Raw genomic sequence first — 53,876 nt, forward strand, 5'->3', positions numbered from 1 at the left:
CGCGTTGTTCAGGCGGTCCAGGTCATCCAGTTGCGCCTGAATGGCGCTGGTTTTTGCCAGCTTGTCCTGTTCATTCAGCCCTTTATTGCCTTTCACGCCCTGCATCTCTTTAAACAGCGCGAGCTGGCGAATCGGCACCAGTTGCAGGTCGCTGGAGGCGCGGAACGGGGCCCTGCCCAGGCGCTCCAGCACCGCTTTCTCTTCCGGCGTTTTGCCGTAGTTCATAAAGAAGTCGTAGATCTTGTCTTTGGTGGTTTCGGAAAGATTTTTGCGCCAGACGATCGGATCGCCTGGGATCAGCGGCGATTTCCAGATCACCTTCAGTTCTTTGAGCTTCTCCGGTGCGGAGGTTTTCAGCTTGTCGAGGTTCTCGGTGTTGTTGGTCGCCACATCCACCTGCTTGTTGGCGACGGCCAGCGCGTTGGTTTCATGCCCGGCGTTGACGGTGCGCTTGAAGTCGCTGGCGGAGATATTGTTTTTGGCGAAGACGTAGTAGCCGGGGACGAGGAAGCCAGAGGTGGAGTTAGGATCGCCATTGCCAAAGGTGAGATCTTTACGCTTCGCCAGCAGATCGTTCAGGTTGTTGATCGGGCTGTCTTTGTTGACGATCAACACGCTCCAGTAACCCGGCGATCCATCCGCCGCGACCGTCTGGGCGAAGACCTGACCGTTGGCGCGATCCACCGCTTCCATCGCCGACAGATTGCCGTACCAGGCGATATCCACTTTGTTGAAGCGCATTCCCTGGATAATGCCCGCGTAGTCCGGGGCAAAGAAGGCGTTGACCTTTACGCCCAGCTTCTTCTCCATATCCTGTAAGAACGGCGTCCATTGCGGTTTCAGGTTTTGCTGTGATTCCGTTGAAATAATGCCGAAATTCAGCGCCTTTTCCTGCTCTTCGGCGTGCGCCGGGCTTAACAGGGTGCTGAGGCTGAACATGCTGGTGAAGGCCAGCGAGGCAATTATCTTAGCGTTCATTCGTTTTCCTCAATGATGGGGATGTCAGGCAGCTTTCGCGTTCTCTTCGATGCGATTAATGCTGCGGTAGAGATGGTCAAAACGTTCGTTGTCAAACTGTTGGCTGCTGCCGTCGTAGAAGACGTGCCCCTGACGCAGGGCGACGATGCGTTCGCAATAGCGCAGGGCGTAATCCACCTGATGCAGCGTCACCACCACGGTGATGCCGTCGTTCTGGTTAATGTCGCGCAGGGTATCCATCACGATGCGCGCCGATTCCGGGTCCAGCGAGGCGATGGGTTCATCGGCCAGAATCACCTTCGCCTGCTGCATCAGCGCACGGGCAATCGCCACACGCTGCTGCTGTCCGCCGGAGAGGGTGGAAACGCGCTGATGGGCAAAGTGCACCATGCCAACGCGGGTCAGCGCCTGTAACGCGCGCTGTTTCTGCTCGCGGGTGAAGTAGCTAAAACAGGTGCGCCAGAATGGCGTGCTGCCGAGCGCGCCAATCAGCACGTTCTCCAGTACGCTCAGGCGATTCACCAGGTTGAATTGTTGGAAGATGTAGCCGGTGTTGGCGCGGCTTTTGCGGATATCGCGGGCCAGGCGGCCTTCGCGCTGGACTGTGCGGCCCAGCAGCTCGATATGGCTACCGGCAGATTTATCGCCGGTAATCAAACCGCTTAAATGACGTAAAAGGGTGGATTTGCCGGAACCGGACGGCCCAAGCAGAGCCACCATTTCACCGTGATGAATGTTCAGATCAACCGCATGCAGCGCCTGATGCTGATTGAAGGTTTTGGCGAGCTTCTCGACACGGATAATCGTTTGCATGATGCAGCCTCCCTAAAAAAGTGGCTCCATCGTGGCGGATTATCGTGACGATTTTGTTAACTAAAAGTGACTAACAGATGAAGAGTTAACGGGAATTCGATGACAGTGCGGGAGGGCGGGCCTCCCGGCGGGTTAGTGCGTTGGTTGTTGTTTAACGACATTAATCATCCACGGCACGCCAAATTTATCGGTGACTTTGCCGAAGCCATGCGCCCAGAAAGTTTCCTGCCAAGCCATTTCGATTTTTCCGTTAGCAGCAAGGTTATCAAACCAGCGTTTTCCTTCTTCGACCTGTTGCGAATCGAGTACCAATGTAAAACCGGAGTAGCTGGCTTTTCCTGACGGTATGGCATCGCTCATCATGATATCGCTTCCGGCAATACGCACGTTAGCATGGGCGATAGCGGTATCGGGAAATTGCATACCGGAAGGGCAGTTCTCGGCGCTGTCCTGCGCTGATTTCGGCATTTCGCCGAAGCTGATTTTATAAAGCAGTTCCGCGCCCAACGTGCGTTGATAATAGGCAATCGCATCGGAACAGTTACCAGCAAAAGAGAGGTAGGGACTTAACGGCATGATGGTGACCTCAGTTAAGAGAAGCCAGTTAAGTGTAGTTCGAAAATTATACAGATGAGCGGGGGCTGATAAGACTCGGTAAGCGTCGCATTAGGCACCGTTGCCGGATGGTGCGAGAATTTGTAGGCCTGATAAGACGCGCGAGCGTCGCATCAGGCAGTCGGCACCGTAGCCGGATGCGGCGCGAGCGCCTTATCCGGCCTACCGATCATGTGCCAATATTACATTGAGCAATACAATCAGTTCTTTTTCACAAACTCAGATTTCAGTTTCATCGGACCAAAACCGTCGATTTTGCAATCGATGTTGTGGTCGCCTTCAACCAGGCGAATGTTTTTCACTTTGGTACCGATCTTCAGCATCGAAGAGCTACCTTTCACCTTCAGATCTTTAATGATGGTAACGCTGTCGCCATCAGCCAGAAGATTGCCGTTTGCATCTTTAACGATCAGCTCGTCGCTTTCCTGTGCAGGTTCTGCGTCGTTCCATTCGTAGGCACATTCCGGGCAGATGTACATGCCGTTATCTTCGTAGGTGTATTCGGAGTTGCATTTTGGGCAGTGTGGTAATGACATGTGGATTTCCTCAAAAGTCAGCAGGGCAAAAGCGCCAAAAAACGGCAGATTGCCGAAAAAGGCCGCAATTATACACAAAATCCCTGAGTTTGTCGGGGGTACTGCTGATTTTAGACGACGATCGTTTTCATTTGAAAGGAAACGCAAAAAGAAAATAATCTTTTTGCCTCCATTTATTATTTAAGATAAGGTTAATGTTCTACTTGGTCTTTTTTTAATTCAAATGATATTTTTATCTTTCTGACGTTTTAAACGTATCGGAAGACGTTATTTATTCTAATAAAAAACAACACTCTAAATATAAAATTATTTCTTGCAGTAATTATAAAAGCCGAAAACAGAACTCAAAAACAATCTGGCTAAATAAAAGTAATTAAATTTGCTTTAAGGAAAAATTTTCTATGTACACACAGACCCTGTATGAGTTAAGTCAGGAGGCTGAACGCCTGTTACAGCTTTCTCGCCAACAGTTGCAGTTACTGGAAAAAATGCCTCTCTCTGTACCCGGAGACGATGCGCCACAACTGGCTTTACCCTGGAGTCAGCCTAATATCGCCGAACGTCACGCGATGCTGAATAATGAGTTGCGTAAAATTTCCCGACTGGAAATGGTGCTGGCGATTGTCGGTACTATGAAAGCAGGGAAATCAACCACCATTAATGCTATTGTTGGTACGGAGGTTCTGCCTAATCGCAATCGCCCAATGACTGCGCTGCCGACGCTTATTCGCCATACGCCCGGGCAAAAAGAACCGGTACTGCATTTTTCACATGTCGCGCCAATCGACTGTTTAATTCAACAATTACAACAGCGCCTGCGTGACTGCGATATTAAGCATCTGACCGATGTGCTGGAAATAGATAAAGATATGCGTGCGCTTATGCAGCGGATCGAAAATGGCGTCGCTTTCGAAAAATATTATTTGGGTGCCCAGCCTATTTTTCATTGTCTGAAAAGTTTGAATGATTTGGTGCGACTGGCGAAGGCGCTGGACGTCGATTTTCCTTTTTCTGCTTACGCCGCCATTGAGCATATTCCCGTGATTGAAGTGGAGTTTGTCCATCTGGCGGGGCTGGAGAGTTATCCCGGTCAGTTGACGTTACTGGATACCCCTGGGCCAAATGAAGCCGGGCAACCGCATCTGCAAAAAATGCTTAACCAGCAGCTGGCTCGCGCCTCGGCGGTACTGGCGGTGCTGGATTATACGCAACTGAAATCGATCTCCGATGAAGAGGTCCGTGAGGCGATTTTGGCGGTGGGGCAATCGGTGCCGCTGTATGTGCTGGTCAATAAGTTCGATCAACAGGATCGTAACAGTGACGACGCCGACCAGGTGCGGGCACTGATTTCCGGGACGCTGATGAAAGGCTGTATTACGCCACAGCAGATATTTCCAGTGTCGTCGATGTGGGGCTACCTGGCGAATCGGGCGCGTAATGAGTTAGCCAACAACGGTAAGTTACCCGCGCCAGAGCAACAACGCTGGGTGGAAGATTTTGCCCATGCCGCGCTCGGCAGGCGCTGGCGTCATGCCGACCTGGCGGACCTCGAACATATTCGTCATGCTGCCGATCAGTTGTGGGAAGATTCGCTGTTCGCCCAGCCAATTCAGGCGTTGCTTCATGCCGCTTACGCTAACGCCTCGTTGTATGCTCTGCGATCTGCCGCGCATAAACTGTTGAATTACGCGCAGCAGGCGCGGGAATACCTGGATTTTCGTGCGCACGGGTTAAACGTCGCTTGTGAACAATTGCGGCAAAATATCCACCAGATCGAAGAAAGTTTGCAGCTATTTCAACTCAATCAGGCTCAGGTGAGCGGCGAGATTAAACATGAAATCGAGCTGGCCCTGACCTCCGCCAACCTCTTTCTGCGTCAACAGCAAGATGCGGTGAATGCCCAGTTAGCCGCGTTGTTTCAGGATGATTCGGGGTCATTAAGCGAGATTCGTACCTGCTGTGAGACACTGTTACAGACGGCGCAGAACACCATCAGTCGCGACTTTACGCTGCGTTTTGCCGAGCTTGAATCCACTCTTTGCCGGGTGTTAACCGATGTTATTCGGCCCATTGAGCAACAAGTCAAAATGGAATTGAGCGAGTCAGGGTTTCGTCCTGGGTTTCATTTTCCTGTTTTTCACGGCGCAGTTCCCCACTTCAACACTCGCCAGCTGTTCAGTGAAGTCATTTCGCGCCAGGACGCAATGGACGAGCAGAGCACGCGTTTAGGCGTTGTGCGTGAGACTTTTTCGCGCTGGTTGAATCAGCCCGACTGGGGACGGGGAAATGAGAAATCCCCGATAGAGACGGTTGATTACAGTGCGTTGCAACGAGCATTAAGCGCAGAAGTCGATCTTTATTGCCAACAAATGGCTAAAGTTCTGGCAGAGCAGGTCGATGAATCTGTTACGGCAGGCATGAATACTTTTTTCGCTGAGTTCGCTTCATGTTTGACGGAATTACAGACGCGTTTACGCGAAAGTCTGGCTCTGCGTCAACAAAATGAATCGGTGGTCAGGCTGATGCAGCAGCAATTGCAGCAGACTGTGATGACTCATGGCTGGATTTACATCGACGCTCAGCTGTTACGCGATGATATTCAAACACTTTTCACGGCAGAACGATATTGACCAAGACGTTACTTGACGGCCCCGGTCGCGTGCTGGAGTCGATTCATCCCCGCTTTTTAGTGGATCTGGCGCAGGGCGATGATGCCCGCCATCCACAAGCCCATCAGCAGCAGTTTCGTGAACGACTGATGCAGGAGCTCCTTGCTCGCTCGCAGCTTCAGACGTGGGTGAATGGCGGAATGTTAAATGCGCCGCTTAGCCTGCGTCTGACATTGGTGGAAAAACTGGCGTCGATGCTGGATCCCGGTCATCTGGCGCTGACGCAGATCGCGCAGCATCTGGCGCTGCTGCAAAAAATGGATCACCGCCAGCACTCTGCTTTCCCGGAGCTCCCCCAGCAAATTGCCGCCTTGTATGAGTGGTTTTCAGCCCGATGTCGCTGGAAGGAAAAGGCGTTAACGCAACGAGGATTACTGGTGCAGGCAGGTGATCAGAGCGAGCAAATTTTTACCCGCTGGCGTGCTGGGGCGTATAACGCCTGGTCGTTGCCTGGGCGCTGTTTTATCGTTCTGGAGGAACTGCGCTGGGGGGCATTTGGCGATGCCTGCCGTCTGGGAAGCCCGCAAGCGGTGGCGTTGTTGCTGGGTGATTTGCGCGAGAAAGCGACACAACATCTGGCAGAGAGTATCAATGCGGCACCGACCACGCGTCACTATTACCATCAGTGGTTTGCCTCTTCGACCGTTCCGACGGGAGGGGAGCATGCTGATTTTTTAAGTTGGCTGGGAAAGTGGTCCACGGCAGATAAACAACCCGTTTGCTGGTCAGTGACCCAACGCTGGCAAACTGTCGCACTGGGGATGCCACGACTCTGTTCAGCGCAGCGTCTGGCGGGGGCAATGGTCGAGGAAATCTTCTCTGTAAATTTGGTGTAAATAATCAGTTACATCAATGACTCCTAAACGAAAATCATGTGTGAAGTTGATCACAAATTTAAACACTGGTAGGGTAAAAAGCTCATTAACTGCCCAATTCAGGCGTCAACTGGTTTGATTGTACATTCCTTAACCGGAGGGTGTAAGCAAACCCGCTACGCTTGTTACAGAGATTGCATCCTGCAATTCCCGCTCCCCTTTTGCGGCCGTCGCGCTGATTTTTCTGGCGTTTGCGGAAATGGGCCAACTCTGCGAGGAAAGCTATGCTGAAAAGGAAAAAAGTAAAACCGATTACCCTTCGTGATGTCACTATTATTGATGACGGTAAACTGCGTAAAGCCATTACCGCAGCATCACTGGGTAATGCAATGGAATGGTTCGATTTTGGTGTTTATGGTTTTGTTGCTTACGCATTAGGTAAAGTTTTTTTCCCGGGGGCTGACCCCAGCGTGCAGATGGTTGCTGCACTTGCCACTTTCTCCGTTCCCTTTCTGATTCGACCGCTTGGCGGACTCTTCTTTGGTATGTTGGGCGATAAATATGGTCGCCAGAAGATCCTCGCTATCACTATTGTGATTATGTCGATCAGTACGTTCTGTATTGGCTTAATACCGTCCTACGACACGATTGGTATTTGGGCACCGATTCTGCTGTTGATCTGTAAGATGGCACAAGGTTTCTCGGTCGGCGGTGAATATACCGGGGCGTCGATATTTGTTGCGGAATACTCCCCTGACCGTAAACGTGGCTTTATGGGCAGCTGGCTGGACTTCGGTTCTATTGCCGGGTTTGTGCTGGGTGCGGGCGTGGTGGTGTTAATTTCGACCATTGTCGGCGAAGCGAACTTCCTCGACTGGGGCTGGCGTATTCCGTTCTTTATTGCTCTGCCGTTAGGGATTATCGGGCTTTACCTGCGCCATGCGCTGGAAGAAACTCCGGCGTTCCAGCAGCATGTTGATAAACTGGAACAGGGCGACCGCGAAGGTTTGCAGGATGGCCCGAAAGTCTCGTTTAAAGAGATTGCCACTAAATACTGGCGCAGCCTGTTGACATGTATTGGTCTGGTAATTGCCACCAACGTGACTTACTACATGTTGCTGACCTATATGCCGAGTTATTTGTCGCATAACCTGCATTACTCCGAAGACCACGGGGTGCTAATTATTATCGCCATTATGATCGGTATGCTGTTTGTCCAGCCGGTGATGGGCTTGCTGAGTGACCGTTTTGGCCGTCGTCCGTTTGTGCTACTTGGTAGTGTTGCACTGTTTGTGTTGGCGATCCCGGCGTTTATTCTGATTAACAGTAACGTCATCGGCCTGATTTTTGCCGGGTTACTGATGCTGGCGGTGATCCTTAACTGCTTTACGGGCGTTATGGCTTCTACCTTGCCAGCGATGTTCCCGACGCATATCCGTTACAGCGCGCTGGCGGCGGCATTTAATATTTCGGTGCTGGTTGCCGGTCTGACGCCAACGTTGGCGGCCTGGCTGGTCGAAAGCTCGCAGAATCTGATGATGCCTGCCTATTACCTGATGGTAGTGGCGGTGGTTGGTTTAATCACCGGCGTAACCATGAAAGAGACGGCGAATCGTCCATTGAAAGGTGCGACACCGGCGGCGTCAGATATACAGGAAGCGAAGGAAATTCTCGTCGAGCATTACGATAATATCGAGCAGAAAATCGATGATATTGACCACGAGATTGCCGATTTGCAGGCGAAACGTACCCGCCTGGTGCAGCAGCATCCGCGAATTGATGAATAAGCTGAAACGGATGGCCTGATGTGATGCTGTCTTATCAGGCCAATTGAACTCTTAAGGTTCACTTAATCTCTGACGCGCATACTCTCCTCCAGGTTAACGGAGGAGAGTGCAATGAAAAACCGTGTTTATGAAAGTTTAACTACCGTGTTCAGCGTGCTGGTGGTCAGCAGCTTTCTTTATATCTGGTTTGCCACGTACTGATCTTTTTTCAGCCGTATCCAGGCCCGTGTGCCAGAAGTCTCTTGCCGGTTTTGCAGGAAAAACTGCCCGTGATGCAACTGTGTAATGCGGCTGACAATACTTAACCCCAGACCAATCCCGCCATAACGGCTGTCCATACGTACAAACGCTTTACTCAACTCCCCGCATTTACTCTCATCAATACCCGGTCCTTCATCTTCAACGGCCATGACCGCTCCGCCATCTTCTTGCAGCTTAATCATAATGTTGCTGCCTTGCGGGCTGTAACGATGGGCATTTTCTACCAGGTTTCGCAATAACATCCGCAGCAGGGTTGCATCACCCTGAACGATGATGTCGGCGGCGCTCTCTGGCAATAGCAGGGTTTGCTGGCGCTGGTCGAGCATGGTACTGAGTTCGTCATACGAGGGGAGAATGACATCTTCCAGCAGTTTTACATGTTGATAATTACCGGAAGAAAATGACTGTCCGGCACGCGCCAGTTGCAGTAGCTGGGAGACACTCTCCATCATCTGATCAAGTCGTGCCACTAACGGTGCTACATCAATGTGATGCGTTTTCGCCAGCAGTTCAAGATGCAAACGCACCCCCGCCAGTGGCGTTCGCAGTTCGTGCGCGACGTCAGCGGTAAACAACCTTTCGTTATCCAGCGTGTTGGTCAGGCGACTGACCAGATCGTTTAACGCTGAAACCACCGCTTCGATTTCGAGGGTGGCGCTGTGAATGGCAATGGGCGTTAAGTTGTCGGCGGTGCGCGCTTCCAGCTCTTTTTGCAGCTCCGCCAGCGGGCGGGTGATGCGGCGTACCGCCTGATAGCAGATAAATAGCGTCAGGCTGACCATAAAGACGCCAGGGACAATCAGGCTGGCGACCGCCTCGCGGATCTCACGCATGATGTGGCGATCGTTGTTACGATTGTCGCGTAGCGCCTGCTCAAACAGCTGAATCTGCTCGGTACTTTCATGCCATAGCCAGAAGACGCTGATCAGCTCAAACACCAACAAAATGGCCCCGATGGTCAATATCAGCCGTTGGCGCAGCGATATTGGTCGGCGCAGAAAACGCATCAGATTCAATTAGTTTTCCTCATTCGCGACCAGCATATAGCCAAAGCCGCGCACGGTGCGGATACGGGCTTTGCCCACTTTGTCGCGCAGATTGTGGATATGCACTTCAAGAGTGTTGGTCGAGGGTTCGTTGTCCCAGTTATAGATGTCGTTGTAGAGAATTTCCCGATGCACCGGACTGCCTGCTTTAAGCATTAACCGTGATAGCAGAGCATATTCTTTGGGCGTCAGAATCAACTCTTCACCGTCCATCCATACCTGACGGCGACCCATATTCAGCGTCAGATTGCCAACAATCAACTCACTTTCGCCCTGATTATTATGGCGTCGTAGCAGGGCGCGGATACGGGCATGTAACTCTTCCAGCGCAAAAGGCTTTACCAGGTAGTCATCGGCACCGACATCCAGCCCGGCGATTTTGTCGGTAAGGGTATCGCGGGCGGTGAGAATTAACACCGGCAGGGTGTATTTTTTCTGCCGGATTCGGGCGAGAAAATGCAGCCCATCTTCGTCGGGTAACCCTAAATCCAGTACCACCAGGCTGTAATGACCGGTCTCAAGGCTTTGTTCCGCCATCCGCGCGGTTGTCACGCCATCGCACGCGTAGCCTTCGGTTTGCGCCGCCAGAATCAATCCCTGCAATAACAGCGTATCGTCTTCAACAATCAGAATTTTCATTCACTCACTCTCCTGCAAGTTTGCAGAATATCATCCGCAGCCTGGTAATACTTCGTCTCAACGCCAGTTAATCCCAATAGCGTGGAGAATAAATTGTCTTGTGAATAGTGTTGCGTTTGCGCCTGTTTCTGTAGGCAACTTTGGTCAACCTGATACCGTTTTTGATAATCCTCAGACAGCCACAGCAGCATCGGCACCTGTTTTTGGCTATCCGGGGCGATGGCATAAGGCAGACCGTGCAGATAGATGCCATTTTCACCTAACGATTCACCGTGGTCAGAAAGATAAACCAGGCTGGTGGTAAATTTATCCTGATGTTCTTTCAGTAGATTAATTGCTTTATCAACAATATAGTCGACGTAGACCAGCGTATTGTCGTAAGTGTTTACCAGTTGCTCTTGGGTACAGGTCTGGATCTCGTTGGTGTCGCAGGTAGGGGTAAATTTCCTGAACTGTGGCGGATAGCGATTGTAATAGGTCGGGCCGTGACTGCCGATGGTGTGTAAGACAATTACGCCATCACCTTGCAGGTTATTGATGTACTCTTCCAGCCCGTGGAAAAGCACTTCGTCATAACATTCGCCGTTGATACACTGACCAGGCAGGTTCAGCGCAGTGACGTTCTGGTGAGGCACGCGATCGCAGGCACCTTTGCAGCCGCCATCGTTGTCATTCCACAGCACGTTGATGCCCGCTCGCTGAATGATATCCAGCACGCCTTCCTGGTGCTGTGCCAACTCTTCTTTGTAATGCTCACGCGGCATATCCGAGAACATGCACGGTACTGAAACTGCCGTTGCCGTGCCGCAAGATGCGGTATTAGGGAAATAGACCACGTTATCTTTCGCCAGCCGCGGGTTAGTTTCACGCGGGTAGCCTTTGAGGGAGAAGTTCTCCGCCCGCGAGGTTTCGCCGACAATCAAAATGGTCAAATTTTTACGTTTCTCGTTCTGCATTAACGGGTTGCGGTGCGCGTCTTCACCAATTCGCACCAGCGGCAGATTTGCCAGTCGCTGATGGGAGTACCATGACCAGCTGGCAACAATGCTGTTAGAGGGGCTTAAGGACTTCACCAGCTCTTTGTTGTTGCGAAACAGCGAGGCGTAGTCTTTATAAAACAGTGCGGCGACCAGCAGAATCAGGAGCACAGAAACCAGAATATTGGCTCCACGGAAAAGAACACTGCGCAGGCGCGAGGTGGCCGGTTTGATTTTAATCCAGCAGGCAATTAGCGCAGCAAGTACGCCGCTGAGTCCCAGCGTTAATAACATTTGCGGTGTCATCAGCGCATAACTTTCTGCCGGAGTGGTATCAATAATATTGGCAATCATCGAGCGGTCGATGACGATGCCGTAAGTCATTATGAAATATTGTGCAGCCGCGCCAACCAGAATAAACAGGCAGGCCAGCGGTCGATTAAGCCATAAGAAAGAGCTTAGTGTCAGGACAATATTAATCACGCTGAAAGCGACGACCGGCATCGACAAGAAAACCAGTACGTTATGCAGCGAGTCCAGCGGCAGCGCCTGCAACACCTGTTTAAAAAAGGCAATATTCAGGCAGATAGAGATATAAAAAGCGGCCAACAGTAGCCAGGCGAGTAAATTCAAAGAGGGTCTTTTTAGTAGGCGCTTCAACATCACGGTGTTTCCATCGAACAAAGTGCGCATATGCTCGCAAAGCAAAATTAAGCCAACCTTAAGTTCTTAAGGTTGGCTTTTATGTTTGCTGGATTAAGGGGAATTAATCTTTGCTTATTGGTGCATCTAAGGGATACGGGTTTTTATGCAGCCGGTTGTAATTCAGCGCATACATGGCGGTGATGACCATCAGGGTGACAAATGACCACATAACCTCTTTCGCCCCGGACCCCACCACGGCCCAGATGCAGTAGAGGAAGGCAATGGTAGTAACAGCCAGATATGCAGGGCGTGCTTTACCAAAGTGGCCGTGGCCGAGCAGCAGTAACGCCGCACAGGTGTAAAGATATGGCACCAGTGTAAAGATGACCGACACGGAAGAAACCAGACCGAATTCTTTGGTCGCGTTTGGCGAAATGCTGCTGAGCTGGAAGATGGTCATCAAAATTCCGACGATAATCAGCCCCGCCACTGGCGTACCCGCTTTGTTTACACGAGCAAAAATCGGTGGGAACAGCCCGTCATCGGCAGCGGCTTTCGCCGTTTGACCCGCCAGCAATGTCCAGCCGCCCAGTGAACCTAAGCAACCCGCAGCTGCGCAGAAAGAAACAATGGCCCCGGCGGTGTCACCCAGCGCCATCCGTGCGGCATCACCGAATGGCGAAGCAGAAACGCGCAGTGCGGCATTAGGGATCATCCCCATAATCGCGGTGGTAGAAAGTACATAGCAAACGGCGGCAATCAATACCCCACCAATGGTGGCGATAGGGACGTTGCGTTTCGGGTTTTTCACCACACCTGCGGCAACGGAGGCACTTTCCACACCGATGAACGACCACAGCGTAACGTTAAGGGTACTTTGAATCGCGCCGAAGGTGCCCAGGCCGCTGACGTTCCATGCCGCCATATAGGTTTCACCACGGAACCAGAACCAGCCAAATACGGCAATCCCGACGATGGGGATCAGCGCCAGCACGGTGGCAACGGCCTGCACGCGGGTGATCATTTTCGGACCGACAATGTTCAGCAGGACGAAGATCCACAGCACCACGACGCAGGTGATGGTTAATACCAGTGGATCTTTCAGAATCGGGAAGAAGTAACTTAAATATCCTACGCCAATGACCACCATGGCGATATTGCCGATCCAGCAGGCCAGCCAGTAGAGGACGTTGGTTTGATAACCGAGAAACGGGCCAAAGCAGCGGCGGGCGTAAGCGTAAGAACCACCAGGACTTGGGTCGAGGAACGACATTTTGGCGTATACCATCGAGAGCCCCAGCGCACCGATAATCGTCACCAACCATCCATAAATGGCAATCCCGCCAGTGGAGGCCAGGTTTGCAGGTAACAGAAAAACACCTGACCCCATAATATTCCCCGACACCATCAGGGTGACGGGGATTAAGCCCACTTTGTGAGCATCAGCATCCGAAGACATAATTAAACTCCTGCGAAGGCGAGCTTCGTGACAATAAATTACGTCATATCATACGCCTGCATTCGATAGTTGAATTATTATCGACCGGGTTATCGCTGATGCCGTTATTAATATAGCTCTTCGTTAAGGTTAAAAATCAGGCGACAGTGCGCTCTCTGTGCTGACTAACATAATGCAGAGGCGTCATACCGTAGAAGTCTTTAAAGACAGAAATAAAGTACGACGTACTGTTGTAGCCACACGACTGTGAGACCTGAGAGATATTTTTACCGTCCATCATTAATTCATTGACGGCATAACGCATGCGGCAGGTGGTGATTATTTGGCTATAACTGGTGTTTTCGCTTTTCAGCTTTTTCTTTAACAGACTTGGGCTAAGACATAAACAACTGGCTACCATACTAAGATTCCAGTCTTTGTGGATATCACTTTCAATAATTTGATAAACGCTGTCACTTACACAATTACGTAACATATACATCATTAATGAAAGGAATTTTTTACTGTCGAGAAAACGGGATAGCACAGTGAATAATAATGCACGTGTTCGTTCCTTTTCTGACTCAGTTTCAGCGGGCATCATGCTATGTTGCGCGGCAACGCGAAAGACGTCTGGCGTCAGGCATGGCAGGGTGAGGATGGGCGTAGCACTACGTTGCCATACTGGTATTTGCGAGAGATCTTTATTCAGAAACCGGAGGTAATCTTTGATGATGTCGTGACTAATATGAGCAACCAAAGTGTTATTAAGAGAGGAGACGTCGATAATATTATTTTCACAATTTAATAACGCCATATGGTTAGCTTTAAGGCTAATAGGTTCTTTCCCATTCACCCTTATCCAGACATCTTTTTCAGTCAATAAAACAATACAAGGTTGGTCGCTGCAAATCCTCATACATGTACTCCTGAGTGCGAATAAAAGACCAGTTCTCGCTAAAGCAAAGCGATACCGGGAAATGGTTATATAATTGTATGATGAATATAAACATGCATAAAAATAACGAGTTTTACTAATATTACAAATTTTTATAGTAATTTCTCATGTACATATTTTTTTACAGGATAAATAACAGGCGAAAAAAAGCGCGGGGTGGGACCGCGCAAAAAGTATGACATTTTTGTTTGCAGCAATTTTTATGAAAACGTTGCCATACTAAAAAGGCCTCAAGCCAGGCGGCGTAATGTTATTTAACAATTACGCCTTCAGCGGAATAGTGGTTACGCTTTCACACACATGACGTGGTAAATACCGTCAATAATTTCAGTCCCTTCAGTTTCGTGTTCAAATCCAGGGAAATGATGGTCCCAGGATTGCAGGGAGCGTAAATAACTTACCTGTGGACTGTTTTTATCGCCGAAGTTTTCACCAGACAGTAGCATCGGGATTCCTGGCGGATACGGGATAACTGAATTTGCCGCGATGCGTCCAGGCAGATTTTCAATGGATACCAGTTCGACATTGTTATCGACAATTGCGTTGTACGCTTCACGCGGGGTGATTTCCGCCACCGGCAGGCCGGAATAGGCTTCGTTCAACCGTGCGCCAGGGTTATTTTCTTTTAGCCAGGCAAACATGGTGTCACCCAGATCGTGAATCCCCATATTCGCGTAAGTGTCAGGATATTGTTCAACAAGTTCCGGCATCACCTGCGCCAGCGGTGTGTTGGCGTCGTAGTGGCGTTTGAAGGAGCAAAGGGTGTTAACCAGAGTTCCCCATTTCCCACGGGTTACGCCCATAGAGAACAGGAACATAATTTGGAAGTCAGTGGTGCGGGTAGGCACAATGCCGTGGCGACCAAGCCAGGCAGTGACCAGCGCCGCCGGAACACCGGTTTCTTCCAGTTCACCATCTTCACCCATTCCCGGTGCGAGAATGCTGACTTTAATTGGGTCGAGCATACTCCAGTTATCCGGAATATCTTTGAAGCCGTGCCAGCTTTCGCCCGGATGCATTACCCAGCAGTCCTGAACGGTGGTCAGCAGTTTGGTTGGCGCGTCAGCAAAGTCGTAGGTTTTGCCGGTTTGTGGATCGGTGACCACTTCTTTGTTCCACGGTTTGAAGAACCAGCTACCGTCATGGGTGAACTCTTTATACAGCCGTGCCATCGCTTGACGGAAATCAACCGCTTCGTCGATCACTTCCTGGGTCAGTGACAGGCCGCTGTTGCCGTCCATCATCGACACCGCCACGTCGTTAGATGCACAGATGGCATACAGCGGGGAGGTGGTGGCATGCATCATGTATGCCTGATTAAAGCGGGAGAAGTTAATCGCCCCACGACCTTCACGCACATGAATGTAAGAGGCCTGTGACAGCGCATTCAGCAGTTTGTGGGTTGAGTGGGTGGCGAAAACGGTAGGACCGTTGTGATCGCCAGGTTCACCGCGCATGGCATAGTGATCGGCATAGATGGGGTTGAAACGTGCATAGCCGTACCAGGCTTCGTCAAAGTGCAGACGATCGGAAGTTTTTTCCAGCAGATCCTGCGCTTCTTTAGCGTTATAACACACGCCGTCATAGGTGCAGTTGGTCACCACGCAGTAAGACGGTTTTTGCCCGACTTTGTCTTTGGTCAGCGGGCTTTCACTGATTTTCTTCTGCAAGGTTTCAGGTTGCATTTCCTGCGGATAAATTGGCCCGATAATGCCGTAGCGGTTGCGGCTTGGCACCATGTAGACAGGTTTCGCGCCTGTCAGCATCAAGCCTTGTTCGATGGATTTATGGCAGTTACGGTCAACGACCACTACATCGTTATCGGTCATGCAAGCCTGCATGATGGTACGGTTAGAGCCGGAAGTACCGACGACTACCGACCAGGAGCGATCGGCACCAAATACGCGTGCGGCATATTTTTCGCTTTCGCCAAATGCGCCAGTATGGTCAAGCAAAGAACCGAGGGAAGTCCGTTCGATGCCCATGTCGGTGCGGAACAGATTTTCACCATAGTAGTCATGGTAGAAACGTCCGGCGGGTGTTTTGGTAAAGCCAACGCCGCCCTGGTGGCCTGGCGCTGCCCAGGAATATTCATGGATGTCGCTATATTTCATCAGCGCGCTGAACAGTGGCGGCAACAGCTGCTGGCGGTAGCGGGTCATTGCGGCAACGGCGCGTCCGGCGATAAAGTCGGCGGTATCTTCCAGAATCCAGGCGAATTCATCGACAAGCTCCAGCAGATCTCGGTCTATTGCGGCGAGGGCTTTTTCCCGATCGCCCAACAGGAAGACCGGCACGTTTTGTTGGCGCTCATGAAGCTTACCGATCAATTGTCTGACGTTTTGATGTTCGTCCGGATGTTCCATTTGATAGCTGAACATCAGGCAGTCAATGGCTTCGTTTGAAGAGAGAATGGCAAAGCCATCATCAAAGGAGGTGGATTTAATCACGGTAACATTTTGCTGGCTTAAAGCATCTGCCAGACGCTCAACGGCGTTACCGACCCAGGTGTCCTGATGGAGAAACTCGCTTTCAACAATTAATACTTTCATCATTGCTTACCCGGTTATGAAGGAATCTTCGTTGCGGGCAAGTATCTTCCGGCCTTTTCGGGCTGTAAAGCGCATGAAAAACAAACATTTTTTAAATATTCATTTTTATAAACAATATGTTATGTGATTATTTTGATTTATTTTCACTGCTTATTATCGACGGCTAAACTATTTTTTTGGCTGATACTGATATCGTCTTTAGCCGGGAAACGTCTGGCGGCGCTGTTGGCTAAGTTTGCGGTATTGTTGCGGTGACATGCCGACATATTTGCCGAACGTGCTGTAAAAACGGCTACTCGAACGAAAGCCTGCCGTCAGGGCAATATCGAGAATACTTTTATCGGTATCGCTCAGTAACGCACGAACGTGGTTGATGCGCATCGCAGTAATGTACTGTTTCATCGTCAATTGCATGACCCGCTGGAATATCCCCATTGCATAGTTGGCGTTAAGTTTGACGTGCTCAGCCACATCGTTGATGGTCAGCGCCTGATCATAGTTTTCGGCAATAAAGCCCAGCATCTGGCTGACATAAAATTGCGCATGGCGCGAGACGCTGTTTTTGTGTGTGCGCGAGGTTTTATTGACAAGAATCGGTTCCCAACCAGAGAGGCTAAATCGCTTGAGCATCATGCCAATTTCATCAATGGCGAGTTGGCGAATTTGCTCGTTCGGACTGTTCAATTCCTGCTGCCAGCGGCGCACTTCAAACGGGCTAAGTTGCTGTGTCGCCAGTGATTTGATCACCATGCCGTGAGTGACGTGGTTAATCAGGTCTTTATCCAGCGGCCAGGAGAGAAACAGATGCATCGGCAGATTAAAAATCGCCATGCTCTGACAGGTTCCGGTATCTGTTAGTTGGTGCGGTGTACAGGCCCAGAACAGCGTGATATGTCCCTGATTGATACTCACTTTTTCATTGTTGATCAGGTATTCCACATCGCCATCGAAAGGCACATTCACTTCGACCTGACCATGCCAGTGGCTGGTGGGCATGATATGCGGTGCGCGAAACTCAATCTCCATCCGCTGGTATTCCGAATACAGCGACAGCGGGCTGCGGGTCTGTTTTTCGTCGCTGCTGCACATAAACGTATCTGTATTCATGGATGACTCTCTTTCCTGGAATATCAGAATTATGGCAGGAGTGAGGGAGGATGACTGCGAGTGGGAGCACGGTTTTCGCCCTCTTGCCAGAGGGGCGAAGGGATCATCCGAGTACCATGAGGCCGAAAACTCTGCTTTTCAGGTAATTTATTCCCATAAACTCAGATTTACTGACACTTCACGCAGGATCTGAGTTTATGGGAATGCTCAACCTGGAAGCCGGAGGTTTTCTGCAGATTCGCCTGCCATGATGAAGTTATTCAAGCAAGCCAGGAGATCTGCATGATGTCTGCACCCAAAATTACATTTATCGGCGCTGGTTCGACGATTTTCGTTAAAAATATTCTTGGTGATGTGTTCCATCGCGAGGCGCTGAAAACGGCGCATATTGCCCTGATGGACATTGATCCCACCCGCCTGGAAGAGTCGCATATTGTGGTGCGCAAGCTGATGGATTCAGCAGGGGCCAGCGGCAAAATCACCTGCCACACCCAACAGAAAGAAGCCTTACAGGATGCCGATTTTGTCGTGGTGGCATTTCAGATTGGCGGTTATGAACCTTGCACGGTGACTGATTTCGAGGTCTGTAAGCGCCACGGTCTGGAACAAACCATTGCCGATACGTTGGGGCCGGGCGGTATTATGCGCGCGCTACGTACCATTCCGCACCTGTGGCAAATTTGCGAGGACATGACGGAAGTCTGCCCCGATGCCACTATGCTCAATTACGTTAACCCAATGGCGATGAATACCTGGGCGATGTATGCCCGCTATCCACATATCAAACAGGTGGGGCTGTGCCATTCGGTGCAGGGAACGGCGGAAGAGCTGGCGCGTGACCTCAATATCGACCCAGCTACGTTGCGTTACCGTTGCGCGGGTATCAACCATATGGCGTTTTACCTGGAACTGGAGCGCAAAACCGCCGACGGCAGTTACGTGAATCTCTACCCGGAACTGCTGGCAGCGTATGACGCAGGGCAGGCACCGAAGCCGAATATTCATGGCAATACTCGCTGCCAGAATATTGTGCGTTATGAAATGTTCAAAAAGCTGGGCTACTTCGTCACGGAATCGTCAGAACATTTTGCTGAGTACACGCCGTGGTTTATTAAGCCAGGTCGTGAGGATTTGATTGAGCGTTATAAAGTACCGCTGGATGAGTACCCGAAACGCTGCGTCGAGCAGCTGGCGAACTGGCATAAAGAGCTGGAGGAGTATAAGAACGCCTCCCGGATTGATATTAAACCGTCACGGGAATATGCCAGCACAATCATGAACGCTATCTGGACTGGCGAGCCGAGTGTGATTTATGGCAACGTCCGTAACGATGGTTTGATTGATAACCTGCCACAAGGATGTTGCGTGGAAGTGGCCTGTTTAGTTGATGCTAATGGCATTCAGCCGACCAAAGTCGGTACGCTACCTTCGCATCTGGCCGCCCTGATGCAAACCAACATCAACGTACAGACGCTGCTGACCGAAGCCATTCTTACGGATAATCGCGACCGTGTTTACCACGCCGCGATGATGGACCCGCATACTGCCGCCGTACTGGGCATTGACGAAATATATGCTCTTGTTGACGACCTGATTGCTGCCCACGGCGACTGGCTGCCAGGCTGGTTACACCGTTAAGGGGTAATCGCTTCCGGCGCTCTGGTGATTAAGCCAAAGCGCCGTAGCTGGCGGCAATGAAAGCGAGCAAGGAATATCACCGTAGTTAATGCACCAAGTAGCGCGCAGAACATATCGGATTGTGTGTCCCATTGGTCGCCCTGGGTACCGAGAAAATCATCCGCTCCCTGACCCATTGCCAGCGCTGCCCACCACTCGATTAATTCATACATCGCGCTTATCGCCAGCGCCACGCAGCAGACCAGAAACGCCACCATTTTACGTCCGCGCACGTACATCCCGCGAACGAGAATTTCTCGCGCCACCAGTGCAGGCACCAGCCCCTGGAAAAAATGCCCCAGCTTGTCATACGGATTACGGCTCAATCCCAGCCATTCTTGCACGTCAAAACCGACAGGGACTTTCGCGTAGGTGTATTGTCCGCCGACCATCAGGATGATGGCATGAAAGAAAATGAGCGTATAGAGCAGCGGCGTTAACGGGTAACGTCTGGCGGTGGCAAGCAGTAGCGGCACGACAATAATCACCGGCGTCACTTCCATCAGCCAGGTGAGTTTGTCATTGGCCGAAATGCCGGTATAAATCAGGATTAACGTTAGCGCCAGTGCGCCGGTGTTAAGAATTAACGGCTTGAGTGTGCGGGTCATGGTGAGTTCGCAAGTCAGGGAAAATACTGACTATTCACCAGCAAGCGTGAAATTACAATCGCAAAAGAGGTGGCCCAGGGGGATCACCTGGCAGCATGCTGCCAGGCGCTGGGCCGAAGAGGTTACTTAGTGCAGTTCGCGCACTGTTTGTTGACGATTTGCTGGAAGAAGTCGTTGCCTTTGTCATCGACCAGGATAAACGCCGGGAAATCTTCTACTTCGATTTTCCAGATAGCTTCCATACCCAGCTCCGGATAAGCGACGCATTCCAGATGCTTGATGCTCTGCTGCGCCAGTACCGCCGCCGGACCGCCGATACTACCGAGGTAGAAGCCGCCGTGTTTATGACACGCGTCGGTGACCTGCTGACTGCGGTTACCTTTCGCCAGCATGATCATGCTGCCGCCGTGGGATTGCAGCAGATCCACGTAGGAGTCCATACGACCTGCGGTGGTTGGGCCAAGTGAACCTGATGGATAACCGGCAGGCGTTTTCGCCGGACCCGCGTAGTAGATCGGGTGATCTTTGATGTACTGCGGCAGTTCTTTACCAGCGTCAATCAGCTCTTTCAGCTTGGCATGTGCAATATCGCGACCCACGATAATAGTGCCGGTGAGCGACAAGCGGGTGGATACCGGGTATTGCGAAAGCTGGGCGAGGATCTCTTTCATCGGGCGGTTAAGGTCGACTTTCACCGCTTCGCCTTCACCGGCCTGACGCAGTTCTTGTGGAATGTACTGGCCTGGATTGTGTTCCAGTTTTTCGATCCAGATACCTTCGCGGTTGATTTTCGCTTTAATGTTACGGTCAGCGGAGCAGGAGACGCCCATGCCTACCGGGCAGGATGCACCGTGACGCGGCAGACGGATCACGCGGATGTCGTGCGCGAAGTATTTACCGCCAAACTGCGCGCCAAGGCCGAGTTTCTGGGCCTCTTCCAGCAGTTCCTGTTCCAGCTGGACATCGCGGAACGCCTGGCCATGTTCGTTCCCTTCGGTCGGCAGTTCATCGTAATAGTGAGCGCTTGCTAACTTGACGGTTTTCAGGTTGGTTTCCGCAGACGTACCGCCAATCACAAACGCGATATGGTACGGCGGGCAGGCTGCAGTACCGAGTGTACGCATTTTCTCGACGAGGAAGTTTTTCAGTTTGCCGGGAGTCAGCAAAGCTTTGGTTTCCTGGTAGAGATACGTTTTATTGGCAGAGCCACCGCCTTTGGCGACGCAGAGGAATTTGTATTCGTCGCCATCTACCGCGTACAGGTCGATTTGCGCAGGCAGGTTCGTGCCGGTGTTGACCTCTTTGTACATGTCCAGCGGCGCGTTTTGTGAGTAACGCAGGTTATCTTCGATATAGGTGTTATAGACACCTTTCGACAGCGCTTCTTCATCGCCGCCTCCGGTCCACACGCGCTGACCTTTTTTACCGACGATGATCGCGGTGCCAGTATCCTGGCAGGTTGGCAGCACGCCTTTGGCGGCGATTTCTGAGTTTCTTAAGAATTGCAGCGCCACGTACTTGTCGTTTTCGCTGGCTTCTGGATCGTGAAGAATTGCAGCAACCTGTTTCTGGTGTGCCGGGCGGAGCATGAAAGAAGCGTCGTGGAAGGCTTGCTGCGCCAGCAAGGTCAGGGCTTCTGGTTCCACTTTCAGGATGGTTTCGCCGTCGAAGTCGGCAACGCTAACGTAATCAGACGTGAGTAGATAGTATTCGGTATTGTCTTTCCCCATCGGGAAAGGTGCCTGGTAGATAAAGGGTTTGTTTGACATAGCTTCCAGCCTGTAACTCTGTATTTGTTATTCGAAAATGGCGTGCCGCGCAGTCACGGGCGGCACGCAAAGTGCATTTATAAGAACCCGTACATCGCAGCGAAGATCCAGCCGAAGACGCACGATACGCTCACACCAATCAACCCCGGCAGAATAAAGCTGTGGTTGATGACGAAGCGACCGATGTGGGTGGTGCCGGAACGGTCAAACTGAATCGCTGCCAGGTCGCTCGGATAAGTCGGCAGGATGTAATAACCATAGCAAGCCGGTGCTGAAGCCACGATGTATGCCGGGTCAACGCCGATCGCCAGCGCGACCGGAACAATCGCCGCCAGCGCCGCAGCCTGAGAGTTTACAAACTTGGAAACCAGCAGCAGAACAATGGCATAGGCCCACGGATACTCTTTCACCATTTCACCCAGTACGCCCTGAATTTCAGACATATGCGCACCGAACATGGTTTCTGCCATCCATGCGATACCGTACACCGCCACGATGGCGATCATACCGGAACGGAAGACTTCGTTTTTTGAGATAGACGCGGGATTGGTTTTGGTCAGGATAATAATCAGCGCCCCGGTTAGCAGCATAAACATCTGAATTACCAGTACCATCGACAGCGGTTTGCCACCGAAGGATGGACGCAGGTCCGAATCAGCACCAAGAAGTGCGACTACAGCGATTGCCCCGAGGAAGATCCACATTGCCAGCCAGTTGCTTTTCGGCAGTTTTTTATCCAGCAGCGTCGCGGTATCACCGTAAACATACTCACGGTTTTCCGGTACGGAGATGAATTTCTGGAACTCTTCATCTTTATCCAGATCTTTACCGCGGAACCAACTGAAGATACCGATCGCCAGGATACCGATTAACGTCGATGGAATGGTGATTGCCAGCAGGTCGAGGAACTCAAGATGGCGACCATCAAAGGTGACATTACCCAGCATCGCAACCAGAGATACGACCGCAACCGACACTGGGCTTGCGATAATCCCCATCTGTGCACCGATAGAACTTGCCGCCATCGGACGTTCCGGACGGATGTTGTTCTTAATAGCAACGTCGTAGATGATCGGCAGAATGGTGTAAACCACATGACCCGTACCGCAAAGAATGGTCAGCGTACAGGTCACAAACGGCGCGACAATTGAGACATATTTCGGGTTACGGCGCAGCAGCTTCTCGGCAATTTGCAGCATGACATCAAGACCGCCCGAAGCTTGCAAGGTCGCCGAGGCCGCCACCACCGCAATGATAACCAGCATGACATCAACCGGTGGTTTACCTGGCTGAAGGTGGAAGACGAAGACCAGAATGACCAGGCCGATACCGCCTAATAAACCCAGCGCGATACCGCCCTTTCTGGCACCATAAAACAGACATATCAGTATTATGATAAGTTGGATAGTAAATAACATGTGTAAACCCTCGCGATAATCCTATTTAAATTTTTGCTGAATAGATCACAGTCACGTTCTGTTTTGTATGAACTGTTTTCAGAGCTTGACTAAATATCCGTTTGGTCGTTACCGGCTTGAGTAAATACCTCACAGTGAATATTGGCTGATTAAAGCAGCGGCAAATTTATGCACTGTGATAAGCGGTTTTTTCAGAGAGAAATACTCTCTGGCGATGGGTTTATAGTTTGTACTACGCAGATGTTAATGTTTTGTTTGCTGCTATCTTATTGATACTTATCGGTATATTTTTTGTTCTCAGGGTAGGTATCATCAGGTTTATAGATTATTCTTAACTACCCATTTGTGGGTAAAAATACACATAATGCGGGCGACATAATAGTTAATTAACTTTTGTTAGCGTTTTGAAATTAAAAACACCGTTCATCCGAAGAGATATTAATTTTCAGCGGTGAGAGAGGGGGAATTATATTTGATCTGGCACAAGTTTTACTGATGAACGATGTAACTTGTGCCAGGGGTATTTTGCATTACTGTAATAATTATTACTTACAGATAACCGTGATCGTTATTGGCAATATTGTTTAAGTAGTGAGTAATGTTCTGCCTGAATACGATAACGATAAACCGGACGACCTGTGACGCCATAATGGATACTGGTGAACAAGATGTGGCAGTTGACCAGCCAGATGAGATATTTACGGCAGGAAACACGCGAGATGTTAACCTCATTAGCCAGCTCGTCGGTTGAAAACTCATAGTCCTGATGCGCGTCAATCCACTGGCACAGCGTGCGTAACGTCTGCGGCGTTAAGCCTTTTGGCAAGCGACGAGGATCTTGCTCGTTGGAGCTGCTGCCGTGGATTAGCTGATCAAGCTCGGCCTGGTCATAATACTGATGTTTTTCCAGCGCCATTTTCTTTTGCCGCCAGCCGGTGAGCGCCTCTTCAAAGCGGGTAGCCTGGAAGGGTTTGATCAGGTAATCCACGACTCCGTAATGCAGCGAATCTTTAATGGTTGCGGCATCGGCAGCGGAAGAGATAACAATCACATCACTTTTGCAACGCGCATTATGCAGAACAGGCAGTAAATCGAGCCCGTTCTCTTTTTGCATATAGATATCGAGCAATATCAGGTCGATAGGCGTATCGCTATTGAAGATAATCTCTTTGGCTTTCTCCAGCGTCGAGGCCGTTCCACAGCATTGAAAGCCCGGGATTTGTGCCACGTATCGGCGATTCAGCTCCGCGACCATTGCGTCGTCATCGATAATTAATACATTGATCATCTGTTCGACCTCTCCCCGTCCCAGGGTATCTGGACAAAAAATTGTGTGAAAATCCCGGGTTCCGATTCCACGGCGATGCTGCCGCCGAGATTTTCTACCTGTTGTTTGACAAGTGCTAAACCGACGCCTCGCTCGCTTCCTTTTGTCGAGACACCTTTGTCAAAAATGTGATCGATTTTGTCGGGTGCGATCCCCGGTCCATCATCGTTAACTTCACAGTGCAGCCAGCCGTGACGGTAGTGCAATGTTACGCTAATTTCGCCACCGGGTTCCGGCCCTAATGCTTCCAGCGCGTTTTCTATCAGATTTCCCAACGTGGTAATCAGCGTCGCGACCTGGTCCTCACTGCCGCTGTCTGGCAGCTGGCTTTCACTGTTTAAAATCAGCGTATGGCCTAAATCGGTCGCGCGGTTAATCTTGCTGATTAAAAAACCAGCGATAACCGGAGATTTGATCTTACCCAGCAGAGAGCCAATCTCTTCCTGATAGTTATTGGCTGTTTTGAGAATGTAATCTTCCAACTGCTTATAACTCTTCAGATGCAATAATCCGAGAATCACATGCAATTTATTCATAAATTCGTGGGATCGTTCACGAAGTGCGTCAGCATAGTTGACCAGACCGTCGAGTCGCTGCATCAGTTTACGTACTTCAGTTTTGTCCCTGAAGGTTGAAATGGCACCGATGATAACGCCATTACTGCGCACCGGAACGGTGTTGATCAGTAATAGCCGATCTTTAATCGTAATCTCTTCGTCGCGCCGCGGGGTACCGTCGCGTAACACTTCCGAGACATCTACCACCTGTGACCACGAGTGGCTTAGCGTCGACAGTTTCTCATCGTCCTGCGACTTACGGTAATTCAGCAATTCTTGTGCGGCATCGTTGATCAGCGTGACCTCGCCGCGATCGTCCACGGCAACGACGCCTTCTTTGATAGACTGCAACATGGCCTGGCGTTGCTCAAACAGCGTGGAGATTTCGTAGGGTTCCAGGCCGAAAAGGATTTTTTTCAGTACCTTAACCAGAATGCAGGTGCCAATCAGCCCGACCAGCATGCCAAATAATACCGACCAGATGATGCTCCAGCGACTGTCATTGATCTGTTGGGTCACGCGACTTAACTCAAGGCCGATCGCCACCACGCCAATTTGTTTATGATTTTCATCGTAGATGGGGGTAAATACGCGTAAAGCCTGCGCCAGAAAACCGCGATTGATAGCGACATTTTCTTCGCCATTCAGCGCTTTAAGGATGTCATCACCTTTAAATGGCTGACCAATACGCTGGGCTTCAGGATGCGAGTAGCGAAGACTTTGCATATCGGTAACGACAATAAACAGCAGATCGTTGCGTTTGCGCACGGCTTCCGCGATGGCCTGGACGCCGCTCTCCTGCGGTTTTTTCTGCAAGCCCTGACGGATTTCCGGCGAGTCGGCGAGGGTACGCGCCACTGCCAGTGCCTTGTTGGCTAGCCCGTCTCGCGTCATATCACTGATTTGCGAGAAGTAAATCAGATGCACCACCAATAGCACCGAGAACAGTACCGCGCTGACCATTAAGATCACAGTGGTACTCAATTTCATCGGACGTTTGCGTAACATACGGTAGGGCAATGAATGTCTCATCAGCTTCCTTGTGTGACAAATTTCTTAAGCATTATCTCTGATGAGGCGGGTAATTCAAAGGGAGTAAGAATGATTGGCTATATAGGGGAAGAGACTCTGGCAACGGAAACTGCCAGTGCTGTATGAAGATTCCAGGGCTATGCTTATAGTGAAAACTATACTGATGAGAGAGGGAAGGTCATGGATCAGGCGCTACTGGACGGGGGTTATCGCTGTTATACCGGCGAAAATATCGATGTCTATTTTAACACTGCGATATGTCAGCATTCTGGCAATTGCGTACGTGGCAACGGCAGGTTATTTAATCTCAAACGAAAGCCGTGGATCATGCCGGATGAAGTCGACGTTGCCACTGTGGTTAAAGTGATTGATACGTGCCCGAGCGGCGCGCTGAAATACCGTCATAAATAAGCGAGGGTAAAATGGAAATACACGAAGGCCACAATAAATTTTACATTAATGACGAACAGGGCAAGCAAATCGCTGAAATTGTCTTTGTGCCGACCGGCGAGAATTTAGCGATTATCGAACATACCGATGTCGATGAAAGCCTGAAAGGGCAAGGGATTGGTAAACAGCTGGTTGCGAAAGTCGTGGAAAAAATGCGTCGGGAAAAACGAAAAATTATCCCATTATGCCCATTTGCGAAACACGAATTTGATAAAACGCGGGAGTATGATGATATTCGCAGTTGATGGGAGAGTACAGAGTCACGATATTTTTCATGCTCTCCGCGGGGTGATGCAGGAGAGAATCTGAAGGGTAGGGGGATGCACAAAGAATGGGCAGAGAGCGCGTTTTTTTGTCCCAAGTCATCCCCTTTACTGAGCAAAAAAAAGAATATCTCCTATATGAGAATCATCGATCGGGGTTAATAAGTTGTGCGTCCCCAGAGCGTTTAATATTGATAGGAGTCATATTATGGAAGGTAAAAACAAGTTCAATACTTATGTTGTTTCTTTTGATTATCCATCATCTTATTCCTCAGTGTTCTTAAGGTTAAGATCATTGATGTATGATATGAATTTCTCCTCTATCGTGGCTGATGAATATGGGATACCACGACAATTGAATGAAAATTCCTTCGCAATAACGACATCGTTAGCCGCAAGTGAAATCGAAGATTTAATCAGGCTTAAATGCTTAGACTTACCGGATATTGATTTTGACCTCAACATTATGACCGTTGATGACTATTTCCGTCAGTTTTACAAGTAGCCAGGAAGGATAAGAAGAACATAAAAAATGGCACTATTCTCTAAAATATTAATTTTTTATGTGATTGGTGTGAACATATCCTTTGTCATTATCTGGTTTATCTCACATGAGAAAACACATATTCGTTTACTTAGTGCATTCCTGGTAGGAATAACCTGGCCAATGAGTCTGCCTGTGGCATTACTTTTTTCTCTCTTTTAGGAGCTGTAGTTGAGTGGATCCGCTGGTTATCTTGAAACGAAGCGTCTCTCCTCGAAACTGGATTTGTGGAACGACGAACGAAGCAGTCGTCTGACTGCTTCGTTCGTTAAAATGAAATTTATTTCTGTGGACGCATCGCCGGGAAGAGAATAACGTCGCGAATAGTATGACTGTTAGTAAACAGCATAATCATTCGGTCGATACCAATACCCAGACCCGCGGTTGGCGGCAGACCATATTCCAGCGCAGTCACGTAATCTTCGTCATAGAACATGGCTTCGTCGTCACCTGCAGCTTTAGCGTTAACCTGTTCCTGGAAACGTTCCGCCTGATCTTCTGCGTCGTTTAATTCGCTAAAACCATTACCAATTTCACGACCACCGATGAAGAATTCAAAACGGTCGGTGATTTCCGGGTTAACATCATTACGGCGCGCCAGCGGTGACACTTCTGCCGGATATTCCGTGATAAAGGTTGGCTGAATCAGATGTGCTTCTGCCACTTCATCAAAGATCTCCGTGACAATGCGTCCCAGCCCCCAGCTTTTCTCTACCGTAATTCCGATAGATTCAGCTAATGCTTTAGCAGCATCAAAATTATCCAGGTCCGCCATATCGGTTTCTGGACGATATTTTTTGATTGCTTCGCGCATGGTGAGTTTTTCAAACGGTTTGCCGAAATCAAACACATGCTCGCCATAAGTGACTTTAGTGGTACCCAGTACCTCTTGTGCCAGAGTGCGGAACAGTGATTCCGTCAGTTCAATCAAATCGTGGTAATCCGCATACGCCATGTAGAGTTCCATCATCGTGAACTCAGGATTATGACGAACAGAAATACCTTCATTACGGAAGTTACGGTTGATTTCGAATACCCGTTCAAAACCACCTACAACCAGACGTTTCAGATATAGCTCCGGCGCAATACGCAGGTACATATCCAAATCCAGAGCATTATGATGGGTAATAAACGGGCGAGCAGATGCCCCACCTGGAATTACCTGCATCATTGGGGTTTCTACTTCCATAAAACCGCGAGCGACCATGAACTGACGGATAGCGGCCAGAATTTTTGAACGGACAACAAACGTTTGACGGGATTTATCGTTAGCGATGAGGTCCAGATAACGTTGACGATAACGGACTTCCTGATCCTGTAAGCCATGGAATTTATCCGGCAATGGACGCAGTGCCTTAGTCAGCAGGCGTAACTCAGTACAGTGAATGGAAAGCTCACCCGTTTGCGTCTTAAACAGCGTACCGCGGGCACCGATAATGTCGCCGAGGTCCCATTTTTTAAACTGATCGTTATAAACACCTTCTGGCAGGCTATCTCGTGCAACGTACAGTTGAATACGGCCACCGACATCCTGCAACGTTACAAAGGAGGCTTTCCCCATGATACGACGGGTCATCATTCGGCCAGCAACCGAGACTTCAATGTTTAAGGATTCCAGTTCCTGGTTATCCTTCGCATCAAACTCTTCGTGCAACTGGTCAGAGGTATGGTCGCGGCGAAAATCATTAGGAAACGCCACACCTTGCTGACGCAGTGCTGCCAGTTTTTCGCGGCGATTTCTCAGTTCATCGTTAAAATCAATAGCCTCATTGGCTCCCCGTGTTTCTCGTTCAGACATTTTGGTTCCTCTAAATCCAGCTTTCAATTTAGCGTAGATAAAGAGACAGATCGGTACACTGTATTATCTGCCTCGACTATTAATAACTCAGTTTATCTTATCGAAACTAACGCTTACCTCAAGTTGATATCACTAATAAATAACCATCAAAATGGTTTAAATGACTTATTAATCTCGATTTATTAGTGTGATAAACTGAAAGTTAATTTATTCATAACCAATTGTTTTTACGACAGTTAATCGTTGCTCTCCTGTATCATATTCGTCGGCGTGCTAAACAGAAAACGGACAGCAAAGGCCAATACCACGATGATCGCGACACAAGCCAACGTCCACTCTCCCATCTGAGAAAAGAATCGCTGGTAAGCTGCAATTGCCATACCGCTAATTTGCGACTCTGTCGTCTGCTGTGCCACGACGCCTGCCAGCCAGTTGGCGACCGCGCCTGTTGCCAGCATATAAATACCGGTTAATACGCCAGACATTTTCAGACGCGTGATTTGCGCAATCGCCACCGGGTCAATAAAGAGTTCAGCAAAGCCCATTAGCGCCAGCCCGGATATCATCACGCCCATTGACGCTTGACCGCCAGCCGCTGCATGTCGGGCATCAAATGCCAGCAACATAAAGCCACAAGCCATCAGCAGTAAGCCAAAGGCAAACTTCAGCCAGACGCGCAATGCTGAATTGCCGCGGCTTTCTGGCGACGCCAGCCAGGCCAGAACAACCCCAGCGAGCATCACTGCAATCGCATTCACTGACTGGAATAGCGCAGTCGGCACTTCAATATTGAATGCCTGACGATTCACAAAGCGATCGATAAACAAGCTGATGGTGCTGCCGCCCTGTTGTGCCAGTACCCAGAACAACGTTCCGACAAGCATCAACAATACTATTTGCCAAAGAGCACGACGGTGTTCGGGGTATTTGATCATCATGCGGGCAATGATTTGTGCAGCAATAAGGCAAACGATCGCCAGCAAATATCCGGACCAGTCGTTCTCCAGCAGTAGGGTAAAAAATACTGGGGCTAAACAGAGCATCACCACTAACCAGCTCCATACCGGTAAGGCAAATTTCACGCGAGTTAGCGCTTTTTTATCCATACTACGCGTTGACTGGAAATGACGATGACCGCTTAAGAAAATCAACAAACCGATAAACATGCCACCACCCGCAAGGGCAAAGCCAACATGCCATCCATACCACTGAGCAGCCAGACCGCAGGCGATGGGGGCTGCGATAGAACCGATATTGCCCGCAGCATACAGCAGCGAAAAACCGCCATCACGTCGATGATCGTTCTCGTCGTAGAGCTCGCCAAGCAAACAGCTGATGTTTGATTTGAATAAACCGTAGCCACAAATAATGATTGCCAGCGCCAGATACAGGCTAAAGGTTGAATTTGTATCAATGCCCAGCACTACATGGCCAAGGGTCATTAACAGCGCGCCGGCAATTACCGCAGTACGATTGCCGAGCAGGCGGTCGGCAAGCCAGCCGCCGAGAATAGGGGTAACGTAAACCAGAGATGCATATGCGCTGAACAGACTGATGGCATGGTTATCATCAAAACCAAGCTGATGGGTGAGGTAGAGAATGAGTAAGGCACGCATGCCGTAAAAACTGAAGTACTCCCAGATTTGGATCGCCACGATATAGTATATCGCGCGCGGCTGTGAGGGTGTTTTCATGTGTTCTCCTTATGAGCAAAAAAGGGAAGTGGCAAGCCACTTCCCTTGTACGAGCTAATTATTTTTTGCTTTCGTCTTTCAATACCTTAACGGTATAGCGACCATCAGCCTGACGGTATGCACCGTGAATATCGGTTTCAAAGCCCGGATAGTGAGCGCCGATTTCACACAGCATCTGCAGGAACTCCAGAACCGGACGGCTTTCTTCGGTGATCATTTCACCCGGCATTACCAGAGGAACTCCCGGCGGATACGGAAGGATCATATTGGCGTTAATACGACCTACCATTTCGTCGAGGTAAACTTCTTCGGTCATACCGTGCAGCTCTTTCTGGAACGCCGCATATGGAGTCATTACCATAGTCGGCAGCACTTCAAATGCGCGATACATCAGATCCGGCAGATTGTGGTGAACAATCAGTTTGTGGATATTCTGAGCCAGTTCCTGAATACGCATGTTTTCATAGAATTCAGGATCTTCACGATACAGAGACGGCAGCATGTTTTTCACACGCAGGTTCAGGTCGAACGCACGTTTGAAGTCAGTCAGAGCACGCAGCAGGCTCAATGCTTTGGTCTTATCAATACCGATGCTGAACAGGAACAGCAGGTTATACGGGCCGGTTTTCTCAACAACGATGCCATGTTCGTCGAGGTATTTCGCCACGATGCTGGCCGGAATACCAAAGTCGCTCATGGTGCCGTCTTTTTCCATCCCCGGGGTCAGCAGGGTGACTTTAATCGGGTCAAGATACATGTGTTCATTGTCGATGTTCTTGAAGCCGTGCCAGGAGCTGTCAGAACGCAGCGGCCAGCATTCAGTGGTATCGATATGATCCGGCTGCCATACATCAAAGAACCAGCCATCAGATTCCGTTCTCAGGCGTTTGATCTCTTTACGGAACTTGATCGCACGTTCAATGGAACCGTTGATCAGACGCTTACCAGCATTACCTTTCATCATCGCCGCAGCGGTTTCAGTGGACGCCACGATACCGTAGTGCGGAGAAGTGGTGGTGTGCATCATGTAGGCTTCGTTAAAGGTTTCTTCGTTTACATCACCTTTAACGTGGATCATGGAAGCCTGAGAGAACGCCGCCAGCAGTTTGTGAGTAGACTGGGTTTCGTAAATCACTTTCCCTTCTACACGGCCACCGCTCATACCGCATTTACCTTCGTAAATCGGTGAGAAGTTGGTGTAAGGCACCCACGCGGAGTCAAAGTGGATGGATTTCACATCCAGTGTTTTCTTGATGAAGTCGGTGTTGTACAGCAGACCATCATAGGTAGAGTTGGTAATTACAGCATGTACCGGCCAGGTTGCGTTTGGTGTTTCTTTCACGCGCTTAGCAATGGTAGCGTGCTGGAATTCACTCTGTGGGATACCACCAAGAATACCGTAAGCGTTACGGGTCGGGCGGAAATAGATTGGCGTAACATCGCTCATCATCATCAGGTGGGTCAGCGATTTGTGGCAGTTACGGTCAATCAGAATGGTGCTGCCTGCCGGAGCAGAGTACATACCAACAATTTTGTTCGCAGTGGAAGTACCGTTGGTCACCATGTAACTGCGGTCTGCGTTAAATACGCGAGCGATATACTGTTCTGCTTCTTTGTGTGGACCACTGTGATCCAGCAGAGAACCCAGTTCAGATACTGAAATGGAAATATCAGATTTCATGGTGTTCGGACCAAAGAAATCATAGAACAGGCTACCTACCGGGCTTTTCTGGAATGCAGTACCGCCCATGTGACCAGGAGTACAGAAAGTATATTTACCTTCACGAACATATTTAAACAGTGCTTTGGTCAGCGGAGGCAGAATAGTGTTGATATATTCGTCAGTGGTCTGCTTGATCTTGTTAGCAATATCATCAGCAGCACCCAGCGCATATTCAAAGAAGCTAATCTGTAAACGCAGGTCATTCAGGCTGACATCGAGAGTGGAATACGTATTAGCGAACGCGTACAACGGCAGGTTCTCGTTCATTTTGCTAATTTCTTCGCACAGCTCGAGATTATATTTATCCCAGTCAAAAATAACACCGCACAGACGCGCATTGTTTTCGATCAGTTTTAATAAGTCGTCACGGTCATTCGGGTAAACAATCTGGAAGTTCAGACGTTCAAGCGCGCGATGAAGTTCACGGATGGGTTCTTCTTTAAAATAAACCCCCATGTGATTCAATATTGCAATAACGTTCATAGTCATATCTCCAGGTAAAAAAGGCCCCTCCCAACACATGGGACAAAATGAAAGGAGGAGCCTCGGAAAATACTTTTAATTAATGTGCGTTAGACGCTGTGTGGTTATCCATTGAGTGGCTCTGGCGCTCGTGCATTTTGCGAGCGTAGAACATCAGGATAATCAGGCTGACGATGAAGGTACCTGCCAGCTCGAAGGAGCTTGCGCCCATCAGCGCGATGAAGCAGAACACGCAACCCAGTACAGAGCAGATCAGGCTGACAAAGTTGCGGATGTTAACGCCTTCAAAACGAATCAGGTCAACGCAAGAGTAGAAGTACGGCAGCATAGTCAGCAGTACTGCGATACCGGTCAGTTCACCGAACAGGTCAGATGCTTTACCACCGGCAGAGTTCATCAGAGTGATGAGGATCATCAGGGCAGTCATTTTCACTGCAGCCAGCAGCAGACCTTTTTTCGGAATACCGTTGCTGTCGACTTCACCATAAACTTTCGGGAAGTTACCGTCGTTAGCGGCACGCACACCTGCCTGACCTACCAGCATCATCCAGGAACCCAGAGAAGTCAGGCACGCAAAAGCGGTGAATGCAGAAACCATCGGCGCAGCCCAGTTACCCAGGATAGTAGAAGCACTGATTGCAAACGGAGCACCGGAGCCTGCCATTACAGAAGACGGATACATACCGGAAAGCACCTGAGTCGCAGCGATGTAAACAATACCTGCTAAACCAGTACCCAGCATGGTTGCCAGCGGAACGGTACGTTTCGGGTTTTTAACCATACCAGTACTTACCGCTGCGGATTCAACACCCACGAAGGCCCACAGGCAGAGCAGAATACTTTTAATGATCGCATGACCATCAGTAGTACCTGCGGTATTCCAGTTAGCAGCATAAGTTGCAGCATCAAACCAATGCCAGCCAACAATAGCAGTCATAACTACAGGAATAAGAACCAGCACCAGACCAATAGTGGTTAAACGGCTTACCCAGGTACCGCCGAGCATATTTACAAAGGTAAATACCCAGACGATAGCAATACAAGCGATACCCGCCGGAACAGGATCATTTAATACAGGGAAGAAGGTGGAAAGATAAGATACAGCGGTAATACCAATCGCCAGGTTACCAATCCAGTTAGCATGGTAATAAAGAACACCTGTCTGAAAACCAAATGCAGGAGAAATTTCTCCGGCATAAGCAATTGGGCCACCTTGTTGCGGGTTTTTTGTTGCCAGTCGGGCATATACATAAGCCAACGACATTGCACCAATAATAGAGATAATCCAACCCCAGATAGCAATACCACCGATACTTGCAAGGTTCGCAGGCAATAATGCAATGCCGCTCCCCATCATATTACCGGCAACAACACCGGTACAGGCAAATAGCCCGATCTTCTTGGCAGAACTCATGCTCTTCTCCTAATTTCATTTTTGAATTTGGAGTCCGGGTCATGATGCGTAACTATTTACTGACCAGACCAAACTGGCGACAAGATTACTCAAAAAAAAAGATTAATCCTAAAGATTAGGTGAAATAACACAAAAGTTTCTGTAAGTGAGAACTTGAGGTTTTTTATTAACACATCAGGATCGCAAGTTGATATCATGAAAAGATAAACATTCAATATTTACAATGAATTAAGAGATGTTTTTCGGTTAAATTTCTGTTATAAAAAATATGCGGCAAATAAATTGCCGCAACATATTATACCAACAGGAACATACAAAAACTCAACAACAAATATTGCCGAGCATAAATCAACTCGGAAGTCACTTATTCTGAAGCGAGAAATTTGTCGAGATAAGGTACAACATAAGGAACAGAAGTCTGGAATATACCATTTTCAATCCAGTAAAGGGTGTTTGCCCCTGGGCGTAAATTAAAGGCGGTGAGATATGCATCAGCTGCTTCCCGGTTCATCCCCTTCATTTCATAAACCTTGCCAAGCAACACATAATTTAGCCAGGACATTTCAAGATCAATGCCAGTATTTATCGCCTGGTAAGACTCATCTGTTTTACCTTTTACCAGAGCACTGACCGCTTTTATTTGATATATAATGGACAGGTTGTTCAATTCCGGCAGTGTAACAATGTTATCTATTTCTGTATTCAGTGCTGCTAATTGTTTTTCATCTAAAGGATGTTGAGAATGGCGCACGATATCAACTAATGCTTTTTCTGCTCTCGCGTAGGTAAATTCGGGGGATGATTGAACAATCTCACCTAGTAATTCACTGGCACGGTTCAATGATTTATCATCGCCATGCAGTAAATAATCATGAGCCTGATAAAAATTAGTTAATAACGCACCACGATGCGGCAAAATTTGCTGGAGCATCTCCTGCATTCGTTGTGGCCACGGTTGGTTTAACGCTTTTGATAAACTCTCCAGTAAATCATTTTGAATCGCCAGCTGATTACCGTTAGTGATGACATAACGTTTATCCAGCATGGTTGAACCATCTGCATTGTCTACCAATTTTACCGACATAAAGCATTGTTGAGCACGGTATTGGCGCTGATTAACAAACGCAATAGATAATGTTTTACCGGAACTGCTCGGTTCATCAATGTTGTAGTTGATTTTGTCATGCACCATAAAGGTGGAGAAGGTGTTAAGTGATGTCGCCACCAAATCACCCACGCCTATCGCGTAAGAGAGCTGATACGGGGAACTCCAGCTGTTACAACTTTTATTTACCATATTAATGTCAATATCGCGTGGATTGAGCAAAATACGCGATTTGCTCATAGGAAGACGTGTATCAAGACTTGAAAACGCTACCAGTGCTACACAGATACCTAACGACAACAGGAAAAAAAACCATACCCAAAAGGTAGTGAATCGTTTGCTTTTAACTGGGGATTGTTCAGGTGGTGTTGCGGTGTTTTGAATGTTAAGACTTTGGGAGGGAGAATCTGTGTCAGGAACCGCCTCTGGTATAGGGGGAGGCGAAGATAGCATTATTTCCTCTCCCTCTTCTTCGCTGTACCAGATAACCGGCACCATTAATTTATAGCCGCGCTTTGGTACAGTAGCGATATAGACAGGACTATCTTCATCATTATCTTTTAATGACTTACGTAGTTCTGAGATACTCTGCGTCACAACGTGATTGGTGACAATACTTCTCTTCCAGACATTATCGATAAGTTCATCCCTGCTAAGTACTTCGCCACTGTGTTGAGCAAAGAAAACCAGAAGATCGATTAATCTCGGCTCAAGGGTAAGTTGACGCCCATTGCGGCTAATTTGGTTTATGGACGGAGTAACAAGCCATTCGCCAACGCGAACTACAGGTTGTTGCATAATAGAAACTCATTCGAAAAGGGAATGGTTCAATGATAATTGCCATGACCTATTTTTACCATCTATAGATGGGTTTATTTACATATTATTGGTGAATGTAAGACGTTATTTTTACCCGCCATAAACTTCTTGATTACATAGTATTACGAAAGGAGTTTAATGAGCACCAGAAGTAATTTACCTTACCATCATTATTCATCATCTTTGCCAAAGAAAAATGTGCAGAAAATAATCCATGGAAAATTGCCCGGAGCGCTTACTATTTTAATGGATTGTTAGTCTTTGCATGAGCAAGCGGACTGATACATTTCTCTTTGTTCTCATTCAGAAAATCTCATCAGTCGGCGTTCTGCCCGAGGTTGTGCTTTATATATGTCATCGGCAACGATACCGTTAAGCTCTTGATGACATCATTTGATTTTCAACTGCATCACGCAGCCGCACGACATTTCGTGAGAGTCATTCATAGCTTAGGGATAAATTTCCCAGAGCTGGGGTATACCCGCAACATGCTGGCGATGTGGGAAAATTTGGTTGAGATTGTTAGAAATGATTTGAAGGCAGAACGCTTAAATCACATGGCGTCCTGAAACGAAAAACGGACCTCCGTGGAGGTCCGTTTATATGAATTTGGTGCCCGGACTCGGAATCGAACCAAGGACACGGGGATTTTCAATCCCCTGCTCTACCGACTGAGCTATCCGGGCAACGGGGCGCATTAAACCGTAATCTGCACATCTCGTCAACCTAATTTCAGTAAAAGCGATTCAACTGCTTAAGATTGCGGCAAATCGCTTCTTTTCTGTGTTTCTGTCAGGTCAGTGCGCCACCCTGGCGGCAGCGAGCGAAGCGCAGGATATCTTCTGCCAGCCGATGTGCGGTGTCGACATCCGCGTGGCTACGATTCACCAGCATTCGGCTTAAACAGCCTTCCAGCACCAGTTCCATCTGCTTTGCTACCATCGCCGGATCGTCAACTTCCAGCGTGGTTAACAGTTCGTGGGTGAAATCGTAGGCCGCGCTTTTTTGCTGATCGGCCAGTTGATGAATAGGGTGGCCAGGATCGGGATAAAACGTACAGGCAGCGATAAACAGACAGCCCGGATAGCGGTTGTTTTTAACGCACTCCGATAGCGCCTGATAACGCGCCAGCAGCTTTTGTTCGGCGGTTTGCGTTTCGTCCAGCATCAGCTGACGACGCCAGACATCTATCTGTTGGCTAAGATAGCGCAGCGCATCATAGAGGATTGCCTCTTTGTCTGGCCAGAAGCGGCGTAGCTCGTCCAGTGGATAATCCACACGTTCAGCAACCATCTCCAGCGTGGTGTTGGCAATCCCTTGTAATTCTAATAATTTCAGGGCTTCTCCCAGTACATCTTCACGTTGCACGCTATTTTCCTCCGTCTTTCCCACTGCAAGTGTCGTTCACGGTTGGCGATCGCGCAAATGTGCGCTGAAGGTTTCAGCATCCATAAAGCCCGTGACGCGTGCTTGTGGATGCTCCTGGCCTTGTCCGTCAAAAAAGAGAATTGTCGGTAGGCCAAGGACATTAAGATGCTTTAACAGCGCCACATCTTGGGCGTCGTTGGCAGTGACGTTGGCCTGAAGTAATACCGTGTCTGCTAACGCTTTTTGCACCTGCGGGTCGCTGAAGGTGTATTTCTCAAACTCTTTACAGGCGACGCACCAGTCGGCATAGAGATCTAACATCACTGGTTTGCCTTTGGCTTCAACGAGCGCCTGATTTAACTCATCTACCGTTTTGATTTGCGTAAAGTTGAGATGCGTCTGAGTTTGCGCGGTATGCGTCGCACCAAATGCCCAATCCTGAAGTGGGCGCACGCTAACCAATGCTGCTGCCAGCAGAATTATTTGCACTACGCTCATCCAGCCGCGTTTGGCCTGTAGGCTGGTGATAAAGGCCCAGCCAAAGAATGCGACACCAAGCGCCGACCACAAGCGTAATCCCCATATATCACCAATCACTCGCTCCAGCAGGAAGACCGGCAGTGCGAGGATCACAAAACCAAACGCGGTTTTGACTTGTTCCATCCACGGGCCGCTTTTCGGCAGCAAGCGGTTACCAAAGACGGTAATTAGCATCAGCGGCAGGCCCATGCCCAACGCATAGAGATAAAGCGTGCCGCCGCCCAGCCACATGTTCCCGCTTTGGGCGATATACAGCAGAATCGCGCTAAGCGGTGCGGTGGTGCATGGTGAACAGATCAGTCCGGCAATCGCCCCCATAACAAACACACCGCCAGGTGAGCCGCCCTGTTGGCGATTGCTCATCAGCGTGAGGCGCGTTTGCAGCGAAGAGGGGAGTTGCAGGGTAAACAAGCCAAACATTGACATCGCCAGCAAGGTAAAGACGATAGCGAGGCCAATGAGCACGTATGGGTGCTGTAGCGCCGCCTGGAACTGTAACCCTGCGGCGGCAACCACCAGACCCAGTGCCGTGTAAGTCAGCGCCATCCCCTGCACATAAATAAAGGTCAGCAACAATGCTCTGGCAGTGGAGAGCCGCTGTTTACCGCCCAGCACGATGCCAGAAATCAGTGGGTACATTGGCAGCACGCATGGCGTAAAGGCGATACCAATACCGATCAACAACGCCCAGAGCGCGGAAAAAGGCAATTGCGCGGTGGGCTGCTCTTGCTGCGGAACAGACACAAGCTGTGACGCTGCGTTGTTGGCGACCACTTCGCTTAACGGAACGGTTTTGGTTTCTGGCGGATAACAGAAACCAGCATCAGCACAGCCCTGGTAGGTGACAGTTAACGTCGCTCCCGCACTCGCCTGGTTGATGGTTACGGGAAGCGTCAGCCGATCGCGGTAAATCTCGCTTTTGCCGTAAAACTCATCTTCATGCCAGACGCCTTGCGGCAGCTGCACGTCGGCAATTTTCGCGTGTTCCGGCGTAATGCGGACCTGTTTACGGTAGAGGTAGTAACCGTCTTTGATCTGCCAGGTCAGATTCAGGTCATGTTGGTTTTGCTGAAAATCAAAAGCAAAGGCTTGATCCGCGGGGACAAATTGCGAACGTCCCGGCGCGTCGAATAATCCGGCAAAAACGGAAGTGCTGCAAAGTAGCAGGATCAGCGTAAAGATGCGTTGAGCCATGAGAGGTAATCTGTGTCTCCGTGTGTAACAGGTAAAACCAGAAGTTCCGGGGTTTGATATGGATGATGAGACTTCAGGCATTCCAGCAGTGCCTGCTGGTGAGATACGGTAGTTTTTAAAATCATCTGTACTTCGTATTCTTGCTCCAGCTTACCTTCCCAGTAATAGAGAGAGGTCGCGCCGGGGATCAAGGTCGCGCAGGCTGCCAGTTTTTCCGCCAGCACTTTGGCGGCTAAATCCTGGGCTGTCGCTTCATCCGGTGCGGTACATAGCACCACGACAGACACGGTATTCGAACTTTTTTCATCAAGCATAAACACCTCGCAAGAACAGATGGAACCGCAAGAGAGAGGTCACTATACAACGGACGGGGGAAGGATGTTAGTCGGCGGGAAAGAAAGCGGGGCCTGAAGCCCCGCGATTGGTCATTACAGCATGAAGCTACCCAGCACGAAGCCGAAGCAAACGGCCAGGGCAACACCCAGAGTACCCGGGATGAAGAACGGATGGTTGAAGACGAATTTACCGATACGGGTAGTACCCGTGTCATCCATCTGTACCGCAGCAACCAGCGTCGGGTAGGTCGGCAGAATGAACAGACCAGACACCGCAGCGAAAGAAGCAACAGCGGTCAGCGGAGAAACGTTCAGTGCCAGAGCCATCGGCATCAGTGCTTTTGCGGTTGCAGCCTGAGAGTACAGCAGAGCAGAAGCAAAGAAGAAGATGACGGCCAGCAGCCACGGATGACCCTGAATCACTTCACCAGCGGTATCTTTGATCCAGTCGATGTTGTTGGAAACGAAAGTATCGCCCAGCCACGCAACACCCAGGATACAAATACAGGCGCTCATACCTGCTTTGAAGGTGCTGGAGTTGAGGATGTTGTCGGTATCGACTTTACAGATAACGGTGGTCAGAGTTGCAACGCTGAGCATGATGATCAGGATTGCGTTGGTGGTGTTCATCAGCGGTTTTTCAACCAGACCCATGCTTGGGCTGTTGATGATTGCATAGATAACCACGCCAACTACGCCCAGCAGGAACAGCCAGACGGACGTTTTTGCACCGGATTTGATTTCAATCTGCTTTTCACCGCGCAGTTCAACCAGGCCCTCTTCCAGACGCTTGCGATAAATCGGATCGTCAGAGAGTTTGGAGTTGAACAGCATAGTGACCAGGAAGGACATCACCAGAACCGCCAGCAGGGTGGACGGGATGACCACGGAGAGCAGATGGAGGTAGCTGATGCCATGACCTTCCATCACGGAAGACATGTAAACCACTGCTGCTGAGATTGGCGATGCGGTGATCGCAATCTGCGCGGATACCACTGCAGTAGACAGCGGACGGCAAGGTTTAACGCCTTGTTCCTTCGCAACTTCAGCGATAACTGGCAGTGTCGCCAGAGAGATGTTGCCAGTACCAGCAAAGATAGTCAGGAAATAGGTCACGATCGGTGCGAGGATCGTGATGTATTTCGGGTTACGGCGCAGCAGCTTTTCTGTCTGATGAACCAGATAGTCCAGACCGCCAGCAACCTGCATGGCAGAAATAGCGGCGATAACCGCCATGATAATGGAAATGACATCGAACGGGATGTTACCGGGTTTAACGCCAATAGCGGCAAGAACCAGCACCCCCAATCCGCCTGCAAAACCAATACCTATTCCCCCCAATCTGGCGCCCAAGAAGATCGCCAGCAAAACTATGATGAGTTCTACAACTAGCATATTAGCCTTCCTTGTTTTTTAACAAGTTGATATTAGATTGTTATTTTTAAGTTACTGCTCACAAGAAAAAAGGCACGTCATCTGACGTGCCTTCTTTATTTGTACTACCCTGTACGATTACTGTTCGCTTTCATCAGTATAGCGTTTTGCTTTGTAAGCCGGGTGCATCAGATTCTGTACGGAGAAAATATCGTCAAGTTCCGCTTCAGTCAACAGACCGCGTTCCAGAACGACTTCACGTACACTCTTACCGGTTTCGGCACAGATTTTACCCACGATGTCACCGTTGTGGTGACCGATGAACGGGTTCAGGTAAGTAACGATACCGATAGAGTTGTAAACGTAACCTTCGCACACTTCTTTGTTAGCAGTGATGCCGTTAATGCATTTTTCCAGCAGGTTGTAGCAAGCGTTGGTCAGAATGTGAACGGATTCGAACATGGCCTGGCCAATGACCGGCTCCATAACGTTCAACTGCAGCTGACCTGCTTCTGCTGCCATGGTAACAGTGGTGTCGTTACCGATGACTTTGAAGCATACCTGGTTAACCACTTCCGGAACAACCGGGTTTACTTTAGCTGGCATGATGGAAGAGCCCGCCTGCAGTTCCGGCAGGTTGATCTCGTTCAGGCCGGCACGTGGACCAGAAGAGAGCAAGCGCAGGTCGTTACAGATTTTGGACATCTTCACAGCCAGGCGTTTCAGCGCGCCGTGAACCATAACATAAGCGCCGCAGTCAGAGGTCGCTTCGATCAGGTCTTCAGCCGGTACGCATGGGAAGCCAGTGACTTCAGCCAGTTTTTTCACTGCCAGCGGAGAGTACTCTTTCGGCGTGTTCAGACCAGTACCGATTGCTGTTGCGCCAAGGTTAACTTCCAGCAGCAGTTCAGCGGTACGTTGGATGTTTTTCACTTCTTCTTTCAGCAGGATGCTGAAAGCGCGGAATTCCTGACCGAGGGTCATCGGTACTGCGTCCTGCAGCTGGGTACGACCCATTTTCAGGATGTCCTGGAATTCGACAGCTTTACGTTCAAAGCCTTCACGCAGTTGGTTAATCGCATCTACCAGCTTAATCAGGGAAGAGTAAACTGCGATACGGAAACCGGTCGGGTAGGCGTCGTTAGTGGACTGACATTTGTTAACATGGTCGTTCGGGTTCAGGTACTGATATTCACCTTTCTGGTGACCCATCAGTTCCAGACCGATATTGGCCAGCACTTCGTTGGTGTTCATGTTTACGGAAGTACCTGCGCCGCCCTGGTAGACGTCTACCGGGAACTGATCCATGCATTTTCCGTTGTTCAGGACTTCATCACATGCGGCAATGATGGCATTCGCTACACTTTTAGGAATGGTTTGCAGCTCTTTGTTTGCCATAGCTGCGGCTTTTTTAACCATTACCATACCGCGAACAAATTCAGGAATATCACTGATTTTGTTGTTGCTGATATAGAAGTTTTCAATCGCTCTCAGAGTGTGAACACCATAGTAGGCATCAGCTGGAACTTCCCTGGTACCCAACAGATCTTCTTCGATACGAATGTTGTTTGACATGTGAACCTTCTTTTTCAAGCTGCCAATGATTTGCTTTAAACACACAGAATATATGTGGTTTCGAATGTTTTTCGACCGACGATTATCCCCTGCATCGACCGAATACCCGAGATCATATGCTGCTTGAGGATTTCTACCGTAATCTGGATCACTTTAAGTGTCGGTTTTTACCCCTTAATTATTAATTTGTGAAATAGATCACCGCTTTGGGATTACTACCAAAAATAGTTGCGCAAACATCTTGAAATTTTGCTAATGACCACAATATAAGCTGAACGCGATTCGCAACCCATTCAGGTAGCCGGGTTTAACCGGCTGCTATTACAGGAGAAACCTTTGCGCTGGTTACCTTTTATTGCCATTTTCCTTTATGTCTATATTGAGATTTCAATCTTTATTCAGGTTGCCCATGTATTGGGGGTATTGCTGACCCTCGTGCTTGTTATATTCACGTCAGTTATCGGTATGTCACTGGTACGTAACCAGGGCTTTAAGAATTTCGTGCTGATGCAGCAAAAAATGGCGGCAGGTGAAAACCCAGCGGCGGAGATGATTAAAAGTGTTTCGCTGATCATTGCCGGTTTGCTGCTTTTATTACCGGGCTTTTTCACCGACTTCCTCGGTCTTCTGCTTTTATTACCGCCGGTGCAAAAGCATCTGACAGTGAAGTTGATGCCGCATTTGCGCTTTTCTCGCATGCCAGGCGGCGGTTTTAGCGCCGGGACAGGTGGCGGTAATACTTTTGATGGTGAGTACCAGCGAAAGGATGATGAGCGCGACCGCCTTGATCATAAAGACGATCGCCAGGATTAATGCCGAAACGCCGGATTATGTGGTTATGCCATTTTCCGGCGTTTTTCGTTTTGGCAGAAACAGCCATAACCCCGCCAGCATGATCAGCGCATAGAGACTTTTCCAGCCGACCATTGCCAGTAACAGAACGCATAACAGCCCGCCAACCACCGCCAGTAGTCGATAACGTCCTTGCAATAATTTACAGCCAGCCAGCATGCATAACAGATAAATCATAATAAAGATGCCATTGGCATAAATAATAAGTGCGTCCAGATTGATCTCTAAAGCATGAATCACCAACGTGCTCACCACGCAGCAGCCGAGCACCGCATTGAGGGCATTATTCGGGATATGACGAGAAGAGAGGCGTGCCAGGTAGTGGTCAGGATTATGTTGCGCTTGTGACCAGACCAGGCGGGCGAAACTCTGTATATAAATGTTGAGACTGGCAAAGCAGGCCAGATAGCCAATCACGCAGGCAATCCATAATGCCCCTACACCGAACAGCTGCACCACAATTTTTGGAAGCGATGCTGCCGCCGCCATTTTTTCACCGTAGGCGTCAAAGTGTAAGACGACTACCGTACAGCCCCAGTAGACTAATCCTGCCAGCAGCAGACCAATCATCAACGCGCGAGGAAAATCACGCTCTGGATTTTTAAATTCCGAGGCAAGGTGGGCAAATGCTTCCAGACCGACAAAGCACCAGAACATCACTGATAACGCAGCAAATAACCCAGTAAGTTCGATATTACCTGGTGCAGGGAAGGGGATATTCGCAGGTTTGATATCGCCCGCCCACCAGATGGCGACAATTAGCGTGACGATAAGCCCGGCAATGACTGTTTGTAGATTAGCACTGGAACTGGCACCGCGCGTACCGATATACCACACCAGCGCCAGCGTACCGAGTTCTGCCAACAGCAGTTGCCAGCTATGCCAGCCAAACATTGCCTGGCCGAATCCGGCAGCAATTTGTAGCGCGGCAGGCAAACCTACGGGAATGACCGATAAAAACAGCCAGCCGGTGACTCGCTCAAGCCGCGAACCAAACGCCATACCGACGAAGTGTGCGACGCCGCCTGCACTGGGATAGTGGCGCCCCAGAATCGCAAACACAATCGCAATCGGGAACACTAAGATAATCAAAACGGGCCACGCCCACAGGCTGGTATTGCCTGCTACCAGTGCAGCTAACGCAGGAACGGCAAACACGCCAGTGCCTAATAATGACGTCGATAGCAGGCCGATGCCCTGGGCCAGCCCCAGTTCTTGTTTGAGTCCACTCATGGGTTGATGTCCGATTGCGCCCAAATCTTGGGCAACTGCGTAGATTTTCGATGGTAGCACAATCAGATTCGCTTATGACGGCGATGAATAAATTGCGATGAAATGTGAGGTGAATCAGTGTTTTCACCCGATTTTGTGCTGATCAGAATTTTTTTTCATTTTCCCCCTTGAAGGGGCGAAGCCTCACCCCCATTTCTCTGGTCACCAGCCGGGAAACCACGTAAGGTCCGGCGTCACCCATAACAGATACGGACTTTCTCAAAGGAGAGTTATCAATGAATATTCGTCCATTGCATGATCGCGTGATCGTCAAGCGTAAAGAAGTTGAAACTAAATCTGCTGGCGGCATCGTTCTGACCGGCTCTGCAGCGGCTAAATCTACCCGTGGCGAAGTGCTGGCTGTCGGCAATGGCCGTATCCTTGAAAATGGCGAAGTGAAGCCGCTGGACGTGAAAGTTGGCGACATCGTTATTTTCAACGATGGCTACGGTGTGAAATCTGAGAAGATCGACAATGAAGAAGTGTTGATCATGTCCGAAAGCGACATTCTGGCAATTGTTGAAGCGTAATCCGCGCACGACACTGAACATACGAATTTAAGGAATAAAGATAATGGCAGCTAAAGACGTAAAATTCGGTAACGACGCTCGTGTGAAAATGCTGCGCGGCGTAAACGTACTGGCAGATGCAGTGAAAGTTACCCTCGGTCCGAAAGGCCGTAACGTAGTTCTGGATAAATCTTTCGGTGCACCGACCATCACCAAAGATGGTGTTTCCGTTGCTCGTGAAATCGAACTGGAAGACAAGTTCGAAAACATGGGTGCGCAGATGGTGAAAGAAGTTGCCTCTAAAGCGAACGACACTGCAGGCGACGGTACCACCACCGCAACCGTACTGGCTCAGGCTATCATCACTGAAGGTCTGAAAGCTGTTGCTGCGGGCATGAACCCGATGGACCTGAAACGTGGTATCGACAAAGCCGTTACCGCTGCAGTTGAAGAACTGAAAGCCCTGTCCGTACCGTGCTCTGACTCTAAAGCGATTGCTCAGGTTGGTACCATCTCCGCTAACTCCGACGAAACCGTAGGTAAACTGATCGCTGAAGCGATGGACAAAGTCGGTAAAGAAGGCGTTATCACCGTTGAAGACGGTACCGGTCTGCAGGATGAACTGGACGTGGTTGAAGGTATGCAGTTCGACCGTGGCTACCTGTCTCCTTACTTCATCAACAAGCCGGAAACTGGCGCAGTAGAACTGGAAAGCCCGTTCATCCTGCTGGCTGACAAGAAAATCTCCAACATCCGCGAAATGCTGCCGGTTCTGGAAGCTGTTGCCAAAGCAGGTAAACCGCTGCTGATCATCGCTGAAGATGTTGAAGGCGAAGCACTGGCAACTCTGGTTGTTAACACCATGCGTGGCATCGTGAAAGTTGCTGCGGTTAAAGCTCCGGGCTTCGGCGATCGTCGTAAAGCTATGCTGCAGGATATCGCAACCCTGACTGGCGGTACCGTGATCTCTGAAGAGATCGGTATGGAGCTGGAAAAAGCAACCCTGGAAGACCTGGGTCAGGCTAAACGTGTTGTGATCAACAAAGACACCACCACTATCATCGATGGCGTGGGTGAAGAAGCTGCAATCCAGGGCCGTGTTGCTCAGATCCGTCAGCAGATTGAAGAAGCAACTTCTGACTACGACCGTGAAAAACTGCAGGAGCGCGTAGCGAAACTGGCAGGCGGCGTTGCAGTTATCAAAGTTGGTGCTGCTACCGAAGTTGAAATGAAAGAGAAAAAAGCACGCGTTGAAGACGCCCTGCACGCGACCCGTGCTGCGGTAGAAGAAGGCGTGGTTGCTGGTGGTGGTGTTGCGCTGATCCGCGTAGCGTCTAAGCTGGCAGACCTGCGTGGTCAGAACGAAGACCAGAACGTGGGTATCAAAGTTGCACTGCGTGCAATGGAAGCTCCGCTGCGTCAGATCGTCCTGAACTGCGGCGAAGAACCGTCTGTTGTTGCTAACACCGTTAAAGGCGGCGACGGCAACTACGGTTACAACGCAGCAACCGAAGAATACGGCAACATGATCGACATGGGTATCCTGGACCCAACCAAAGTAACCCGCTCTGCTCTGCAGTACGCGGCTTCTGTGGCTGGCCTGATGATCACCACCGAGTGCATGGTTACCGACCTGCCGAAAAACGATGCAGCTGACTTAGGCGCTGCTGGCGGTATGGGCGGCATGGGTGGTATGGGCGGCATGATGTAATTGCCCTGCACCTCGCAGAAATAAACAAACCCCCGGGCAGAAATGTCTGGGGGTTTTTCTTTTAGTCATCTTTCTAGTATAAGATTCAGACACGGACGACGCGAGTGGCGTCCAGCTCATTGATTATGGGGAATAACATGCACGTAAAATACTTAGCAGGGATTGTCGGTGCCGCGCTACTGATGGCGGGTTGTAGCTCCAGCAACGAATTGAGTGCTGCCGGTCAGAGTGTACGCATTGTGGACGAGCAGCCAGGCGCAGAGTGCCAGCTGATTGGTACTGCGACAGGTAAGCAAAGCAACTGGCTTTCCGGGCAACACGGTGAAGAGGGCGGTTCTATGCGCGGCGCAGCAAACGATCTGCGCAACCAGGCGGCAGCAATGGGCGGTAACGTGATTTATGGTATCAGCAGCCCGTCGCAGGGGATGTTGTCCAGTTTTGTCCCGACGGATAGCCAGATTATCGGCCAGGTATATAAGTGCCCGAATTGATGTGATTCAGAGGCTGGATGACTCCAGCCTCGCATTAGCAAAGATGAGATTATTTCGCTTGTGGTGCACTTTTGCTGATGGACTGAACACGTAAGTGATGCAGCGCGCGTAAGCATTGATCCTGGGTTAGCGGTTGGGTGTTATTTGCCGCTACGGTGCGAACATAGACCTGACATGGCACACCCGCGAGTTTTTTCAGTCTGGGGCTGAAATCAAGCATTCGGCGAGTGATCGCCTCCACTTCTTTACCCGGCGTTGCTTCACGCGTTTTCACCACCGCGCCGCTAAATTGCTCTTTGCCATTTTCATCTTTAAAGCGATAAAGCACTGCCAGATAATGGTTGAACAAGTTATGTTTCCATTCCGGTTGGGAATAGGTGTCATATTCCAGATTGCCATTGTCCTGGCAGTCAACGTCGTATAACGGCAGGAAATCTAAGAGTGAGGTAATACGTAATGCCAGTTCGCGCATTTCCGCATTATTAATTGCATGAATGATTGCTCGCGCCAGCATTTCAATCTGCAACTCATTGACGACTAACTCACATTTGCTACCGTCATGTAACGTTAATACGAAGCTAAGATTTTCGCCCTGATTATCGGTAAGTTCCAGCATATTAACTCGGCGATTAATATCGGCATTTTTAAGCTCATCAACCAGAATTTCTGGGATATTTTCTGCCATTTTCTTAATAACTTTATCGCGAGTCTGCTCATACTGAAGACGTGCATCAGCATCCAGTTTATGCTTTTGATGCAGACGGCTTTCCAGCGCAATCAGCAGGTCGCGCAGTTCCATGACAGACATAAAGAACAACGATTCTTTATTGCGAGGCTCTTTAATTTTCAGCGCCAGTGCAATGAAATTATTACTCTTGCGAATAACACCGGTATTAACTCCCTTGATGCTTATGGCCATGTAGGTTCTCCCTAACCATTTCTCAATTAAATAATTAATTTTAATTTATAAGCCAGATAAATGGGCTTGGTAGTAATAGTTGTTAAAATAACATAAATAGCCGTGCTCACTCTATATAAACAGAAAAGAAAGGTTAATTATTGGTGTGATCTATATAAAGAATAAAAATAGCAACGGATATGAATAATTAATGGTTAAGCAATGGGCACCGATTAAACTTTTCTGTTTAATGACAGATCACTGTTCTTGTGTGCGTTGCTCTTGCCGGATGCGGCGTAAACGCCCTATCCGGCCTACAGTTCATTGAAAATTCGTGCAATTTCAATGCACGATGTAGGCCTGATAGGCGTAGCGCATCAGGCGATTTTAGTGTTTAACTTCCCTGTTTAATCAGTTACTGCTGGCGTAGCTGGAGATCCAGTGGCGTTTTACTGGGTTCGCCGCCAATCTCGCGCGCCAGTTTCGGCACCATATATCCAGATACCAGCGTCAGCAACTCACGCATAATCTGCCGTGCTTCGTCATCACTCACCATAAAATGCGCCGCGCCCTGTACTTTATCGAGCACATGCAGGTAATACGGCATCACGCCCGCATCGAACAACGCATTACTCAGGTTTGCCAGCGTTTGTGCGTTATCGTTCACACCACGTAACAGAACGCTCTGGTTCAGCAAAGTAACGCCTACTCGGCGCAACTTAGCCATCGCCTGGCGGAATGTTTCATCTACCTCATTGGCATGGTTGATGTGATTCACCAGCAAGATTTGCAGCGTAGAATGTGAAAAGCGTTCAACCAGCGCATCTGTGATGCGTGCCGGAATCACAATCGGCAGACGGCTGTGAATCCGCAGACGTTTGATATGCGGGATGGCTTCCAGTTGTGTAAGCAACCAGTCCAGCTCGTGATCTTTCGCCATCAGCGGATCGCCGCCGGAGAAAATCATCTCGTCCAGTTCCGGATGCGCAGCAACATACTCAAGTGCAGTCTGCCAGTTACGCTTGTTGCCCTGATTTTCGGCATACGGGAAATGGCGACGGAAGCAATAGCGGCAATTTACCGCGCAGCCGCCTTTGACCAGCAAAAGCGCCCGGTTGTGGTATTTATGCAACAAACCGGGCACTACGCTGTGCTGTTCTTCCAGCGGGTCGGTGGAGAATCCGGGCGCGACGACAAACTCATCTTGCGAGGTAAGTACCTGACGCAAAAGTGGATCGTCCGGATTGCCTTTCTCCATGCGATCGATAAATGAGCGGGGTACACGCAGGGCAAACAGCTTTTTGGCGCTGCGTCCGGCCAACAGTTTTTCGTCCGCGTCTATATTCAAAAGACGCAGAAGTTCATCAGGATCGGTCACAACATCGGCAAGTTGCGTTAACCAATCTTCTCTGGATGGGGTATTTAGGGTTACAATATGCGCCATTTTGTGGCTTAGCTACCAATTAACAAATTTCAGAGGGCCTTATGGCAACGTACTATAGCAACGATTTTCGTGCTGGTCTTAAAATCATGTTAGACGGCGAACCTTACGCGGTTGAAGCGAGTGAATTCGTAAAACCGGGTAAAGGCCAGGCATTTGCTCGCGTTAAACTGCGTCGTCTGCTTACCGGTACTCGCGTAGAAAAAACCTTCAAATCTACTGATTCCGCTGAAGGCGCTGATGTTGTCGATATGAACCTGACTTACCTGTACAACGACGGTGAGTTCTGGCACTTCATGAACAACGAAACTTTCGAGCAGCTGTCTGCTGATGCAAAAGCAATTGGCGACAACGCCAAATGGTTGCTGGATCAGGCAGAGTGTATCGTAACTCTGTGGAATGGTCAGCCGATCTCCGTTACTCCGCCGAACTTCGTTGAACTGGAAATCGTGGATACCGATCCGGGCCTGAAAGGGGATACCGCAGGTACTGGCGGCAAACCGGCTACCCTGTCTACTGGCGCTGTGGTTAAAGTCCCGCTGTTCGTACAGATCGGAGAAGTCATCAAAGTGGATACCCGCTCTGGTGAATACGTCTCTCGCGTGAAGTAATGCGGTTTTGGTGCGGCCTGTTGGCTGCACCATCACTTATTCCGGTCAGAGATGATGAAACGCCTTATCGTTCTTGTTTTGCTTGCCAGCACGCTGCTCACGGGCTGTAATACCGCTCGCGGTTTCGGCGAAGATATCAAACATCTCGGCAACTCCATCTCCCGCGCTGCCAGCTAATTTTTCTTCTCTTCCGAAAAATCATCAGATTTCCATCATTTTTGGCGATGTTGTCTATTATTAATTTGCTATAGGCAAACATAAATAACATTACCTAAAAGGAAGACGTTATGGTGAAGAAGACAATTGCAGCGATCTTTTCTGTTCTGGTGCTTTCAACAGTATTAACTGCTTGCAACACCACGCGTGGCGTTGGTGAAGATATCTCTGATGGCGGTAACGCGATTTCTGGTGCAGCAACAAAAGCACAGCAATAAGCAATAACGGTACGACAGCTGTGTCGTGCCGTTTGTTTTTTTGCGATAGTCACTAAGGTAATAGTTGAAATTCCCCTGCCACCTGGCAAAATACCCGTTCAACCATCAGCTTTGCAGGACGACCTGCAAACGCCTCTTTTCACCGGGGACGGCCCCAATTCTCCGGAGCCTGATATGTCCTGGATTATCTTAGTTATTGCTGGCCTGCTGGAAGTGGTATGGGCCGTTGGCCTGAAATATACCCACGGCTTTAGTCGTTTGACGCCAAGTGTTATTACCGTGACGGCGATGATTGTCAGTATGGCGCTACTTGCCTGGGCGATGAAATCGTTACCGGTGGGGACGGCTTATGCCGTGTGGACGGGTATTGGCGCAGTCGGCGCGGCCATCACCGGCATTGTGCTGCTCGGTGAGTCCGCTAACCCGATGCGCCTGGCGAGCCTGGCGTTAATCGTATTGGGGATTATTGGCCTGAAACTTAGCACTCACTAACTACCGGGCTGCTGTACCCAAATAAACTTACTGACATCAAACCCTTCCCGGGTCGCGACTGCCAGCATCTCCTGTTTCACTTCGTCAGAAATGGTTGGCGTGCGGGAGAGTATCCACAGGTAGTCGCGATCCGGGCCGCAAACCAGCGCATGGCGGTATTCCCGATCAAGTGCAATGACGTTATAACCGCCATAGAAAGGGCCAAAGAATGACACTTTCAGCGCAGCGCGAGTTGGTGCGCCGGTAAAGTACGCTTTCCCTTCACTCTGCTGCCACATTTCTCTGTCAGGATTATAGCCTTTATTAATGACATTCAGGCCGCCATCATCCCGCAGACTATATGTTGCGGTGACTTTTTCCAGTCCACGTTCAAAGCGGTGATCAAAACGGGCAATCTCATACCAGGTACCGAGATAACGTTTGGCGTCGAAATTATTCACTACGGTCACGCCACGCGGTGGCGTAGGAGAGCTGCAGGCAACGACCAGAAATGCAGCTGTCGCTGCGGCAACGAGAGGGAGCAGGCGCATAAATGTTTCCTTACTGGTTTTTTTCTAAGTGTAGATGACAGCAAGGAAAAGCGGAGAAAAGGTCCGAAAATTCGGACCCGATGAAATTTTACTGTAGAGCGTTGAGAATCTGCCAGGCGGCGGCAACTCTCGCTGGATTGGGATAGTTTTTGTTAGCCAGCATCACAATGCCCAGCTCTTTTTCTGGAATAAACGCGACATAGCTACCAAATCCGCCGGTCGCCCCTGTTTTATGTACCCATGATGCGCGTACTGCAGGAGTTGGGGGCGTAATCGCTTTAACAGGTCGTGCCGCCAGCGCAGTTTTACTGTCGCTGCCGTTAATGACGCTGTCAGGATTTACCGGCCAGTCCAGCATTTCCCAGCCCAGGCCCTGATACATATCGCCGGTTTGCCAGTAGCGAGATTGTGCCAGTTGTATCCCTTGTTGAAGTGTTTTCTCATTGATATCACGGGGTTTTAAATTGCTTTGCACCCAGCGGGCCATATCTTCAATGGTCGACTTCACACCATAAGCTTCAGCGTCTAATGCCCCTGGCGAAACATGCACTGCCTTACCTTCGCGATATCCCCAGGCGTAATGCTTTTCTTCTGCGGGCGGCACATTAATCCACGTATGGTTGAGTTTGAGTGGCTGGAAAACACGAGTTTGCATCGCCTGTTCAAAGCTCAAATCGGATGGTTTCACAGCCAGTGCACCGAACAAACCAATACTGGCGTTGGCATACAGACGTTGTGTTCCTGGAGCCCATGCAGGCTGCCAGTTTTGATAGAAGCGCAGCAAGTCGCTTGAGGATTTAACATCATCCGGCACCTGTAACGGCAGGCCGCCAGCGGTATAGGTCGCAAGATGTAATAGTGTGATCCCATTCCACTGTTTAGCGGTAAGTTCAGGCCAGTATTTTGTTGCGGGATCGCTTAGGTTGATTTCCCTTCGCGCAATAGCGTCGCCACCAAGCACGCCCGTAAATGTTTTGCTGACCGAGCCTAACTCAAACAGCGTTTGCTGCGTGACGGGCTGCTTTTTATCTACGTCCGCATAGCCCCAGGTAAAGTAATAAGGTTTGCCCTGATAAATCACCGCCACCGCCATACCGGGGATCTTTTGTTGCTCTATAAGCGGGGTAATTGTGCGATGCACAATATCGTTGATTTGTTGAGGGGCAGCAAATGTGGAGCAAGAGGCGGTAATTAATAAGGCGCAGAGTGTCGTTTTGAACATAGGGTCTGGTTTCCATACAAAACGGCCCGCCATAGGCGGGCCGGATTTACATTGGCGATGCGTTAGATTGTAACGACACCAATCAGCGTGACAACTGTCAGGATAGCAGCCAGACCGTAGAAAACCCATTTGCCTGCAGGCACGTGGATTTTCAGATCGTGCATCGCGTGGTGCATACGGTGTAAACCACACCACAGTGGCAGAACGATCATCAGGAACAGGAATACGCGACCAATGAAGCTTTGCGCGAACGCCAGAACGCGCTCGTAGCTCAGCGCATCACCCGGAAACAGCCCCAGCGGCAGCAGAATACCCACCAGCAGGATCATCACCGGCGCAATAATTGCGCTCCACATACCACCGGCCCCGAAGAGGCCCCAGAATACCGGTTCGTCAGAACGCTTTGGATTTGGATTAATCATCTCAGGCTCCTTACCAGTACAGGGCAACAAACAGGATTACGATGGTGGCAACCACGGTTACCGCCCAGAGACTTTTGATAATTGGCTC

49 protein-coding genes, 1 tRNA gene and 1 pseudogene (1 of these 51 only partly in view) are annotated in these 53,876 nt (G+C 49.6%); 17 read left to right on the forward strand and 34 right to left on the reverse strand.

Annotated elements, in window-relative coordinates:
- From phnD to ATB02_RS16705, 4 genes are all read right to left on the reverse strand, one after another.
- Positions 1-978: the 5' portion of a phosphonate ABC transporter substrate-binding protein gene (gene phnD, locus ATB02_RS16690; RefSeq protein WP_105271922.1), read on the reverse strand. Its footprint begins 39 nt before the window's first position; 978 of the gene's 1,017 nt are visible here — the first part of the coding sequence; it begins with the start codon at positions 976-978; its stop codon lies off the left edge, out of view.
- A gap of 24 nt (positions 979-1,002) precedes the next feature.
- Positions 1,003-1,791, reverse strand: coding sequence for a phosphonate ABC transporter ATP-binding protein (phnC, locus tag ATB02_RS16695; RefSeq protein ID WP_089527500.1), 789 nt, complete (start codon positions 1,789-1,791; stop codon positions 1,003-1,005).
- Between the two features lie 132 nt (positions 1,792-1,923).
- Complete coding sequence (yjdN, locus tag ATB02_RS16700; RefSeq protein WP_001131334.1) at positions 1,924-2,367, reverse strand: VOC family metalloprotein YjdN; 444 nt, start codon at positions 2,365-2,367, stop codon at positions 1,924-1,926.
- Between the two features lie 239 nt (positions 2,368-2,606).
- Entirely contained in the window at positions 2,607-2,942 is a 336-nt protein-coding gene (locus ATB02_RS16705; RefSeq protein ID WP_001300891.1) for a zinc ribbon domain-containing protein YjdM, read from the reverse strand.
- 401 nt (positions 2,943-3,343) lie between these two features.
- Between ATB02_RS16705 and crfC the strand changes: the two genes are divergently transcribed.
- From crfC to pmrR, 4 genes are all read left to right on the forward strand, one after another.
- Positions 3,344-5,572 carry a clamp-binding protein CrfC gene (gene crfC, locus ATB02_RS16715; protein ID WP_105271923.1) on the forward strand — a complete coding sequence of 743 codons (2,229 nt, stop codon included), beginning with the start codon at positions 3,344-3,346 and terminating at the stop codon, positions 5,570-5,572.
- On the forward strand, positions 5,569-6,447 hold the full coding sequence (locus tag ATB02_RS16720) for a YjcZ-like family protein (RefSeq protein ID WP_105271924.1): 879 nt from the start codon (positions 5,569-5,571) through the stop codon (positions 6,445-6,447). The genes crfC and ATB02_RS16720 overlap by 4 nt, the downstream gene beginning before the upstream one ends.
- Positions 6,448-6,710: 263 nt before the next feature.
- Positions 6,711-8,213, forward strand: a complete 1,503-nt coding sequence (gene proP / locus ATB02_RS16725) for a glycine betaine/L-proline transporter ProP (RefSeq protein ID WP_001298520.1) — start codon at positions 6,711-6,713, stop codon at positions 8,211-8,213.
- 111 nt (positions 8,214-8,324) lie between these two features.
- A complete protein-coding gene (gene pmrR, locus ATB02_RS16730) occupies positions 8,325-8,414 on the forward strand; it encodes an LpxT activity modulator PmrR (RefSeq protein ID WP_000797657.1) in 90 nt (29 codons plus the stop codon).
- On the opposite strand, the gene pmrB is transcribed toward pmrR, so the two are convergent.
- The 7 genes from pmrB to melR all read right to left on the reverse strand — a co-directional run bounded on the left by pmrB (position 8,390) and on the right by melR (position 17,860).
- A complete protein-coding gene (gene pmrB, locus ATB02_RS16735; RefSeq protein WP_160529938.1) occupies positions 8,390-9,490 on the reverse strand; it encodes a two-component system sensor histidine kinase PmrB in 1,101 nt (366 codons plus the stop codon). The two genes, pmrR and pmrB, sit on opposite strands and share 25 nt — an antisense overlap.
- Positions 9,491-10,159: a two-component system response regulator BasR gene (gene basR / locus ATB02_RS16740; RefSeq protein ID WP_032185719.1), complete on the reverse strand. Its 669-nt coding sequence runs from the start codon at positions 10,157-10,159 to the stop codon at positions 9,491-9,493.
- A complete protein-coding gene (eptA, locus tag ATB02_RS16745; RefSeq protein ID WP_105271925.1) occupies positions 10,156-11,799 on the reverse strand; it encodes a phosphoethanolamine transferase EptA in 1,644 nt (547 codons plus the stop codon). Before eptA ends, basR begins: the two co-directional genes overlap by 4 nt.
- Positions 11,800-11,902: 103 nt before the next feature.
- Positions 11,903-13,240: an arginine/agmatine antiporter gene (gene adiC, locus ATB02_RS16750; RefSeq protein WP_000093154.1), complete on the reverse strand. Its 1,338-nt coding sequence runs from the start codon at positions 13,238-13,240 to the stop codon at positions 11,903-11,905.
- A gap of 136 nt (positions 13,241-13,376) precedes the next feature.
- On the reverse strand, positions 13,377-14,138 hold the full coding sequence (gene adiY / locus ATB02_RS16755; RefSeq protein WP_001217059.1) for a DNA-binding transcriptional activator AdiY: 762 nt from the start codon (positions 14,136-14,138) through the stop codon (positions 13,377-13,379).
- A gap of 323 nt (positions 14,139-14,461) precedes the next feature.
- Positions 14,462-16,729: an arginine decarboxylase gene (gene adiA, locus ATB02_RS16760; protein WP_105271932.1), complete on the reverse strand. Its 2,268-nt coding sequence runs from the start codon at positions 16,727-16,729 to the stop codon at positions 14,462-14,464.
- A 198-nt stretch (positions 16,730-16,927) separates the two neighbouring features.
- Complete coding sequence (melR, locus tag ATB02_RS16765) at positions 16,928-17,860, reverse strand: transcriptional regulator MelR (RefSeq protein WP_272942094.1); 933 nt, start codon at positions 17,858-17,860, stop codon at positions 16,928-16,930.
- Positions 17,861-18,118: 258 nt separating this feature from the next.
- Here melR and melA point away from each other — a divergent pair, with 258 nt between their 5' ends.
- Positions 18,119-19,474 (forward strand): alpha-galactosidase, encoded by a 1,356-nt coding sequence (melA, locus tag ATB02_RS16775; protein WP_105271927.1) that lies wholly within the window; start codon positions 18,119-18,121, stop codon positions 19,472-19,474.
- Here melA and ATB02_RS16780 read toward each other — a convergent pair.
- From ATB02_RS16780 to ATB02_RS16805, 5 genes are all read right to left on the reverse strand, one after another.
- Entirely contained in the window at positions 19,471-20,121 is a 651-nt protein-coding gene (locus ATB02_RS16780) for a DUF2238 domain-containing protein (RefSeq protein ID WP_105271928.1), read from the reverse strand. The genes melA and ATB02_RS16780 overlap by 4 nt on opposite strands.
- A gap of 122 nt (positions 20,122-20,243) precedes the next feature.
- Positions 20,244-21,890 (reverse strand): class I fumarate hydratase, encoded by a 1,647-nt coding sequence (fumB, locus tag ATB02_RS16785; protein WP_000066704.1) that lies wholly within the window; start codon positions 21,888-21,890, stop codon positions 20,244-20,246.
- Positions 21,891-21,967: 77 nt separating this feature from the next.
- Positions 21,968-23,308, reverse strand: coding sequence for an anaerobic C4-dicarboxylate transporter DcuB (gene dcuB, locus ATB02_RS16790; protein WP_000899522.1), 1,341 nt, complete (start codon positions 23,306-23,308; stop codon positions 21,968-21,970).
- Positions 23,309-23,876: 568 nt separating this feature from the next.
- Complete coding sequence (gene dcuR / locus ATB02_RS16800) at positions 23,877-24,596, reverse strand: two-component system response regulator DcuR (protein ID WP_000611290.1); 720 nt, start codon at positions 24,594-24,596, stop codon at positions 23,877-23,879.
- The gene (locus ATB02_RS16805; RefSeq protein WP_054249753.1) at positions 24,593-26,224 is read right to left on the reverse strand and encodes a sensor histidine kinase; all 1,632 of its coding nucleotides are present in this window, start codon (positions 26,222-26,224) and stop codon (positions 24,593-24,595) included. Before ATB02_RS16805 ends, dcuR begins: the two co-directional genes overlap by 4 nt.
- A 180-nt stretch (positions 26,225-26,404) precedes the next feature.
- Here ATB02_RS16805 and yjdI point away from each other — a divergent pair, with 180 nt between their 5' ends.
- The 4 genes from yjdI to ghoT all read left to right on the forward strand — a co-directional run bounded on the left by yjdI (position 26,405) and on the right by ghoT (position 27,643).
- The gene (gene yjdI, locus ATB02_RS16810) at positions 26,405-26,635 is read left to right on the forward strand and encodes a 4Fe-4S mono-cluster protein YjdI (protein WP_039021451.1); all 231 of its coding nucleotides are present in this window, start codon (positions 26,405-26,407) and stop codon (positions 26,633-26,635) included.
- A gap of 11 nt (positions 26,636-26,646) precedes the next feature.
- On the forward strand, positions 26,647-26,919 hold the full coding sequence (locus tag ATB02_RS16815; RefSeq protein WP_024704987.1) for a GNAT family N-acetyltransferase: 273 nt from the start codon (positions 26,647-26,649) through the stop codon (positions 26,917-26,919).
- A gap of 226 nt (positions 26,920-27,145) precedes the next feature.
- Entirely contained in the window at positions 27,146-27,442 is a 297-nt protein-coding gene (ghoS, locus tag ATB02_RS16820; RefSeq protein ID WP_000398619.1) for a type V toxin-antitoxin system endoribonuclease antitoxin GhoS, read from the forward strand.
- Positions 27,443-27,469: 27 nt separating this feature from the next.
- The gene (gene ghoT, locus ATB02_RS16825; RefSeq protein WP_001173343.1) at positions 27,470-27,643 is read left to right on the forward strand and encodes a type V toxin-antitoxin system toxin GhoT; all 174 of its coding nucleotides are present in this window, start codon (positions 27,470-27,472) and stop codon (positions 27,641-27,643) included.
- 118 nt (positions 27,644-27,761) lie between these two features.
- On the opposite strand, the gene lysS is transcribed toward ghoT, so the two are convergent.
- The 11 genes from lysS to aspA all read right to left on the reverse strand — a co-directional run bounded on the left by lysS (position 27,762) and on the right by aspA (position 42,903).
- On the reverse strand, positions 27,762-29,279 hold the full coding sequence (lysS, locus tag ATB02_RS16830; RefSeq protein ID WP_000003806.1) for a lysine--tRNA ligase: 1,518 nt from the start codon (positions 29,277-29,279) through the stop codon (positions 27,762-27,764).
- 236 nt (positions 29,280-29,515) lie between these two features.
- Positions 29,516-30,973 (reverse strand): dipeptide/tripeptide permease DtpC, encoded by a 1,458-nt coding sequence (dtpC, locus tag ATB02_RS16835; RefSeq protein WP_105271929.1) that lies wholly within the window; start codon positions 30,971-30,973, stop codon positions 29,516-29,518.
- A 58-nt stretch (positions 30,974-31,031) separates the two neighbouring features.
- Entirely contained in the window at positions 31,032-33,179 is a 2,148-nt protein-coding gene (gene cadA / locus ATB02_RS16840; protein ID WP_032304339.1) for a lysine decarboxylase CadA, read from the reverse strand.
- 79 nt (positions 33,180-33,258) lie between these two features.
- Entirely contained in the window at positions 33,259-34,593 is a 1,335-nt protein-coding gene (cadB, locus tag ATB02_RS16845) for a cadaverine/lysine antiporter (protein WP_000092915.1), read from the reverse strand.
- Between the two features lie 364 nt (positions 34,594-34,957).
- Positions 34,958-36,496 (reverse strand): lysine decarboxylation/transport transcriptional activator CadC, encoded by a 1,539-nt coding sequence (cadC, locus tag ATB02_RS16850; protein ID WP_001187201.1) that lies wholly within the window; start codon positions 36,494-36,496, stop codon positions 34,958-34,960.
- Between the two features lie 631 nt (positions 36,497-37,127).
- Positions 37,128-37,203: transfer RNA gene (locus ATB02_RS16860), tRNA-Phe, on the reverse strand.
- Positions 37,204-37,309: 106 nt separating this feature from the next.
- Entirely contained in the window at positions 37,310-37,885 is a 576-nt protein-coding gene (locus ATB02_RS16865; protein WP_001317578.1) for a transcriptional regulator, read from the reverse strand.
- A 36-nt stretch (positions 37,886-37,921) separates the two neighbouring features.
- Entirely contained in the window at positions 37,922-39,619 is a 1,698-nt protein-coding gene (gene dsbD, locus ATB02_RS16870; RefSeq protein WP_032185730.1) for a protein-disulfide reductase DsbD, read from the reverse strand.
- A complete protein-coding gene (gene cutA / locus ATB02_RS16875) occupies positions 39,595-39,933 on the reverse strand; it encodes a divalent cation tolerance protein CutA (RefSeq protein WP_032304347.1) in 339 nt (112 codons plus the stop codon). The genes dsbD and cutA overlap by 25 nt, the downstream gene beginning before the upstream one ends.
- A gap of 114 nt (positions 39,934-40,047) precedes the next feature.
- Entirely contained in the window at positions 40,048-41,349 is a 1,302-nt protein-coding gene (gene dcuA, locus ATB02_RS16880) for an anaerobic C4-dicarboxylate transporter DcuA (RefSeq protein WP_000961959.1), read from the reverse strand.
- Positions 41,350-41,466: 117 nt separating this feature from the next.
- On the reverse strand, positions 41,467-42,903 hold the full coding sequence (gene aspA / locus ATB02_RS16885) for an aspartate ammonia-lyase (protein WP_000069437.1): 1,437 nt from the start codon (positions 42,901-42,903) through the stop codon (positions 41,467-41,469).
- Between the two features lie 336 nt (positions 42,904-43,239).
- Here aspA and ATB02_RS16890 point away from each other — a divergent pair, with 336 nt between their 5' ends.
- Entirely contained in the window at positions 43,240-43,716 is a 477-nt protein-coding gene (locus ATB02_RS16890) for an FxsA family protein (protein WP_001267448.1), read from the forward strand.
- A gap of 15 nt (positions 43,717-43,731) precedes the next feature.
- Here the strand turns inward: ATB02_RS16890 and yjeH are convergent, their stop codons facing one another.
- On the reverse strand, positions 43,732-44,988 hold the full coding sequence (gene yjeH, locus ATB02_RS16895; RefSeq protein WP_105271933.1) for an L-methionine/branched-chain amino acid transporter: 1,257 nt from the start codon (positions 44,986-44,988) through the stop codon (positions 43,732-43,734).
- A gap of 275 nt (positions 44,989-45,263) precedes the next feature.
- On the opposite strand from yjeH, the gene ATB02_RS16900 reads away from it, so the two are divergent.
- The 3 genes from ATB02_RS16900 to ATB02_RS16910 all read left to right on the forward strand — a co-directional run bounded on the left by ATB02_RS16900 (position 45,264) and on the right by ATB02_RS16910 (position 47,738).
- Positions 45,264-45,557: a co-chaperone GroES gene (locus ATB02_RS16900; protein ID WP_001026276.1), complete on the forward strand. Its 294-nt coding sequence runs from the start codon at positions 45,264-45,266 to the stop codon at positions 45,555-45,557.
- A 43-nt stretch (positions 45,558-45,600) separates the two neighbouring features.
- Complete coding sequence (gene groL / locus ATB02_RS16905) at positions 45,601-47,247, forward strand: chaperonin GroEL (protein WP_105271930.1); 1,647 nt, start codon at positions 45,601-45,603, stop codon at positions 47,245-47,247.
- A 137-nt stretch (positions 47,248-47,384) separates the two neighbouring features.
- Positions 47,385-47,738, forward strand: coding sequence for a DUF4156 domain-containing protein (locus ATB02_RS16910; protein WP_000558209.1), 354 nt, complete (start codon positions 47,385-47,387; stop codon positions 47,736-47,738).
- A 49-nt stretch (positions 47,739-47,787) separates the two neighbouring features.
- Here ATB02_RS16910 and ATB02_RS16915 read toward each other — a convergent pair whose 3' ends face one another.
- Both ATB02_RS16915 and epmB read right to left on the reverse strand, forming a co-directional pair.
- Positions 47,788-48,657, reverse strand: coding sequence for a YjeJ family protein (locus ATB02_RS16915; RefSeq protein WP_032185732.1), 870 nt, complete (start codon positions 48,655-48,657; stop codon positions 47,788-47,790).
- Positions 48,658-49,051: 394 nt separating this feature from the next.
- Positions 49,052-50,080, reverse strand: a complete 1,029-nt coding sequence (gene epmB, locus ATB02_RS16920) for an EF-P beta-lysylation protein EpmB (protein WP_000940518.1) — start codon at positions 50,078-50,080, stop codon at positions 49,052-49,054.
- A 41-nt stretch (positions 50,081-50,121) separates the two neighbouring features.
- Between epmB and efp the strand changes: the two genes are divergently transcribed.
- From efp to sugE, 4 genes are all read left to right on the forward strand, one after another.
- A complete protein-coding gene (gene efp / locus ATB02_RS16925; protein ID WP_000257278.1) occupies positions 50,122-50,688 on the forward strand; it encodes an elongation factor P in 567 nt (188 codons plus the stop codon).
- 51 nt (positions 50,689-50,739) lie between these two features.
- A complete protein-coding gene (gene ecnA / locus ATB02_RS16930; RefSeq protein ID WP_000977757.1) occupies positions 50,740-50,865 on the forward strand; it encodes a lipoprotein antitoxin entericidin A in 126 nt (41 codons plus the stop codon).
- A 110-nt stretch (positions 50,866-50,975) separates the two neighbouring features.
- Complete coding sequence (gene ecnB / locus ATB02_RS16935; protein WP_000239596.1) at positions 50,976-51,122, forward strand: lipoprotein toxin entericidin B; 147 nt, start codon at positions 50,976-50,978, stop codon at positions 51,120-51,122.
- Positions 51,123-51,296: 174 nt separating this feature from the next.
- On the forward strand, positions 51,297-51,614 hold the full coding sequence (sugE, locus tag ATB02_RS16940; protein WP_000118482.1) for a quaternary ammonium compound efflux SMR transporter SugE: 318 nt from the start codon (positions 51,297-51,299) through the stop codon (positions 51,612-51,614).
- Here sugE and blc read toward each other — a convergent pair.
- The 4 genes and pseudogenes from blc to ATB02_RS26465 all read right to left on the reverse strand — a co-directional run.
- Entirely contained in the window at positions 51,611-52,144 is a 534-nt protein-coding gene (gene blc, locus ATB02_RS16945) for a lipocalin Blc (protein WP_001238369.1), read from the reverse strand. The two genes, sugE and blc, sit on opposite strands and share 4 nt — an antisense overlap.
- Before the next feature lie 88 nt (positions 52,145-52,232).
- Complete coding sequence (locus tag ATB02_RS16950) at positions 52,233-53,366, reverse strand: BlaEC family class C beta-lactamase (protein WP_105271931.1); 1,134 nt, start codon at positions 53,364-53,366, stop codon at positions 52,233-52,235.
- 62 nt (positions 53,367-53,428) lie between these two features.
- Positions 53,429-53,788 carry a fumarate reductase subunit FrdD gene (frdD, locus tag ATB02_RS16955; protein ID WP_000609663.1) on the reverse strand — a complete coding sequence of 120 codons (360 nt, stop codon included), beginning with the start codon at positions 53,786-53,788 and terminating at the stop codon, positions 53,429-53,431.
- A gap of 10 nt (positions 53,789-53,798) precedes the next feature.
- Positions 53,799-53,876: pseudogene (locus tag ATB02_RS26465) on the reverse strand (fumarate reductase subunit FrdC); the annotation flags it as partial.

Source organism: Escherichia sp. MOD1-EC5189, assembly GCF_002966045.1.
Taxonomy (GTDB): Bacteria; Pseudomonadota; Gammaproteobacteria; order Enterobacterales; family Enterobacteriaceae; genus Escherichia; species Escherichia coli_F.

Excerpts from the sequence above, each read along its gene's own strand:
- basR (WP_032185719.1), bottom strand. The coding sequence starts at position 10,159 with ATGAAAATTCTGATTGTTGAAGACGATACGCTGTTATTGCAGGGATTG.
- proP (WP_001298520.1), top strand. The coding sequence starts at position 6,711 with ATGCTGAAAAGGAAAAAAGTAAAACCGATTACCCTTCGTGATGTCACT.
- ATB02_RS16815 (WP_024704987.1), top strand. The coding sequence starts at position 26,647 with ATGGAAATACACGAAGGCCACAATAAATTTTACATTAATGACGAACAG.
- dcuA (WP_000961959.1), bottom strand. The coding sequence starts at position 41,349 with ATGCTAGTTGTAGAACTCATCATAGTTTTGCTGGCGATCTTCTTGGGC.
- yjdN (WP_001131334.1), bottom strand. The coding sequence starts at position 2,367 with ATGCCGTTAAGTCCCTACCTCTCTTTTGCTGGTAACTGTTCCGATGCG.
- adiA (WP_105271932.1), bottom strand. The coding sequence starts at position 16,729 with ATGAAAGTATTAATTGTTGAAAGCGAGTTTCTCCATCAGGACACCTGG.
- epmB (WP_000940518.1), bottom strand. The coding sequence starts at position 50,080 with ATGGCGCATATTGTAACCCTAAATACCCCATCCAGAGAAGATTGGTTA.
- groL (WP_105271930.1), top strand. The coding sequence starts at position 45,601 with ATGGCAGCTAAAGACGTAAAATTCGGTAACGACGCTCGTGTGAAAATG.
- ecnB (WP_000239596.1), top strand. The coding sequence starts at position 50,976 with ATGGTGAAGAAGACAATTGCAGCGATCTTTTCTGTTCTGGTGCTTTCA.
- dtpC (WP_105271929.1), bottom strand. The coding sequence starts at position 30,973 with ATGAAAACACCCTCACAGCCGCGCGCGATATACTATATCGTGGCGATC.
- ATB02_RS16910 (WP_000558209.1), top strand. The coding sequence starts at position 47,385 with ATGCACGTAAAATACTTAGCAGGGATTGTCGGTGCCGCGCTACTGATG.
- dcuR (WP_000611290.1), bottom strand. The coding sequence starts at position 24,596 with ATGATCAATGTATTAATTATCGATGACGACGCAATGGTCGCGGAGCTG.
- cadA (WP_032304339.1), bottom strand. The coding sequence starts at position 33,179 with ATGAACGTTATTGCAATATTGAATCACATGGGGGTTTATTTTAAAGAA.
- melA (WP_105271927.1), top strand. The coding sequence starts at position 18,119 with ATGATGTCTGCACCCAAAATTACATTTATCGGCGCTGGTTCGACGATT.
- crfC (WP_105271923.1), top strand. The coding sequence starts at position 3,344 with ATGTACACACAGACCCTGTATGAGTTAAGTCAGGAGGCTGAACGCCTG.
- fumB (WP_000066704.1), bottom strand. The coding sequence starts at position 21,890 with ATGTCAAACAAACCCTTTATCTACCAGGCACCTTTCCCGATGGGGAAA.
- aspA (WP_000069437.1), bottom strand. The coding sequence starts at position 42,903 with ATGTCAAACAACATTCGTATCGAAGAAGATCTGTTGGGTACCAGGGAA.
- ATB02_RS16915 (WP_032185732.1), bottom strand. The coding sequence starts at position 48,657 with ATGGCCATAAGCATCAAGGGAGTTAATACCGGTGTTATTCGCAAGAGT.
- sugE (WP_000118482.1), top strand. The coding sequence starts at position 51,297 with ATGTCCTGGATTATCTTAGTTATTGCTGGCCTGCTGGAAGTGGTATGG.
- dsbD (WP_032185730.1), bottom strand. The coding sequence starts at position 39,619 with ATGGCTCAACGCATCTTTACGCTGATCCTGCTACTTTGCAGCACTTCC.
- pmrR (WP_000797657.1), top strand. The coding sequence starts at position 8,325 with ATGAAAAACCGTGTTTATGAAAGTTTAACTACCGTGTTCAGCGTGCTG.
- yjeH (WP_105271933.1), bottom strand. The coding sequence starts at position 44,988 with ATGAGTGGACTCAAACAAGAACTGGGGCTGGCCCAGGGCATCGGCCTG.
- adiC (WP_000093154.1), bottom strand. The coding sequence starts at position 13,240 with ATGTCTTCGGATGCTGATGCTCACAAAGTGGGCTTAATCCCCGTCACC.
- ATB02_RS16705 (WP_001300891.1), bottom strand. The coding sequence starts at position 2,942 with ATGTCATTACCACACTGCCCAAAATGCAACTCCGAATACACCTACGAA.
- cadC (WP_001187201.1), bottom strand. The coding sequence starts at position 36,496 with ATGCAACAACCTGTAGTTCGCGTTGGCGAATGGCTTGTTACTCCGTCC.
- yjdI (WP_039021451.1), top strand. The coding sequence starts at position 26,405 with ATGGATCAGGCGCTACTGGACGGGGGTTATCGCTGTTATACCGGCGAA.
- ATB02_RS16805 (WP_054249753.1), bottom strand. The coding sequence starts at position 26,224 with ATGAGACATTCATTGCCCTACCGTATGTTACGCAAACGTCCGATGAAA.
- ATB02_RS16950 (WP_105271931.1), bottom strand. The coding sequence starts at position 53,366 with ATGTTCAAAACGACACTCTGCGCCTTATTAATTACCGCCTCTTGCTCC.
- dcuB (WP_000899522.1), bottom strand. The coding sequence starts at position 23,308 with ATGTTATTTACTATCCAACTTATCATAATACTGATATGTCTGTTTTAT.
- frdD (WP_000609663.1), bottom strand. The coding sequence starts at position 53,788 with ATGATTAATCCAAATCCAAAGCGTTCTGACGAACCGGTATTCTGGGGC.
- phnC (WP_089527500.1), bottom strand. The coding sequence starts at position 1,791 with ATGCAAACGATTATCCGTGTCGAGAAGCTCGCCAAAACCTTCAATCAG.
- ghoT (WP_001173343.1), top strand. The coding sequence starts at position 27,470 with ATGGCACTATTCTCTAAAATATTAATTTTTTATGTGATTGGTGTGAAC.
- ATB02_RS16900 (WP_001026276.1), top strand. The coding sequence starts at position 45,264 with ATGAATATTCGTCCATTGCATGATCGCGTGATCGTCAAGCGTAAAGAA.
- efp (WP_000257278.1), top strand. The coding sequence starts at position 50,122 with ATGGCAACGTACTATAGCAACGATTTTCGTGCTGGTCTTAAAATCATG.
- ghoS (WP_000398619.1), top strand. The coding sequence starts at position 27,146 with ATGGAAGGTAAAAACAAGTTCAATACTTATGTTGTTTCTTTTGATTAT.
- blc (WP_001238369.1), bottom strand. The coding sequence starts at position 52,144 with ATGCGCCTGCTCCCTCTCGTTGCCGCAGCGACAGCTGCATTTCTGGTC.
- cadB (WP_000092915.1), bottom strand. The coding sequence starts at position 34,593 with ATGAGTTCTGCCAAGAAGATCGGGCTATTTGCCTGTACCGGTGTTGTT.
- eptA (WP_105271925.1), bottom strand. The coding sequence starts at position 11,799 with ATGTTGAAGCGCCTACTAAAAAGACCCTCTTTGAATTTACTCGCCTGG.
- adiY (WP_001217059.1), bottom strand. The coding sequence starts at position 14,138 with ATGAGGATTTGCAGCGACCAACCTTGTATTGTTTTATTGACTGAAAAA.
- ATB02_RS16780 (WP_105271928.1), bottom strand. The coding sequence starts at position 20,121 with ATGACCCGCACACTCAAGCCGTTAATTCTTAACACCGGCGCACTGGCG.
- cutA (WP_032304347.1), bottom strand. The coding sequence starts at position 39,933 with ATGCTTGATGAAAAAAGTTCGAATACCGTGTCTGTCGTGGTGCTATGT.
- ecnA (WP_000977757.1), top strand. The coding sequence starts at position 50,740 with ATGATGAAACGCCTTATCGTTCTTGTTTTGCTTGCCAGCACGCTGCTC.
- lysS (WP_000003806.1), bottom strand. The coding sequence starts at position 29,279 with ATGTCTGAACGAGAAACACGGGGAGCCAATGAGGCTATTGATTTTAAC.